55 protein-coding genes and 1 riboswitch (2 of these 56 cut by a window edge) are annotated in these 57671 nt (G+C 53.8%); of the genes, 31 read left to right on the top strand and 24 right to left on the bottom strand.

The window, feature by feature from the left end:
• Both J2125_RS03810 and J2125_RS03805 read left to right on the top strand, forming a co-directional pair.
• On the top strand, positions 1-1004 hold the 3' portion of the coding sequence (locus J2125_RS03810; RefSeq protein WP_017799451.1) for a Bcr/CflA family multidrug efflux MFS transporter. The gene continues 190 nt to the left of window position 1, outside the view; 1004 of the gene's 1194 nt are visible here — the last part of the coding sequence; the start codon falls outside the window, past its left edge; the stop codon is at positions 1002-1004.
• 381 nt (positions 1005-1385) lie between these two features.
• Positions 1386-1730 (top strand): YejG family protein, encoded by a 345-nt coding sequence (locus J2125_RS03805; RefSeq protein ID WP_017799450.1) that lies wholly within the window; start codon positions 1386-1388, stop codon positions 1728-1730.
• Positions 1731-1737: 7 nt separating this feature from the next.
• Here the strand turns inward: J2125_RS03805 and yejF are convergent, their stop codons facing one another.
• From yejF to J2125_RS03765, 8 genes are all read right to left on the bottom strand, one after another.
• Complete coding sequence (gene yejF, locus J2125_RS03800) at positions 1738-3327, bottom strand: microcin C ABC transporter ATP-binding protein YejF (RefSeq protein ID WP_017799449.1); 1590 nt, start codon at positions 3325-3327, stop codon at positions 1738-1740.
• Position 3328: 1 nt separating this feature from the next.
• Positions 3329-4354, bottom strand: a complete 1026-nt coding sequence (locus J2125_RS03795; RefSeq protein ID WP_209499465.1) for a microcin C ABC transporter permease — start codon at positions 4352-4354, stop codon at positions 3329-3331.
• Positions 4351-5445, bottom strand: a complete 1095-nt coding sequence (locus J2125_RS03790) for a microcin C ABC transporter permease YejB (protein ID WP_017799447.1) — start codon at positions 5443-5445, stop codon at positions 4351-4353. Before J2125_RS03790 ends, J2125_RS03795 begins: the two co-directional genes overlap by 4 nt.
• A gap of 9 nt (positions 5446-5454) precedes the next feature.
• Positions 5455-7269, bottom strand: coding sequence for an extracellular solute-binding protein (locus J2125_RS03785; RefSeq protein ID WP_017799446.1), 1815 nt, complete (start codon positions 7267-7269; stop codon positions 5455-5457).
• A 120-nt stretch (positions 7270-7389) separates the two neighbouring features.
• Positions 7390-8961 carry a cyclic di-GMP phosphodiesterase gene (locus tag J2125_RS03780; protein ID WP_017799444.1) on the bottom strand — a complete coding sequence of 524 codons (1572 nt, stop codon included), beginning with the start codon at positions 8959-8961 and terminating at the stop codon, positions 7390-7392.
• A gap of 268 nt (positions 8962-9229) precedes the next feature.
• Complete coding sequence (gene mepS / locus J2125_RS03775; RefSeq protein ID WP_026111481.1) at positions 9230-9802, bottom strand: bifunctional murein DD-endopeptidase/murein LD-carboxypeptidase; 573 nt, start codon at positions 9800-9802, stop codon at positions 9230-9232.
• Positions 9803-10314: 512 nt separating this feature from the next.
• Positions 10315-11022: a phosphatase PAP2 family protein gene (locus tag J2125_RS03770; RefSeq protein ID WP_017799442.1), complete on the bottom strand. Its 708-nt coding sequence runs from the start codon at positions 11020-11022 to the stop codon at positions 10315-10317.
• 38 nt (positions 11023-11060) lie between these two features.
• Positions 11061-12044, bottom strand: coding sequence for a CobW family GTP-binding protein (locus J2125_RS03765; protein ID WP_026111480.1), 984 nt, complete (start codon positions 12042-12044; stop codon positions 11061-11063).
• A 157-nt stretch (positions 12045-12201) separates the two neighbouring features.
• Here J2125_RS03765 and J2125_RS03760 point away from each other — a divergent pair, with 157 nt between their 5' ends.
• Positions 12202-12492: a fimbrial protein gene (locus J2125_RS03760; protein WP_157819410.1), complete on the top strand. Its 291-nt coding sequence runs from the start codon at positions 12202-12204 to the stop codon at positions 12490-12492.
• A 78-nt stretch (positions 12493-12570) separates the two neighbouring features.
• On the opposite strand, the gene yeiP is transcribed toward J2125_RS03760, so the two are convergent.
• The gene (gene yeiP, locus J2125_RS03755) at positions 12571-13143 is read right to left on the bottom strand and encodes an elongation factor P-like protein YeiP (protein ID WP_017799438.1); all 573 of its coding nucleotides are present in this window, start codon (positions 13141-13143) and stop codon (positions 12571-12573) included.
• A 153-nt stretch (positions 13144-13296) separates the two neighbouring features.
• Between yeiP and J2125_RS03750 the strand changes: the two genes are divergently transcribed.
• A complete protein-coding gene (locus tag J2125_RS03750; protein WP_040462246.1) occupies positions 13297-13551 on the top strand; it encodes a YkgJ family cysteine cluster protein in 255 nt (84 codons plus the stop codon).
• Between the two features lie 7 nt (positions 13552-13558).
• On the opposite strand, the gene J2125_RS03745 is transcribed toward J2125_RS03750, so the two are convergent.
• Positions 13559-14737, bottom strand: a complete 1179-nt coding sequence (locus tag J2125_RS03745) for a sugar efflux transporter (RefSeq protein WP_017799436.1) — start codon at positions 14735-14737, stop codon at positions 13559-13561.
• 45 nt (positions 14738-14782) lie between these two features.
• On the opposite strand from J2125_RS03745, the gene J2125_RS03740 reads away from it, so the two are divergent.
• The 6 genes from J2125_RS03740 to J2125_RS03715 all read left to right on the top strand — a co-directional run bounded on the left by J2125_RS03740 (position 14783) and on the right by J2125_RS03715 (position 20472).
• Positions 14783-15094 carry a hypothetical protein gene (locus J2125_RS03740; RefSeq protein WP_157819409.1) on the top strand — a complete coding sequence of 104 codons (312 nt, stop codon included), beginning with the start codon at positions 14783-14785 and terminating at the stop codon, positions 15092-15094.
• A 55-nt stretch (positions 15095-15149) separates the two neighbouring features.
• Positions 15150-16283, top strand: coding sequence for a fused PTS fructose transporter subunit IIA/HPr protein (fruB, locus tag J2125_RS03735; protein ID WP_017799435.1), 1134 nt, complete (start codon positions 15150-15152; stop codon positions 16281-16283).
• A complete protein-coding gene (gene fruK / locus J2125_RS03730; protein ID WP_017799434.1) occupies positions 16280-17218 on the top strand; it encodes a 1-phosphofructokinase in 939 nt (312 codons plus the stop codon). The genes fruB and fruK overlap by 4 nt, the downstream gene beginning before the upstream one ends.
• Before the next feature lie 17 nt (positions 17219-17235).
• Positions 17236-18939: a PTS fructose transporter subunit IIBC gene (gene fruA / locus J2125_RS03725; RefSeq protein ID WP_017799433.1), complete on the top strand. Its 1704-nt coding sequence runs from the start codon at positions 17236-17238 to the stop codon at positions 18937-18939.
• A gap of 174 nt (positions 18940-19113) precedes the next feature.
• Entirely contained in the window at positions 19114-19551 is a 438-nt protein-coding gene (locus J2125_RS03720) for a hypothetical protein (protein ID WP_017799432.1), read from the top strand.
• An 18-nt stretch (positions 19552-19569) separates the two neighbouring features.
• Positions 19570-20472, top strand: coding sequence for an alpha/beta hydrolase (locus J2125_RS03715; protein ID WP_026111479.1), 903 nt, complete (start codon positions 19570-19572; stop codon positions 20470-20472).
• Positions 20473-20598: 126 nt separating this feature from the next.
• Here J2125_RS03715 and nfo read toward each other — a convergent pair whose 3' ends face one another.
• Both nfo and J2125_RS03705 read right to left on the bottom strand, forming a co-directional pair.
• Positions 20599-21441, bottom strand: coding sequence for a deoxyribonuclease IV (gene nfo, locus J2125_RS03710; protein WP_017799430.1), 843 nt, complete (start codon positions 21439-21441; stop codon positions 20599-20601).
• Between the two features lie 58 nt (positions 21442-21499).
• On the bottom strand, positions 21500-22549 hold the full coding sequence (locus J2125_RS03705) for a YeiH family putative sulfate export transporter (protein WP_017799429.1): 1050 nt from the start codon (positions 22547-22549) through the stop codon (positions 21500-21502).
• Between the two features lie 145 nt (positions 22550-22694).
• Between J2125_RS03705 and J2125_RS03700 the strand changes: the two genes are divergently transcribed.
• The 6 genes from J2125_RS03700 to cirA all read left to right on the top strand — a co-directional run bounded on the left by J2125_RS03700 (position 22695) and on the right by cirA (position 29826).
• A complete protein-coding gene (locus J2125_RS03700) occupies positions 22695-23015 on the top strand; it encodes a YkvA family protein (RefSeq protein WP_017799428.1) in 321 nt (106 codons plus the stop codon).
• Positions 23016-23024: 9 nt separating this feature from the next.
• Entirely contained in the window at positions 23025-23891 is an 867-nt protein-coding gene (gene yieE, locus J2125_RS03695) for a DNA-binding transcriptional regulator YeiE (protein WP_017799427.1), read from the top strand.
• A 125-nt stretch (positions 23892-24016) separates the two neighbouring features.
• Complete coding sequence (locus J2125_RS03690) at positions 24017-25483, top strand: amino acid permease (RefSeq protein WP_017799426.1); 1467 nt, start codon at positions 24017-24019, stop codon at positions 25481-25483.
• Positions 25484-25751: 268 nt separating this feature from the next.
• The gene (locus J2125_RS03685; protein WP_026111477.1) at positions 25752-26834 is read left to right on the top strand and encodes a FecCD family ABC transporter permease; all 1083 of its coding nucleotides are present in this window, start codon (positions 25752-25754) and stop codon (positions 26832-26834) included.
• Positions 26834-27625, top strand: coding sequence for an ABC transporter ATP-binding protein (locus J2125_RS03680; protein ID WP_017799424.1), 792 nt, complete (start codon positions 26834-26836; stop codon positions 27623-27625). Before J2125_RS03685 ends, J2125_RS03680 begins: the two co-directional genes overlap by 1 nt.
• A gap of 227 nt (positions 27626-27852) precedes the next feature.
• On the top strand, positions 27853-29826 hold the full coding sequence (gene cirA, locus J2125_RS03675; RefSeq protein WP_017799423.1) for a catecholate siderophore receptor CirA: 1974 nt from the start codon (positions 27853-27855) through the stop codon (positions 29824-29826).
• A 45-nt stretch (positions 29827-29871) separates the two neighbouring features.
• On the opposite strand, the gene fghA is transcribed toward cirA, so the two are convergent.
• From fghA to ptrR, 3 genes are all read right to left on the bottom strand, one after another.
• Positions 29872-30714, bottom strand: a complete 843-nt coding sequence (fghA, locus tag J2125_RS03670) for an S-formylglutathione hydrolase (RefSeq protein ID WP_017799422.1) — start codon at positions 30712-30714, stop codon at positions 29872-29874.
• Positions 30715-30726: 12 nt separating this feature from the next.
• Positions 30727-31851, bottom strand: a complete 1125-nt coding sequence (locus J2125_RS03665) for an S-(hydroxymethyl)glutathione dehydrogenase/class III alcohol dehydrogenase (protein WP_017799421.1) — start codon at positions 31849-31851, stop codon at positions 30727-30729.
• A gap of 84 nt (positions 31852-31935) precedes the next feature.
• Positions 31936-32817 carry a putrescine utilization regulator PtrR gene (gene ptrR / locus J2125_RS03660; RefSeq protein ID WP_017799420.1) on the bottom strand — a complete coding sequence of 294 codons (882 nt, stop codon included), beginning with the start codon at positions 32815-32817 and terminating at the stop codon, positions 31936-31938.
• A gap of 149 nt (positions 32818-32966) precedes the next feature.
• On the opposite strand from ptrR, the gene J2125_RS03655 reads away from it, so the two are divergent.
• From J2125_RS03655 to J2125_RS03620, 8 genes are all read left to right on the top strand, one after another.
• Positions 32967-34094, top strand: coding sequence for a YbfB/YjiJ family MFS transporter (locus J2125_RS03655; protein WP_017799419.1), 1128 nt, complete (start codon positions 32967-32969; stop codon positions 34092-34094).
• A 150-nt stretch (positions 34095-34244) separates the two neighbouring features.
• Entirely contained in the window at positions 34245-34910 is a 666-nt protein-coding gene (gene folE / locus J2125_RS03650; RefSeq protein ID WP_026111476.1) for a GTP cyclohydrolase I FolE, read from the top strand.
• Between the two features lie 75 nt (positions 34911-34985).
• Positions 34986-36146 (top strand): DUF418 domain-containing protein YeiB, encoded by a 1161-nt coding sequence (gene yeiB / locus J2125_RS03645; RefSeq protein ID WP_017799417.1) that lies wholly within the window; start codon positions 34986-34988, stop codon positions 36144-36146.
• Between the two features lie 159 nt (positions 36147-36305).
• Positions 36306-37346, top strand: a complete 1041-nt coding sequence (galS, locus tag J2125_RS03640) for an HTH-type transcriptional regulator GalS (RefSeq protein ID WP_017799416.1) — start codon at positions 36306-36308, stop codon at positions 37344-37346.
• Between the two features lie 285 nt (positions 37347-37631).
• Complete coding sequence (gene mglB, locus J2125_RS03635) at positions 37632-38627, top strand: galactose/glucose ABC transporter substrate-binding protein MglB (RefSeq protein ID WP_017799415.1); 996 nt, start codon at positions 37632-37634, stop codon at positions 38625-38627.
• Positions 38628-38757: 130 nt separating this feature from the next.
• Positions 38758-40278, top strand: a complete 1521-nt coding sequence (gene mglA / locus J2125_RS03630; RefSeq protein WP_017799414.1) for a galactose/methyl galactoside ABC transporter ATP-binding protein MglA — start codon at positions 38758-38760, stop codon at positions 40276-40278.
• Positions 40279-40297: 19 nt separating this feature from the next.
• Positions 40298-41308: a galactose/methyl galactoside ABC transporter permease MglC gene (gene mglC, locus J2125_RS03625; RefSeq protein WP_017799413.1), complete on the top strand. Its 1011-nt coding sequence runs from the start codon at positions 40298-40300 to the stop codon at positions 41306-41308.
• A gap of 135 nt (positions 41309-41443) precedes the next feature.
• Positions 41444-42169 (top strand): helix-turn-helix transcriptional regulator, encoded by a 726-nt coding sequence (locus J2125_RS03620; protein WP_209499464.1) that lies wholly within the window; start codon positions 41444-41446, stop codon positions 42167-42169.
• On the opposite strand, the gene sanA is transcribed toward J2125_RS03620, so the two are convergent.
• From sanA to metG, 6 genes are all read right to left on the bottom strand, one after another.
• Entirely contained in the window at positions 42170-42892 is a 723-nt protein-coding gene (gene sanA, locus J2125_RS03615) for an outer membrane permeability protein SanA (RefSeq protein ID WP_017799411.1), read from the bottom strand.
• Positions 42893-43027: 135 nt separating this feature from the next.
• A complete protein-coding gene (locus tag J2125_RS03610) occupies positions 43028-44725 on the bottom strand; it encodes an NAD-dependent malic enzyme (RefSeq protein WP_026111474.1) in 1698 nt (565 codons plus the stop codon).
• A gap of 125 nt (positions 44726-44850) precedes the next feature.
• The gene (cdd, locus tag J2125_RS03605) at positions 44851-45741 is read right to left on the bottom strand and encodes a cytidine deaminase (RefSeq protein ID WP_017799409.1); all 891 of its coding nucleotides are present in this window, start codon (positions 45739-45741) and stop codon (positions 44851-44853) included.
• A 129-nt stretch (positions 45742-45870) separates the two neighbouring features.
• A complete protein-coding gene (locus tag J2125_RS03600; protein ID WP_017799408.1) occupies positions 45871-46563 on the bottom strand; it encodes a CidB/LrgB family autolysis modulator in 693 nt (230 codons plus the stop codon).
• Positions 46556-46948, bottom strand: coding sequence for a CidA/LrgA family protein (locus J2125_RS03595; RefSeq protein ID WP_017799407.1), 393 nt, complete (start codon positions 46946-46948; stop codon positions 46556-46558). The genes J2125_RS03600 and J2125_RS03595 overlap by 8 nt, the downstream gene beginning before the upstream one ends.
• A gap of 134 nt (positions 46949-47082) precedes the next feature.
• Positions 47083-49113, bottom strand: coding sequence for a methionine--tRNA ligase (metG, locus tag J2125_RS03590; protein ID WP_017799406.1), 2031 nt, complete (start codon positions 49111-49113; stop codon positions 47083-47085).
• Between the two features lie 191 nt (positions 49114-49304).
• Between metG and apbC the strand changes: the two genes are divergently transcribed.
• Positions 49305-50417, top strand: a complete 1113-nt coding sequence (gene apbC / locus J2125_RS03585) for an iron-sulfur cluster carrier protein ApbC (protein ID WP_017799405.1) — start codon at positions 49305-49307, stop codon at positions 50415-50417.
• Positions 50418-50447: 30 nt separating this feature from the next.
• Here apbC and J2125_RS03580 read toward each other — a convergent pair whose 3' ends face one another.
• Entirely contained in the window at positions 50448-50873 is a 426-nt protein-coding gene (locus tag J2125_RS03580) for a GNAT family N-acetyltransferase (RefSeq protein ID WP_017799404.1), read from the bottom strand.
• Positions 50874-51040: 167 nt separating this feature from the next.
• Between J2125_RS03580 and J2125_RS24915 the strand changes: the two genes are divergently transcribed.
• The 3 genes from J2125_RS24915 to mltB all read left to right on the top strand — a co-directional run bounded on the left by J2125_RS24915 (position 51041) and on the right by mltB (position 53045).
• Positions 51041-51307 carry an autoinducer binding domain-containing protein gene (locus tag J2125_RS24915; RefSeq protein ID WP_241763895.1) on the top strand — a complete coding sequence of 89 codons (267 nt, stop codon included), beginning with the start codon at positions 51041-51043 and terminating at the stop codon, positions 51305-51307.
• Positions 51304-51738: a helix-turn-helix domain-containing protein gene (locus tag J2125_RS24910; RefSeq protein WP_241763893.1), complete on the top strand. Its 435-nt coding sequence runs from the start codon at positions 51304-51306 to the stop codon at positions 51736-51738. Before J2125_RS24915 ends, J2125_RS24910 begins: the two co-directional genes overlap by 4 nt.
• Before the next feature lie 215 nt (positions 51739-51953).
• The gene (gene mltB / locus J2125_RS03570; RefSeq protein ID WP_017799403.1) at positions 51954-53045 is read left to right on the top strand and encodes a lytic murein transglycosylase B; all 1092 of its coding nucleotides are present in this window, start codon (positions 51954-51956) and stop codon (positions 53043-53045) included.
• 54 nt (positions 53046-53099) lie between these two features.
• Here mltB and J2125_RS03565 read toward each other — a convergent pair whose 3' ends face one another.
• Positions 53100-54758 (bottom strand): methyl-accepting chemotaxis protein, encoded by a 1659-nt coding sequence (locus tag J2125_RS03565; RefSeq protein WP_017799402.1) that lies wholly within the window; start codon positions 54756-54758, stop codon positions 53100-53102.
• Between the two features lie 194 nt (positions 54759-54952).
• Positions 54953-55285, bottom strand: a complete 333-nt coding sequence (locus J2125_RS03560; RefSeq protein ID WP_026111473.1) for an RcnB family protein — start codon at positions 55283-55285, stop codon at positions 54953-54955.
• A 250-nt stretch (positions 55286-55535) separates the two neighbouring features.
• A riboswitch (TPP riboswitch) is annotated at positions 55536-55637 on the top strand.
• A gap of 33 nt (positions 55638-55670) precedes the next feature.
• Here J2125_RS03560 and thiM point away from each other — a divergent pair.
• The 3 genes from thiM to fbaB all read left to right on the top strand — a co-directional run.
• Positions 55671-56465, top strand: coding sequence for a hydroxyethylthiazole kinase (gene thiM / locus J2125_RS03555; RefSeq protein WP_040462244.1), 795 nt, complete (start codon positions 55671-55673; stop codon positions 56463-56465).
• The gene (gene thiD / locus J2125_RS03550; protein WP_017799399.1) at positions 56462-57262 is read left to right on the top strand and encodes a bifunctional hydroxymethylpyrimidine kinase/phosphomethylpyrimidine kinase; all 801 of its coding nucleotides are present in this window, start codon (positions 56462-56464) and stop codon (positions 57260-57262) included. Before thiM ends, thiD begins: the two co-directional genes overlap by 4 nt.
• 173 nt (positions 57263-57435) lie before the next feature.
• Positions 57436-57671, top strand: partial view of a class I fructose-bisphosphate aldolase gene (gene fbaB / locus J2125_RS03545; RefSeq protein WP_017799398.1) — the 5' end (the start) only. 817 nt of this gene lie beyond the right edge of the window; only the first 236 of its 1053 coding nucleotides appear in the window; it begins with the start codon at positions 57436-57438; its stop codon lies beyond the right edge, outside the window.

The raw sequence follows: 57671 nt of genomic DNA, 5'->3' as shown, positions 1-57671 counted from the left end.
TTTATGGCCCGATGGCCGACAGCTTTGGTCGTAAGCCAGTGATTACTTTCGGCACCCTGACTTTCGCCATCGCCGCCGCAGCCTGCGCCATGTCGCAAACCATCGATCAGCTGATCAATATGCGTCTGCTGCATGGCCTGTCAGCGGCCGCAGGCAGCGTGGTGATCAGCGCGCTGATGCGTGACAGCTACTCGAAAGAGGAGTTTTCCCGCATGATGTCATTTGTGATGCTGGTGACCACCATCGCGCCGCTGCTGGCGCCGATTGTCGGCGGCTGGTTGCTGCTGTTCTGGAGCTGGCACGCCATTTTCTGGGTGATTTCTGTCGCAGCGGTGGTGACCACGGTGCTGGTTGTTACGCAGATCAAAGAGACGCTGCCACCAGAAAAACGGCAGAAATTTCACCTGCGCACCATGCTGGGTAACTTTTTGTCACTGTTTCGCCATAAGCGCGCCTTCAGCTATATGCTGGCCAGCGGCTTCTCCTTTGCCGGACTGTTTTCGTTTCTTAATGCCGGCCCTTTCGTCTATATCGAAATCAACCATATTTCGCCGCAGCACTTTGGCTATTACTTTGCGCTGAATATTGTCTTCCTGTTTGTAATGACGCTGATTAACAGCCGTTCGGTGCGCCGCTTTGGACCGCTGGCGATGTTCCGTCTCGGTCTGCTGATTCAGTTTGCGATGGGCATCTGGTTGCTGGTGGTCAGCGCATTAAATCTCGGCTTCCTGCCGCTGGTGTTTGGCGTGGCGATGTTTATCGGCTGCGTGTCGATGGTGTCGTCTAATGCGATGGCGGTGATCCTTGATGAGTTTCCGCATATGGCGGGTACCGCGTCGTCACTGGCGGGCACGCTGCGTTTTGGTGTTGGCGCACTGGCAGGCATGCTGCTGTCGAATGCGACCTTTACCAGCGCCTGGCCGATGGTGTGGGCGATTGCGCTGTGCGCCACGGTATCACTGCTGCTTTTCCTCTATGCCAGCCGGCCACGTAAGGCCGCGTAATTGTTCCCCGCCGATCCCTTTGCCTGCGGGCGGCGATAACGCCGCCTCTACAAAAAACATCATAACTCGTAGGGGCGGCGTTATCGCCGCCCGTCCCGCCTTTATTCCGCTATTCCATGCAAACAATGTTGCTTTATTGTGAAATTTAGCGCATATAAAAGTAACAATATTGCAGCAATAATGGTTGTGATCACTTTATGAACGCGGTACATATAACAATAAAATGAGAGCTGACTCTCAAAAATTACGTCGTAAATATGAAATGTTAAAAAACGCGACGGTTTGCATTGACGCTTATTGCAGTTGCTGACCAGGGATTCGGGTCGCTGCTTCACGCAGCCAGACAACCGTGTTTCCTGCTCAACGTTCTGGGGATTTGATTTGAATACGTTACAGCTTTCAGTTGTCCATCGCCTGCCGCAGAGCTATCGCTGGTCGGCTGGTCTGAGTGGCGGAACCATCGAGCCACTGGAGATCAGCGGATTAACCAATGATAACGACCTGATTGGCCTGAAATTATTAAGCCATAACGGCGAGTCGGCGTGGGATATTATGCAGATATTAAAAACCGCGCTGAACGAAATCCAGGTGGAATGCGCGGTAGTGGAGTGGCAGGGCGAACCCTGCCTGTTTGTGCATCGCAATGATGAAAGCGCGACCAACTGCCGCCTGAAAAATCAGGGCGTCGCCATTGCTGAAGCCTTTTCCGCCAGCAATCCTTTCTGAAACCCGCTCAGGCCAGCGCCAGTAACTGGCGGGTATATTCCTGCTGTGGCGCGGCAAAAATCTGCTCGCAGTCACCCTGTTCCACTACCTCTCCCTGACGCAGCACCACCACCTGATGACACAGCGATCTCACCACCTGCAAATCGTGACTGATAAATACATACGCCAGCCGGTGCTGTTGCTGGAGATCTTTTAGCAATGTCAGAATCTGTTTCTGCACCGAGCGATCGAGTGAAGAGGTCGGTTCATCGAGGATAATCAGCTCCGGTTGCAGGATCAGCGCGCGTGCAATCGCAATACGCTGACGCTGACCACCGGAGAATTCCGCCGGATAGCGATGGCGGCTGGCGGGGTCGAGTCCCACCTCCTGCATGGCGGCGATCACCTGCTGGTCGTGCTGCGCTGCCGTCAGCTGCGGGCGATGCACCTGCAATCCTTCGGCAATAATCTGCGTCACGTTCAGTCGTGGATTAAGCGACGAATTTGGATCCTGAAACACCACCTGAATGCGCGGACGTACTGCCAGCATCTGCTTACGATTCCAGCCATGAATCGGCTTACCATCAAACCAGATATCGCCCTGTGACTGTATCAGGCGCAGCAATGCCAGACCGGTGGTGCTTTTTCCCGATCCTGACTCACCTACCAGTCCGAGGCTTTCCCCTGGTCGTAGCTCGAAGCTCAGCGCTTTCAGTGCATGATGGTGATCGACAACCCGGCGCAGCAGACCGCGTTTGATCGGAAAGGAGACCTGCAGATTTTCCACCCGCAGCAGCGGCGCTTTCGCACTGTCGGCCGGGGAAGGGCGGCCTTCCGGTTCGGCATCCAGTAATTTACGTGTGTAGCCGTGCTGCGGGGCGTTAAACAGCTGGTGGGTGCTGCTCTGCTCCACGACCTCGCCGTTTTGCATCACCGTGACGTTATCCGCCAGCTGACGCACAATATTCAGGTTATGGGTAATAAACAACAGTCCCATATTCAGTTCCTGCTTCAGCTCTTTCAGCAGCTTCAGGATCTGCGCCTGCACCGTAACATCAAGCGCGGTGGTCGGTTCATCGGCAATCAGCAGTTCCGGCTGGGTCAGCAACGCCATGGCGATCATCACGCGCTGACGTTCACCGCCGGATAACTGATGGGGAAAATCATTCAGACGGCTTTTGGCGTTGCGAATGCCAACCCGATCAAGACAGTTAAGCATTTCGCCGCGTGCGGCTTCTTTACGCATGCCGCGATGCAGTGACAGCACTTCATACAGCTGTTTTTCAATGCTGTGCAACGGATTGAGCGACACCATCGGTTCCTGAAAAATCATCGCCATCCGGTTGCCACGTAGTCCGCGCAGGGTGCGTTCATCGGCCTGCAACACATTCTGACCGCCGAAATGGATCTCCCCGCCGGTGTAAATGGCTGGCGGCGTTGGCAACAGGCGCATCACCGACAGTGCTGTAACGCTTTTGCCGGATCCCGATTCCCCTACCAGCGCCAGCGTTTCCCCGGCTTCCAGCGACAGCGACAGGCGATTCACCACCTGCTGCTGCACATTGCCCTGGCGAAAGGCGATACTGAGATCCTTAATGGTAAGAAGTGGCGTACTCATATCAATGCACCTTGCTGGGATCGAAGGCGTCACGCACGGTTTCGCCAATAAAAATCAGCAGCGACAGTAAAATCGCCAGCGAGAAAAATCCGGCCAGTCCCAGCCACGGCGCCTGCAGGTTATTTTTGCCCTGCAGCAGCAGCTCGCCGAGTGAAGGCGAGCCGAGCGGCAAACCGAAACCGAGGAAGTCCAGTGAGGTCAGGGTGGTGATGGAGCCGCAAAGAATAAACGGCAGAAAAGTCAGCGTCGCCACCATCGCATTCGGCAGCATATGGCGCAGCATAATACGGCTGTCGCTGACGCCCATCGCCTGCGCGGCGCGGATATAGTCAAAGTTGCGTGCGCGCAGAAACTCGGCGCGCACCACGCCGACCAGGCTCATCCAGCCAAAGATCACGGTGATCGCCAGCAGCCACCAGAAGCCGGGCTGAACCACGCTGGAGAGCAGAATAATCAGAAACAGTGTCGGCATACCGGACCAGATTTCGATAAAGCGCTGACCGATCAGATCGACTTTGCCGCCGAAATAGCCCTGCGCTGCGCCGACGGCGACGCCAATCACGCTGGAGACGATGGTCAGCATCAGGCCAAACAGCAGCGAGATACGCGTGCCATAGAGAATGCGCGCCAGCACGTCGCCGCCATTGGCATCGGTGCCGAGCCAGTTTTTGGCCGACGGTGGCGACGGGAAGGGGTCGCTGCTGGCGAAATTAATGGTACTGTCGGCAAAGCGAATCGGCGCCCACAGCGTCCAGCCCTGATTATCGAGGCGCTGTCGCAGCCAGGGATCCTGATAGTCGGCGCTGGTGGCCAGCGGGCCGCCGAAATCGGCTTCGGTATAGTCAAACAGCACGGGCGCATACCAGCGATCCTGATAATGCACCACCAGCGGTTTATCATTCGCCAGCAGCTCGGCAAACAGACAGAGTACAAACAGCACGGCAAAGATCCACAGTGACCAGTAGCCACGGCGGTTATGACGGAAACGGCCCCAGCGGGCCTGATTAATCGGACTCAGGCGGCTCATTGGCGTCCCTCAAAATCGATGCGCGGGTCAACCAGCGTATAGGTAATATCACTGACGATATTCAGCAGCAGGCCAATCAGGGTGAAAATATACAGGGTGCCAAACATCACCGGATAGTCGCGCTGGATGGTGCTTTCATAACCCAGCAGGCCCAGGCCGTTTAGCGAGAACATCACTTCAATCAGCAGCGAGCCGGTAAAAAACATGCTGATAAAGGTGGCCGGAAATCCGGCAATCACCAGCAGCATCGCGTTGCGGAATACATGGCGATAGAGAATTTTTTTCTCATCCAGCCCCTTGGCGCGCGCGGTCACCACATACTGTTTGCGGATCTCATCCATAAAGGAATTTTTGGTCAGCATCGTCAGGGTGGCAAAACCGCCAATCACCGTCGCCAGCACCGGCAGGGTGATATGCCAGAGATAGTCGGTAATCTTGCCGTACCACGGCAGGGCGTCAAACTGCGGCGAGGTTAATCCACGCAGCGGGAACCAGTCGAGATAGCTGCCGCCGGCAAACAGCACAATCAGCATCACCCCGAACAGGAACGAGGGAATGGCGTAGCCGACAATGATCAGGGTGCTGCTCCAGATATCGAAGGCGCTGCCGTTATGTACCGCTTTGCGGATACCGAGCGGAATCGACACCAGATAGATAATCAGCGTACTCCACAGACCAAGCGTGACTGACACCGGCAGACTCTCTTTAATCAGCTGGATCACCGAAGCGCTGCGGAACAGACTGTCGCCAAAATCAAAGCGCGCATAATCCCACAGCATTTTAAAATAACGCTCATGCAGCGGTTTATCGAAGCCGTAGCGTTTGGTGATTTCGGCAATCACTTCAGGATCCAGCCCGCGCGCGCCACGATACTGGCTGTCACCGGGATTAGTGTTATTTAACGCGCTGCGTCCGCTGCTGATGCCCGTGTCGCCGCCGGGCAGGCCGGAACTGCGCTCAAACTGGGCGCTGGCAATCGCCTGATCCACCGGACCGCCGGGCGCAATCTGCACAATAAAAAAGTTAATGGTGATGATCGCCCACAGGGTAGGGATAATCAGCAAAAGTCGACGAATAAGATAAGCGCCCAAATCTACTCCTTAACGTCGTTGGGCCGGCAACTGTGCGGCTTTGTTAACATCGTACCACCAGCTGTCAGTGCCGAGGGAATACGTCGGCGCAATGGCCGGCATGGAGAATTTATTCCAGTACGCGTAGCGATCGTCGGCGTTATACCACATCGGAATCATATAGTAGTTCCACAGCAGCACCCGATCGAGGGCGCGGCCAAGCGGCAGCAGTGCGTCTTTATCGCCCTGATGCTGCAATATTTTCGCAATCAGACTATCCACTTCAGGGCTTTTAACCCGTGGGCGGTTCCAGCTGGATTCAATATATTCGGAAGCCCAGATAATACGCAGCGAAGGGTCCGGTGACGGCTGGGCGTAATATTGCGATGGGATCATATCGTAATCCCCCTCACGCATACGCCGCAGATACTGCGAGCTGTCCACCTGGCGGATTTCCAGCTGGATCCCCAGCCGTTGCAGATTATGCTGGAACGGCAGCACCCACTGGATGCTGCTACTGCTGCTACTGTTCAGCAGCAGTTCAAAGCTAAAGGGTTTACCGCTGGTGGTATTGACCAGCTGTTTATTTTTCAGCTCCCAGCCTGCCTGTTTTAGCAGCGCCAGCGCTTTCAGCAGATTTTTACGGTCATAACCGCTGCCGTCCGATACCGGCGGCTGATAGCGTGAGGTAAACACCTCATCCGGAATTTTGCCTTTTAGCGGCGCCAGAATTTCCAGCTGTTTCGCATCCGGATAGCCGCTGGCGGCATATTCGGTATTCTGGAAATAGCTGTCGGTGCGTTTATAGGCGTTGTAGAACAGTGCCTTGTTCATCCACTGGAAATCAAACGCCAGACTGATGGCTTCGCGCACTTTGCGGTCGCTGAACAGCGTTTTTTCGGTATTAAACGCCAGCCATTGGGTATCTGTGGCCACCGTATTAGGTCTGGCGTCTTTGACAATCTGCTGATTGTCGAAATTTTTGCCGCGATACTGGGTGGCCCATTTTTTCGCCGAGCCTTCGGTGCGGAAGTCAAAAGCACCGGCTTTAAATGCCTCAAAGGCGACATTATCGTCAAGATAGTAGTCATAGCGCAGCGTATCAAAATTGTGTCGTCCACGGTTAACCGGCAGACTGGCCGCCCAGTAATCTTTTACCCGTGAATAGGTAATGTACTGGCCAACTTTATAAGCACTGACACGGTAAGCGCTGCTGCCAAGAGGGGGGTAGCCCAGTGGCTCGTTAAATTTGCGGCTCTGCCAGAATTTCTGCGACAGCACCGGCAGGGATAACAGGCCGAGAATCTGGTCTTTATCCGGCTCAGGTAGCTCAATACGCACCGTCAGTGGCGCAATGGCTTTCACCGTTACACCTTTATAGGCAACACGAAATTGCGGCACGCCTTCGGTCATAAATTTAGTAAAGGTAAAGGCCACATCGCTGGCGGTAATCGGTGAGCCATCCTGGAAACGGGCGTTGGGATTGATGCTGACTTCCATCCAGCGGAAATCATCCGGGTAGCGTGCCGATTCGGCGATCAGGGGGTAGTAACTGCCAATCTCATCGTCGGAGGTGGTAAACAGTGAGTCATATAAGCCATCGGTGGCGACGCCGGGATAACCACGCGAAGCATAGCGGTTAAAGTTGTCATAGGTGCCAACCACCGCCAGCGTCATCTTTCCGCCTTTTGGCGCGGCGGGATTAACGTAATCGTAATGGGTAAAATGGGTGGCGTACTTGGGTTCGCCCAGCTTCGAGAACGCATAGCTCTCGTTAATATTCTCTGCCTGTGCTGATAAGCCGACAGCACTGAGCAGCATAAGTGTCACCAGGCGCAATAGCATTATGTTGGTTGGCTCCTGCAGCGAAAAAAGTAAATCAGTTGTCATTCAGCGTAGCAGTATTCACCGCCAGGCTCTGTTTCTGGCTGGTTTATGCCAGATTATTATGCCATTAGCCGCTGATCAGGACAAAGCGGGCTGGCGCGTTTGAAAATAAGCAATCAGCTGCGAAACGTTCATTGGCCGGGCAAAGAAGTAGCCCTGCATATGGCTTACCCCACGATTGACCAGCCACATTGCCTGCTCTTCGGTTTCCACCCCTTCGGCGACGGTACTGAGGTTAAGTTTCTTCGCCAGATTCAGCACCGCGTCCAGCACTGGTGAGGTCACGGTTTCCATGCCAATGCTCTGCACAAATCCACGGTCGATTTTAAGGTAGTCGAACTTAAATTTCTCCAGATAGATCAGGGCGCTGTGCCCGGTGCCAAAGTCGTCAATGGCAATTTTATAGCCCTTATCGTGGATCCAGTCGAAAATCTCGCTGGTATTGCCGCCAGAGACCATAGTGTGCTCGGTGATCTCAAACACATAGGCGAAATGGCCTTCCGGCATCGCCCGCACCCAGTGGTTAACGTCATCACGGAAGCTGTCAGATAACAGATGCAGCGGTGACAGATTAACCCCCATTTTGGTGCCCACCGGAATCACCTGGCGGATCTTATGCGCATCACGCGCCACCAGTTCAAACAGATGACGTGTCAGGGGAACAATTAAATTCTGCCCTTCGGCATAACTGATAAACAGATCAGGCGGAATATTGCCGGCGACGGGATGCACCCAGCGCAGTAGCGCCTCCAGACCGTAGGCCCGGCCGGTAGCCGCTTCTACCAGCGGCTGATATTCGACATGAAACTCACCACGCTTGATCCCCTGCGTAATCTCTTTGCCCGGGCGCACCTGCAGCGTCAGGATCAGGAAACAGCCGGAGGTGACCAGCACTGCCAGTAGCAGGGCGGTGAGCAGAATAAGATGAATGTCGCGCTGCGGCAGATTATTGCCATACAGGTAAAAGCTGAGAGGATAGCCGGGAACATGGGTCATGCGCAGCGGACTGGCGGGCAGCTGGCGGGTGTGGATCATCTCCTCGCTCCAGGTGGTGACCGCATTGTCTTTATTGGCTAAAGCCATACCGCTGATTTCCAGCTGGCGTGACGCCAGCAGCAGGTAAGGCGTCATATTCATATTCAGGGTGGTGAGGACACCGCTGCGGTCTGAACCCGGCTGTTTTAGCCACATCACAATCGCCGGTTGCTTTGGCAGCATCGGGGTACCGGCGATCATCGTCAGGTCGAAATCTTTATTCAGGTCAGTATGTGCGGAGATAGCGCTTACCGGCAGACTGAAGGCGCCGGTGGCGGAGGAGCAGTAGGCGATGCCATTACGCACCAGCAGGATGGCGCGGACTTCATTAATAAATGCTGCGCGTGAAGTGAGCTGGGTATTGACCTGCGAACACTCAGACATGGTCAGGCTGCGCAGGGGATCCAGCGACTCCTTCAGTTGACCAAAACCTTTAACAATAAAATTCTGCGTATATAACAGCAGCTGGTCGTTGCCCCTGGCGCGTTTATGCCAGGCGATGCTCATAGTGATGGCAGTAAAAAACAAAAAAAAGATCAAACCAACCGCCGCGCTGACCCACGCAATTTTGCGCGCATTGGTCAGAGGGTGTTTAACCAGAGTTGATAGTGGCATTGCGTTTTATCTCCCGCTTTAGCCTGTTTTTTTGTTGGAATTATGCACTGCCATTTTCCGGGAATAAGCACAGCAGGATATAACGTCGTCGGGGGTCCTGTCTCGATATTATTATGATAAGCAAAACTATTTTTGTCCTGACTGCTGGCGGATTGTTCTGGTGCATGCCAAATCGTCAGCGCGTAGTCAGGCAAATTTCAGGCATAAAAAAACGCTGCCGGAGCAGCGTTTTTATTATTCTCATTTCGCGGACTTCAAGGGATAAAGATCAGCTTTGTGTACGGCTCAGTACGCGTCTTGCTTCACGGTAACGATTTTTCCAGTATGAATCATTCAAATTGGAAATCATTACACCGCTGCTGGTCGAAGCATGAACGAAGTTGTCATTACCGAGGTAGATGCCAACATGTCGCCCTGTCGAACCGGCGCGGAACAGCACAAGATCACCGGGACGTAACTTACTGCGCTGAATACTTTTACCACTGTCCTGCTGCTCTGAGGTTGAGCGCGGCAGATCGAGACCAAACTGTTCACGGAAGGTCACCTGAACAAAAGCGGAGCAATCGATGCCGCGTTTGTTGGTGCCGCCAAGACGATAACGAACGCCTTTCCAGTCAGCATATTGATCCATGATACGTGATTTAATATCCACGCTCTGAACCATCTGTTCGAATTCATCCTGAGACGCTTGAAGTAAAAAGCCGTTCTGGCCTTTAACTGCATGAGTCTCAGTTTGTGCGTTGTGATCGTTACTGGTAGTACATGCCGAAAGCAGTGTCGCGAGTGCGACGGCGGGTATGGCCCGCATAATATATCTCAGGATAGGTTGAGACTTGACCATTATGTTTGTTATCCCTTGGGGTCCTTAACGACACAGGTCGTTAGCTAAGTTGCGAAACGAAAATGAAATTAATTAGTGCAGGCGCGTGAGACAATTCCTAAATCATTAAAATGTGTTAACGAGCACATTTTAATTGTAAAAAAAGAAAAAAATCACCGTTTTTGCCTAATCCGAATTGAGATTACCCGATTAAAAGCCCCGTGGCGAGGGGTTTTAGCGTCTTTCTTATAGGTTTTTTTGATGCGAAACAAATGGGTAACACTTAGATTAAATTATCAACAATTAGCAGTCGATAATCGCTGGATTAAGCGCAATTTAAGCGGCTATTTCAGGGGATAACATAAGAACCAGGAGTTTTACCGCTGGACAACGGGGCAGAAAAGGCATTTTCCCGCCCCGGTTATCATAATATTTTCTTTTCACGGATAAAAAATTAGCACGCTAATTATCAATTCAGTACCAGCCCGCGCTGTAATCAATTAATACAATTTGCCTTAATTGTGGAATAGATTTTAACGCAGCGGTTTATATTTTCCCGGCAGGTTTCGGTTAAGCCAGTTAACTAAATAATCACTGGCTGGCGTCAGTAACCACCAGCTCAGACCCACCATTACCACCGACAGCGAACCGACGGCAATATCGGTAAACCAGTGTGCGCCGGCCATGACACGCGGCAGAGCAAACACCACAAAGATCAGCGTGGCGGTGAGAAACGCGCCTTTACCAAAATAGCGCAGCATAAAGCAGGCGAAGATCATCAGCATCATACCGTGGTCACCAGGGAAGCTGTCGCGTGAAGCATCTTTCGCCGGAATACCGGTCAGTTCAGCAACCCGATGCACATGGTCAAAGAACAGAGTAGGGCTGACATGTTTTACCGGCAGCAAATGGCCAAGCTGGTTCAGTACCACCGCAGTAATCAGCATGGTAACGCCGATAGTGATCAGGCGGCGGCGCCCTTCTGCGGTTTCGCGCAGCCAGAATTTCAGCCAGAGCGAACCCATCGCCAGCAGAGATACGGCGTCAAAACCACGGAAATTGGTAATGGCAATCAGCCACAGCAGCGGCTTGCTGTTGACCATATGATCGTTAAACCAGAAGAAGATCGATTTATCGAACGGAAACCAAAAGCCATGTCCGGCAGGAAGATACCAGGATAAAAACAGGGCGATGCCAGCAATATTTAAGGCAATGATGGTCGCGAAGCGCTTTGCATTCATAGGGGGAAATCTGTCGGGTTGAAAAATAACAGCGTAGCCTAAGCCACACTGTCTAAACGAAGCTTCAACAGATTATCTTGCAAATCATTCCACGGTAAATCGTTTTCATTTATCAGTTCAATACGACTGTCCGGCGGGGAAGATGGGCGGGTTTCGATTTGCAGATCCTGGCCCTGACGATTGATGCTAAGCAGCCCTTCGGCAATGCGCAGCACGCCTTTGACCCGGCTCACCGGCGCCAGTCTGGCCCACTCCAGCACGCCAATGGTGTCAAACACTGTCTCAGCATCGAAGATCCAGCCGCAGGCATAGTAACCCTGACCCTGGTTTAGTGCGCGGCGCCAGCGGACGTTGCTGTCGAGACGCAGGGCGGCCAGCCCCGATTTCGCACTACTGTGCGTATGGTGACGGGCATCTGGCAATTGACGCAGGTTATGGCGTGGCGCGTCCAGCAAGGCAGGGTCGATGTTGCCAAATGCTGCCGTCAGGCACTGGCGTTCACCGAGATGCTGCTGCTGCCAGGCGTCCAGCGCCTGAAGGTCTTGCTGCTGCCAGCGATCCCGTTTATTGGCGATAATAATATCGGCTGCCGCCAGCTGATCGCGGAAATTTTCATTGTCGGTGATTTTACTGTTGCTAAGCTGGCGCGGATCCAGCAGCGCCAGCGTAGCATTCAGCGTCAGCCAGGGCTGGTACACCGCATCGCTTAACATGGCGATAATTTGCTTTGGATGGCCAAGACCTGTGGGTTCAATCAGCAGCCGGTCGGGTTTCGCCTGCTTTAATAACATATTCAGCCCCACCTGCATCGGCAGTCCATTGACGCAACACATGCAGCCGCCGGGGATCTCTTTTAACACCGCGCCGCGGCCTTGCAGCAAGGCGCCATCAATACCAATTTCGCCAAATTCATTGACCAGAATCGCCCATTTTTCATTTTCTGGCTTCATTGCCAGCAGGTGAAGCAAGGTAGTGGTTTTTCCGCTGCCCAGAAAGCCAGTAATCAGATTGACCTTTGTCACCAGGTTCTCCTCCATCAGGATATTCACGTGCTGAAATTAAAGTTCAGGCTGTGGCAGGCCGATTTTAATCATCAGGACAATAAAACAGCTACCTTTAACCTGTAGTTGGTCAATAAGTGAGGTTGATATGAACGGCATTAAATCAGCTGTTTTGATAATGCTTTTTGCCTCATGGACGAGCAGCGTCATCGCCGGGAGTGGCACTGCATCAGCCAGCTCAGGCACCATTCGTTTTTCCGGCGCTATTGTTGACGGCGGCTGTGTGATCAGCCCTGGCGTTAATAATCAGCTGAAAACCATCTGTCATCAGAACGGCAGGATAGCAATCAGCATCACGGAGCTGAATCTGACACAGCAACAAAAACTGCCATTAAGTCAGGGCACCAGCCAGTTTGCGTGGATTGATCGCAGCAAAGCGCTGGGGATGCTTACGGTTAATTACTACTGATAATAATGGCTTGTTAATTGTTATAACATAACATTATCGGCGATGCATCCTCTCATCGCCGATAAGAGAGCAGAGCAATTATTCGCTGCGCCCCATATAGCGACGTTCAGCAATATGAATGCGGATCTTGTCACCATTACTGAGATATTCCGGAACCTGAATCACTAAACCGGTGGTCATTTTAGCGGGTTTACTACGTGCACTGGCGGATGCCCCTTTAATTCCCGGCGTGGTTTCGACAATTTCCATATCGACCGTTTGTGGCAGTTCCAGCGCCAGAATCTGGCCATCCATGGTTAAAACCTGAATGCCTGGCATGCCACCTTCAGGAATAAACAGCAGCTCTTCCGCAATCTGCTCCTGCTTAAAGTTATACGGCGTGTAATCTTCATCATCCATAAACACATACTCGTCACCATCAATATAAGAGAAGGTGACCTGGCGGCGGCTCAGGGCGATGGTGTCGATAATATCATCACCTTTAAAACGCTCTTCCACCTTCAATCCGCTACGGATATCAGTGAAACGCATTTTATATAAGGTAGAGGCGCCACGGGCGCTGGGGCTTTGCACATCAATGTCTTTCACCAGCAGTAATTTGCCGTTGTAGCTGACGGCCATGCCGCGTTTGATTTCGTTTGCTCTTGCCATGGTAGGTTCTCAATAAGCCTGCGCTGAATTAATCGCGACAAGTTACTCGCGGCGCGACTTTCAGGCAAGATCTGCAGCCTGAATAATTTTGAGTATAGCTTTCACCTTTTGCCACTGCTATTGTCGCGCTTTACGTTGCTCCTGAGCGTGCAGATGCAGTGTCGTCCTGATTGTGGTGCCTGTTGCACGGCCCCTTCGATCTCTTCCCCGATTCCAGGTATGCCGCAGGGCAAACCGGCGAATACCCCGTGCGTACAGCTTGACGCCCGCCAACGCTGCAAAATTTTTGGCTCGCCACTGCGGCCAAAAGTCTGCGCGGGATTGCAGCCTGACGCGGAAATGTGTGGCAGCAGCCGCCTGCAGGCGATGACCTGGCTGTTACAGCTGGAAGCGGATACCTCCAGCTGAACAGGCGTCAGGCGTTTTTGATCCGCCACATGCAGTACAGAGTGCCAGCGTTCATCAGCAACGCGCAGTAAAACACCGCATGGTAACTCCAGAATTCAGCCACCAGACCGGCCAGCGATCCGGCGAGGATCCAGCCGACACGGGTTGAGTTGCTGAACAGCGTCGTCGCCGCGCCTGCCTGGCCTGGCATCAGATCCTGAAAATAGATCATGCCAATACCAGCCAGAATGCCAATAAAGATAGCGTTCAGTCCCTGGATCAGCAGTAACGGGATGGCGGTATTGATCAGCAATACCCCGGCGTAAAACAGCAGCCCGCAGGTGGCGGCGCAGCGCATCAGCGCGCGTTTGCTGAAGCGGCGGGCGTAGTAGCCAGCAATCAGCATCACCGGGATTTCCAGTCCCGCCGCCAGCCCCATTAATTGCCCCGCCAGTTTTTCCGGCAGATGTAACTCATGCACCACATACAACGGCATATTAATCAGCCAGATATTGTTGCAGGCCCACATCAGCGTACAGCCGGTAAACAGCAGCAGCGTATCGCGGCGGTTGCGCCGTGGCGCCTGCAACATGGTGGTGGTTTGCAGCACGGTCTTTCGCATGGATGGCAGCAGATAGCGGACAATCACCGCGCAGCAGACAAATGCCACCGCCGCACAGGCGTACATCACCTGAAAACCAAACCCCAGCGCCAGCGCAAAGGCAACCGGCGGGCCAATGACCCATGCCAGCGAAACCTGGGTACGCATAATCGTGCTGAACATTACCGCTTCACGGCCGGTTTTGTCGGCGTGTTCACGCGCCAGCGCAAACATCTGCGGGTTGGCGGTCGAGCCAAAACTGGAGAGCAGTACGCCGACCAGTAACAAGACAAAGTAATTACGATTCCAGGCAAACAGAATGCAGCCAACCGCGCCCAGCAGGCAGCACTGAAAGATCAGCGTCTTGCGGTCGCCCTGACGGTCGGAACGGGTCGCCAGCAGCTGGCTCACCACAATGCCAATCAAAGCACTGCCGGTAAAAAACAGTCCCACCATAAACGGACGCGCATGCACTTCCGTAGAGAGAAACAGGCTGAGGGTCGGGGTCTGCAGCGCCCCGGCGATGCCGGAGAGAAATGCGACCAGCAGAAAGGCAGCCGAACGCAGGTCAGGCAGGCGGCGAAGAGTGGCACCAGATGTTTGCATAAGTGAGGGTTAACCGGCAGAAATGGACGGGGGAATTCTACGCCGTTGCGCTATTTTTTAAAAACCCGTTTCAAAAAAAACTGTGAAGGCTGCAGAGGGTTTCCGCATTTTTTGCACCATCCGCAGCAAAAAGCTGAAGTTGCTGACCGCGTTGGGTTAAAACGCACCCTGAGTCAAATCCGCTTCAGCAAGCCGGCTGGCAGCGGCGGCATTTCTCTGAAAAAGTTAAGTGAAATGTGCGTGACGTCAAAAATCTGCTACATCGTTTACAGTAAATCTTGCCAGCAAGACGATGACTGTACCAAACTCATTGAAACGTTTCAGCGTTGTCTCAATCGGTTGCCCGTCAGAAGATGACGCTTTTTTTCTCATAATAGCTGAAACGATTCAATTTCAGCGGGAGAGGAGAACTATGTTCCAGCTAGATCTGAAAGCCATTCATACTGGCGCCAGCGCCACCAATAAAGAAGACGCTATTCGTCAGGTTGCCGCCGCGCTCGCCGCTGCCGGCAACGTCAGCGAAGCCTATGTTGACGGCATGCTGACGCGCGAAACCCAGACTTCCACCTATCTTGGTAACGGCATCGCCATTCCGCATGGCACCACCGATACCCGCGATTTAGTGCTGGAGACCGGTGTGCAGGTGTTCCAGTTCCCGCAGGGCATCGCCTGGGGAGACGATCAGACTGCTTATGTGGCGATTGGTATAGCCGCGCGCTCCGATGAGCATCTGGCGCTGTTGCGTCAGCTGACTCACGTGCTGAGTGATGACAGCGTAGCTGAACAGCTGAAAACCACCACTTCCGCTGAAGAGTTGCGCAGCATCCTGATGGGCGAGAAACAGGCTGCGGAATTTAAATTTGATAACAGCCTGATTGCGCTTGATGTCGCCGCCAGCGATCTGATGACGTTACAGGCGCTGAACGCCGGTCGTCTGCAACAGGCGGGTGCGGTGGACGCCAGCTTTGTCAGCAGCGTGATCTCCTCGCAGCCGCTGAATCTGGGGCAGGGTATATGGCTGAGCGACAGTACAGTCGGTAATCTGGTCAGCGCCGTGGCGGTAAGTCGTGCCGCGAACGCTTTTGATGTGGCGGGTGAAAAAGCCGCGTTGCTGATTACCGTTGCGGTCACCGATGACCAGCCGCTGAAAGTGCTGAACTATTTAAGCGATCTGCTGATTAATCAGAAAGCCGAACGTCTGCTAACCGCTGATGCCGCCGGGGTACTGGCGCTGTTAACCAGCGAAGTCGACGAGCAGGCGGATGTGCTGACTGCAGAATTTACGATCCGCAACGAGCATGGTTTACATGCGCGTCCGGGCACTGCGCTGGTCAGCGTGATCAAACAGTTTAACAGCGATATCACCGTGACCAACCTTGATGGCAGCGGTAAACCAGCTAACGGTCGCAGCCTGATGAAAGTGGTGGCGCTGGGGGTGAAAAAAGGTCACCGCCTGCGCTTTACCGCCAGCGGTGAAGATGCACAGCAGGCGCTGGATGCCATTGAAGAAGCCATCGCCGCCGGTCTGGGCGAGGGGGCAGCATGAGCAGACGCGTCGCAACTATTACCCTGAATCCGGCTTATGACCTGGTCGGTTATACCGATGAGATTGAACGTGGTGAAGTTAACCTGGTGAAAACCACCGGTCTGCATGCCGCAGGCAAAGGGATTAACGTAGCGAAGGTGCTGAAAGATTTGGGCATTGACGTCACTGTTGGCGGCTTTCTCGGCAAAGATAATCAGGATGGCTTCCAGCAACTGTTCAGCGAGTTAGGTATTGCTAACCGTTTTCAGGTCGTGGCGGGCCGTACCCGTATCAACGTAAAGCTGACCGAGAAAGGCGGCGATGTCACTGATCTGAACTTCTCTGGTTTTGATGTCAGTGCGCAGGACTGGGAGCGCTTCAGTGCCGATTCATTAAGCTGGCTTGGTCAGTTTGATATGGTCTGCGTCAGCGGTAGTTTACCGGCTGGCGTGGCGCCGGAAGCCTTTACCGAATGGATGACAACCCTGCGCACGCTGTGTCCATGCATTATTTTCGACAGCAGCCGCGAAGCGCTGGTGGCGGGACTGAAAGCGGCGCCATGGCTGGTGAAGCCTAACCGTCGTGAGCTGGAAATCTGGGCCGGACGCAAACTGCCGACGCTGCAGGATGTGATTGAAGCTGCCCATGCATTGCGTGAGCAGGGCATTGCCCATGTGGTGATTTCCCTCGGCGCCGAAGGTGCGCTGTGGGTGAATGCTTCCGGCGAGTGGATTGCTAAACCGCCAGCCTGTGAAGTGGTCAGTACCGTCGGTGCTGGCGATTCGATGGTCGGTGGCCTGATTTATGGTCTGCTGATGCGTGAGTCCAGTGAGCATACGCTGCGGCTGGCAACTGCCGTTGCGGCGATGGCCGTCAGTCAAAGTAATGTTGGTGTTACCGATCGTACCCAGTTGGCCGCAATGATGGCGCGCGTCGACCTGAAACCCTTTAACTAACAGCAGGAGAAGGCAAAATGAAAACGCTGCTGATAATCGATACCTCGCTGGGCCTGGCAACCAGCTACCTGGCAAAAAATTTACTTACCGCAGCGGCGGCGAAAGCTGGCCTGGCGCTGACGGATAATCCGGCAGAAGCCGGGCTGGTGGCAGTGGCGGGTAAAACCGTACCTGCTGACGGCGCGCTAAACGGCAAAGCGGTCTATCTGGGCGATATCGAACAGGCGCTACGTCAGCCGGAAGCGTTCCTTGCTACCGCGCAGGCGCAGGCTAAACCTTACCAGGCGCCAGCAGCGGTTGCTGCGGCGCCGGTGGCGGCTCCTTCCGCGACTGGCCCGAAACGTATTGTGGCGATTACCGCCTGTCCTACCGGTGTGGCGCACACCTTTATGGCCGCGGAAGCGATCCAGACGGAAGCGACCAGACGCGGCTGGTGGGTAAAAGTGGAAACCCGCGGCTCAGTCGGCGCCGGTAATGCGATTACTGCTGAAGAAGTGGCGGCGGCCGATCTGGTGATTGTGGCGGCGGATATTGAAGTGGATCTGGCGAAATTTGCCGGTAAGCCGATGTATCGCACCTCAACCGGTCTGGCGCTGAAGAAAACGGCGCAGGAGCTGGATAAAGCGGTGGCGGAAGCCAGACCTTATCAGCCGAAGAGCGGCAACCAGGCATCACAGGGCGAGCAGAAACAGGAGAGTACAGGCGCTTATCGTCACCTGCTGACCGGCGTCTCTTATATGTTGCCAATGGTGGTGGCCGGTGGTCTGTGTATCGCGCTCTCCTTTGCGTTTGGTATTACCGCCTTTAAAGAACCGGGAACGCTGGCCGCTGCGCTGATGCAAATCGGTGGCGGCAGCGCCTTTGCCTTAATGGTGCCGGTGCTGGCGGGTTATATCGCTTTCTCGATTGCTGACCGTCCGGGTCTGACGCCAGGACTGATTGGCGGTATGCTGGCTACCAGTATTAATGCCGGTTTCCTCGGCGGTATTATCGCCGGTTTTATTGCCGGTTACACCGCCAGACTGATTAGCGGCAAGGTCAAACTGCCGCAAAGTATGGAAGCGCTGAAGCCGATTCTGATTATCCCGCTGTTTGCCAGCCTGATCACCGGTTTACTGATGATCTATGTGGTGGGTAAACCTGTTGCGGGCATTATGAGCGGTCTGACCAGCTGGCTGGCGAATATGGGTACGGCGAATGCGGTACTGCTGGGCGCGATCCTTGGTGGCATGATGTGTACCGATATGGGGGGGCCGGTAAATAAAGTCGCCTATGCCTTTGGTGTGGGTCTGCTGAGTTCGCAAACCTATGCGCCGATGGCGGCGATTATGGCGGCCGGTATGGTTCCACCGCTGGCGATGGGTCTGGCAACGCTGGTTGCGCGTCGTAAGTTTAATAAAGGACAGCAGGAAGGCGGCAAAGCGGCGCTGGTTCTTGGTCTGTGCTTTATCTCGGAAGGTGCGATTCCGTTTGCGGCGCGTGATCCGATGCGCGTACTGCCATGCTGTATCGTTGGCGGCGCGGTGACCGGCGCGATCTCGATGGCGATCGGCGCGAAACTGATGGCGCCGCACGGCGGTCTGTTTGTGCTGTTGATCCCTGGTGCTATCACCCCGGTGGTTGGCTACCTGCTGGCGATTATCGCCGGTACGCTGCTGGCGGGTCTGGGTTATGCGATTCTGAAACGTCCGGAAGCGGAAGCTGAACTGGCGAAAGCCTGATTAGTGTCCTCCGGATGATAAAAAGGCGCGGGCTTCCGCGCCTTTTTTTATGTTTTTGCTGCGCGCAAATCTGTAATGCCACACGACTTTTTGATAGTGTTAGTTCGGCTTATTAATTCTGTCAGGAAGACTCAATATTATGGCTGTTATCCCGCTTATGCCCCGGAACAGACTATGTCAATCAACACCGCTATTAAATGGGGGCACAGGACGCTAACGGTTGTCCTGTTACTTATGGTTATTGTCGGCGGCCTGCTATGGTATTCCGGGAACGCTCCTCGCGATGATCGCGTAGTCAGTCAGAAACAGTTGTCAGAGGATGTCTGGTTGTACGTGACCCAATATCAGGATGCCGGCGCTACTGACTCTGACGTTTATCGTTACTATCTGAATAAACATCTCAGCGATCCAATGAAGGTGCTGAATAAAAGCGCCCCCTTTCTTCAGGCTGATATCGGTGATGCCAACGTTACGGCTATTGGTGATCACGTACTGGTAAAGTTGACGGGAAAAGTGTACTCCTTTTCTAACTCGGCTTTTTACTACGACGACAGAACGCCAGTGATGCCCCGTATCGATCTGAATGCTTATGCTTCAAACCCCTGGAAGTAGGGCGGGACAGGTGAAATGATCAATCGTCGTGATTTTCTCACCGGCCTCGCCGTCACCGCTATTGCCATACGCACCGCACGCGCCAGCGCGGTAAATTACCGGCAGACTAGCATCCCACTGTGGAGCGGGGCGGCTCCTGGCGGCGGCGGGCCGTCCGGCAGCGCTATCCTTTCCGCAAAAGGGGCGCTGAGCAATATCGCGGTGCCTGCACTGACGGTACTGACACCCGAACATGCCAATGGTCATGCGGTACTGATCGCCGCAGGCGGGGGCTATAAGCGCATCCAGATGGCGAGTGAGGCATGGCCAGCAGCGCAATGGCTGACGGCACGAGGTTATACCGCGTATATTCTCAGTTACCGGTTGCCGCATGAAGGCTGGGGGGGTGGCAACCTGGTATCATTACAGGATGCACAGCGGGCATTGCGAATTATCCGGCAGCGCGAGCAGCACCTCAGCGTGCTGGGTTTTTCCGCCGGTGGTCATCTGCTGGGGCTGGCGATCACCCGCCCGGATTTCGCCTCGTATTCTCCACAAGATCAGCTCGACAGCAGGCCTGCGTATGCTGATGGTGCGGCTTTGATTTACCCAATTATTACGCTGGAAAAACCCTGGAGCCATACTTCCACGCATCGTCTGCTGGTCGGGCCGCATGCCTCCGCCGCTGATAATGCCGCCTGGTCGGTGCAGAATTTTGTTAATGCGCATACGCCGCCGGTGTTTCTGGTACAGGCGCTGGATGATCCGATAGCCAGTCCGGATAACACGCTGATTATGTCTGCCGCCTGCCGTAAGGCAGCTGTGCCGGTAGAGATGTACCGTTATGCTACGGGCGGGCATGGTTTTGCTATGGGAAGGGCAGGGACCGCGACGATGGAATGGCCAGGGCATTATCAGACGTGGTTAGAGGGCAGGATGTAACATAGTAAAAAATCTGGCACAGGCGGCGAGAACGCCGCCCCTACTTCAGGACACATAAAACATGTAGGGGAGCCGTTTTCGGCTCCCGTTCAGATAGCAGACGCGGTGCAGATCCCCGCACCCTGATTATTTTTGCTCTGACTTCAGCCAGGCAATTTCATCTTTCCAGATATCCGGATTGACGGTTTCGAGGATCATCGGGATACCGTCGAAGCGGCTGTCTTTCATCAGCCAGCTAAACACCGTTTTACCGATATTGCCTTCACCGAGGCTGTGATGGCGATCGACGCGGCTGTTAAACTCACTTTTCGCATCATTCAGATGCATACCACGCAGATACTGGAAACCGACCACGCGCTCAAACTCTGCAAAGGTTTTTACGCACTCTTCTTCGCTGCGCAGATCGTAGCCACCGGCAAAAGCATGGCAGGTATCAATACAGACGCCGACACGCGATTTATCTTCCACACCGGCAATAATCGCCGCCAGATGCTCAAAACGGAAACCAAGGTTACTGCCCTGACCGGCGGTATTTTCAATGACGGCGGTGACACCCTGGGTTTTATCCAGCACGATATTAATCGACTCGGCGATACGTTGCAGGCACTCCGCTTCCTCAATCTGATGCAGATGGCTGCCGGGATGGAAATTCAGCAGCGACAGGCCCAGCTGCTCGCAGCGTTGCATCTCATCGAGGAAGGCTGCGCGCGATTTCTCCAGCGCTTCTTCTACCGGATGGCCAAGATTAATCAGATAGCTGTCGTGCGGCAGAATTTGCTGTGAGCTGTAGTTATATTTCTCACAGGCGGCGCGAAAGGCGGAAATCACCTCAGCACTTAGTGGAGCCGCGCGCCACTGGCGCTGATTTTTGGTGAACAGCGCGAATGCTGTGGCTTCCAGTTCGTGCGCGCGAATGACTGCCTGGTCTACGCCGCCTGCTGCGCTGACGTGGGCGCCGATATATTTCATGCCGTTCTCCTGTAAATGGCTTGGTGATGCCGTAAGCCATCCATGATAACCGAAGCGACTAGCCCATCAAATGCTGAACCAGCAGATTGATCGCGCCGCCACCGACTATCAGCCAGATAAACAGCAGCAGCGCCATCAATAATGGTTTTACCCCGGCGCGTTTCAGCGCGCTGATATGGGTGGTTAAGCCCAGCGCCGCCATTGCCATCGCCAGCAACAGATTGTCCAGCTGGTTAATGTTCTCAAGCCATGATGGCGGCAGCAGGTGCAGCGAGTTAAACAGCGCCACGCCAATAAACAGCAGGGCAAACCACGGGAAACTGATCGCGCCGTGCGAGCTGTTGCCGTCGCGGCGCAGCAGCGCGCCAAGAAACAGCAGAAACGGCGCCAGCATCATTACGCGCAGCATTTTGGCTATCACTGCGGCATTTTCAGTTTCCGGGCTAATGGCGTGGCCCGCAGCCACTACCTGCGCCACTTCATGCAGGGTAGAACCGGTAAAAATACCGTATGTGGTTGGCGTTACCGCAGGAAACCACGTCAGCGCCAGCGGGTACAGCAGCGGACAGATAAACATCGCCAGGGTGCCAAAAATTACCACGGTGGCAATCGCCACCGCCACTTTGGCGGCATCGGCTTTGATAACCGGTTCGGTTGCCAGAATTGCCGCCGCGCCGCAGATGCTGCTGCCAGCGCCAATCAGCCAGCGGGTCTGGCGATCAAGACCAAATACCCGGCGGCCGAGCCAGCAGGCAAGCGCAAAGGTAGAGCAGAGCGTAATGATATCAATCACTACGCCACTCAGGCCGACATCAGCTATCTGCTGTACGGTAAGGCGAAAACCGTACAACACAATACCGAGCCGTAACAGACGCTGTTTTGCCAGCAGGATACCGGGATCGCACGCGGGTTGCAGACGTGGCCAGACCGTATTGCCAGCCAGCATACCGACCACAATCGCCAGCGTCAGCGCACCCAGTCCGAGCGAAGCGACGGCTGGCTGATTGCCCAGCCAGATCGCGCTACCGGCGATAGCCGCCGCCAGCAGTAAGCCGGGCAGGTATCTGCCCGGCGCGCGGTGGGTTTCAGTCACAGTAAGTTCAGCCATAGATGACCTCCGATTTCATTACGGCTAGTGTGGGGTTAACTGGCTTAAAAGAGAAATTGATTATATATTTATAATTAACCGGAATAGGTGATAAGGCGGTCACGGGATGTTCAGACGTATAGCAAAGTTCAGAAGCAACTTGATCATGATGTGGTATGCCTGCCGCAATCCGCGCACGCCGCTGTATATTAAAGGCCTGATGGGCGCGATCGCAGTGTATCTGGTCAGTCCACTGGATCTGATCCCCGATGTGATTCCGCTGGTCGGCTGGCTTGACGATGCCATCGTGGTGCCACTGGGTATTGCGATGTTGCTGAAGCTGCTACCTGAAGAGGTGCGCAGCGACGCGATGCGGCGTCAGGCTGCGCCCGCAAATAAAAGAAAAGGGCTGACCAACACGCTGCTGGTTATGCTGGTACTTTGGCTGCTGCTGATGGGCTATGCCATTTTTCACTGGATGTCGTAAGGAATCACGATGCATATCACTTTGCGTCAGGTTGAAGTATTTACCGAAGTGCTGAAGAGTGGATCAACCACCCAGGCTTCACAGGTTCTGGCGCTGTCGCAGTCGGCTGTCAGCGCCGCGCTGGCGGATCTCGAAGGGCAGTTAGGCGTACAGCTGTTTGATCGCGTCGGTAAGCGGCTGGTGGTCAATGAGCATGGCCGCCTGCTTTATCCCCGGGCGGTGGGCCTGCTGGAACAGGCGGGAGAGATTGAGCAGCTGTTCCGCGAAGATAATGGCGCGATCCGCATCTACGCCAGCAGCACCATTGGCAACTATCTGCTGCCGGGGATGATCGCCGGTTATCGCCGTGACTTTCCGCATTTACCGCTGGAACTCAGTGTTGGCAACAGTCAGGACGTCATTAATGCGGTCGCGGATTTTCGCGTTGATGTCGGGCTGATTGAAGGGCCTTGTCATATGACCGAGCTGATTAGCGAACCCTGGCTGGAGGATGAGCTGGTGGTGTTTGCCGCGCCTGATGCGCCGATACTGCAACAGCCGGTCACGCTGGAAACCCTGTCGGCGATGCAGTGGATCCTGCGTGAGCATGGTTCCGGCACCCGCGAGATTGTCGATTATCTGCTGCTGTCGCATCTGCCACGCTTTGAGCTGGCGATGGAGCTGGGTAATTCTGAAGCGATTAAACATGCGGTACGGCACGGAATGGGCATCAGCTGTTTATCACGACGGGTGATTGCCGATCAGCTGGCAGCTGGCTCGCTGGTGGAGGTGAAGATCCCGTTGCCAAAACTGTCACGCACGCTGTACCGGATCCAGCACCGGCAGAAGCATATGTCAAAAGCGCTGCTGCGTTTCCTGAGTTATTGTGTGGAATAAGACGTTGGCTTGCTAATGATCCGCGCCGGATTATGAAGCTAACTTATAACCTCGCGGTATCGCTATACCTGAGGGGGGGATTTGCTACAATCGCGCCTCATTTTTACCCAGGACAGCGTTTCTTCATGATTCAGGACACAAAAACAACACAACAGCCTGCGTTAAAACGCGCGTTAAAGGCCCGTCACCTGACGATGATCGCCATCGGCGGATCGATCGGTACTGGCCTGTTTGTCGCCTCCGGCGCCACGATTTCCCAGGCGGGGCCGGGTGGGGCGCTGCTCTCTTATATGCTGATCGGCCTGATGGTCTATTTCCTGATGACCAGCCTTGGCGAACTGGCTGCCTTTATGCCGGTGTCTGGTTCATTCTCAACCTATGGTTCCAAATATGTGGAAGAGGGTTTTGGCTTCGCGCTGGGCTGGAACTACTGGTACAACTGGGCGGTAACCATCGCGGTCGATCTGGTGGCGTCACAACTGGTGATGAACTACTGGTTCCCGGACACCCCAGGCTGGATCTGGAGCGCGCTGTTCCTTGGCCTGATGTTCCTGCTGAACTACATCTCCGTAAAAGGCTTCGGTGAAGCGGAATACTGGTTCTCGCTGATTAAAGTGGTCACCGTAATTATCTTTATTGCGGTCGGCGTGCTGATGATCAGCGGGATTATGCGCGGCGCGGAGAGTGCGGGCTGGCATAACTGGCAGGTGGGTGAGGCGCCATTCGCCGGAGGCTTTGCCGCGATGATTGGCGTGGCGATGATAGTCGGCTTCTCCTTCCAGGGCACCGAGCTGATTGGTATCGCCGCTGGCGAGTCGGAAGAGCCAGCGAAAAATATCCCACGTGCGGTGCGTCAGGTGTTCTGGCGTATTCTGCTGTTCTATGTGTTTGCGATTCTGATTATCAGCCTGATTATTCCTTACACTGATCCCAGCCTGCTGCGTAACGACGTCAAAGATATCAGCGTCAGTCCGTTTACCCTGGTATTTGAGCATGCTGGTCTGCTGTCAGCGGCGGCGGTAATGAATGCGGTGATCCTGACGGCGGTGCTCTCTGCCGGTAACTCCGGTATGTATGCTTCCACCCGTATGCTTTACACCCTGGCGTCAGAAGGCAAAGCGCCGCGTATCTTCGCTAAATTATCCAAAGGCGGTGTGCCGCGTAATGCGCTGTATGCCACCACCGTAGTGGCGATGTTGTGCTTCTTTACCTCGATGTTTGGCAACCAGGAAGTCTATCTGTGGCTGCTGAATACCTCAGGCATGACCGGCTTTATCGCCTGGCTGGGGATTGCGATCAGCCACTACCGTTTCCGTCGTGGTTATGTGAAGCAGGGGCATAATATTGCCGATCTGCCATACCGTTCCGGTTTCTTCCCGCTCGGGCCGATCTTTGCCTTTGTGCTGTGCTTAATCATTACCCTTGGTCAGAACTATCAGGCGTTTCTCGCCGATCGTATCGACTGGTATGGCGTAGCCGCGACCTATATTGGTCTGCCGCTGTTCCTGATTATCTGGCTGGGCTACAAGCTGAGTCGCGGCAGTCGGTTTGTTAAATACAGTGAAATGGATTTCCCGACGTTTAAAGACTGATTTCTCTGCTAAAAACGATTAAGGCGCGGTTTCCGCGCCTTTTTTGCCTCTGTCAGCCACGATTACAAATTTGATTGATAACTATTATCGTTTTCGTTATTGTTACCGGCGTTACTTTTTCGGCCCTGCACCGGGTAAATGAAGGATGCGGTTACCTGATACGGCATCACTTTTACACTTCTTCATCTAATATTCCGGGCCACCAGAACTTTGCCAGTGAGTTCAGCAATGCTGACTCAAGCGCAGAAATAACAGGTAGAAAAGAATAATGAGTGTTACCCACGAGCCCATGCCGTACGCGAAGAAAAATCCGGTTCAGAGCGTGATGGGACGCTATCAACAACTGTTACGTCATCGCCTGCTGATAATGGGCGTGCTGTTGCTGGCGATCCTCGCGTCGCTGGTGCTGGATTTTACCCTCGGTCCTTCTGGTCTTTCCCTGCACACCTTATGGCATGCGCTGACGCAACCGGATAGCGTGGATGCCGGTACGCGAGTGATTGTCTGGGATATTCGTTTACCTTACGCCCTGATGGCGGTGGTGGTCGGCATTGCGCTGGGACTCGCCGGGGCTGAGATGCAGACCATCCTCAATAATCCACTGGCCAGTCCGTTTACCCTTGGCGTCTCTTCGGCGGCGGCTTTTGGCGCGGCGCTGGCGATTGTGCTGGGCATTGGTATTCCGGGCATTCCCGATCAGTGGTTTATCTCCGCCAACGCCTTTGTTTTCGCGCTGTTTGCCGCCCTGATGCTGGATGGCGTCACACGCTGGACGCGGGTGGCGACCTCCGGCGTGGTGCTGTTTGGTATCGCGCTGGTATTTACCTTTAATGCGCTGGTATCAATGATGCAGTTTATCGCCAGTGAAGATACCTTGCAGGGGCTGGTGTTCTGGACCATGGGCAGCCTGGCGCGCGCCTCATGGGAGAAGCTCGGCGTGCTGCTGCTGGCGCTGCTGATAGTGGTGCCATTCTCGATGATGAGCTCATGGAAGCTGACGGCGTTGCGACTCGGTGAAGATCGCGCGGTGAGTTTTGGTATCGATGTGCGCAGATTGCGTCTGGCGACGTTGCTGCGCATCAGTATTCTGTCGGCGCTGGCGGTAGCATTTGTCGGCCCGATTGGTTTTATTGGCCTGGTGGCGCCGCATATTGCGCGCATGATATTTGGTGAAGATCACCGCTTCTATTTACCGGCCAGCGCCCTGACCGGCGCGCTGGTGTTGTCGATGGCCTCAGTGGCGTCGAAGAATATTATTCCTGGCGTGATTATCCCGGTCGGTATCGTCACCTCGCTGGTGGGCGTGCCGTTCTTCCTGAGTATTATTTTACGTCATCGGGGGAACGTCTGATGCAGGGTTTATCGATTCGCGGCTTTAACGCCGGTTATCCCAAGCGCAAGATTATTGAAAATCTGCATGTCCCTTTGCTGCCACGCGGCAAAATTACCGTGTTGCTGGGGCCTAACGGCTGTGGCAAATCGACGCTGCTGCGCGCTCTCGCCGGTCTGAATCGCGCCCAGGGTGAGCTGTGGCTGAACGGTGAAGAGCTGATGGCTCAGCCGTTTGCACGTCGCGCCAGTAAAGTGGTCTATCTGCCGCAGTCGCTGCCAGCTGGCGTGCACCTGCATGTGCTGGAGTCGATTATCGTGGCGCAGCGTGCTTCCGGCGGGCGCAGCAGCGCCAGCAGCGAAAGTGAAGTAATGGCGCTGCTGGAACAGCTGGGGATTGCCCATCTGGCGCTCAGCTATCTTGATCAACTTTCCGGCGGCCAGAAGCAGCTGGTTGGATTAGCACAATCATTAATTCGTCGCCCGGAGTTATTATTACTGGATGAACCATTAAGTGCGCTGGATTTAAATTACCAGTTTCACGTAATGGATTTAGTGCGTCGCGAAACGCAGCAGCGCAATATGGTTACCGTGGTAGTGGTGCATGATATTAATATCGCCCTGCGTCATGGTGAACATGTATTAATGCTGCAGAACGGGGAATTAATTGCTGATGGTCAGCCGATCGAGGTGATTACACCGGAAAGCCTGGCGCGGGTATATGGCGTGAGAGGCCGTATTGAACGCTGCTCGCAGGGTACACCGCAGGTGCTGATCGATGGTCTGGTAGCAGAACCGGAACCGGCAGTGTAAAGACATCAATAATACCAATTATTATTAGTCGTCAAAAATAGCATAATTAAATTCGGGAGGCATAACCCCCTCCCGCTAATGTAAAGAATTGTCTTTTATTATCCTAATCCGGAATATAACCGGAAAAAAATAAGCGAGATTATCTCGCCGCCTTATTGTGAGCAAATAACGGCCCTGAACGTAAACCTGTTCAATTTTATATTTATTTTTTACCTTTGGAGAAAAGCATGTTCCATTTGAATCCTGTGGTCCGTGGGGGCCTCTGTGCGTCTGCGCTCGCCTTAAGTTTGCCGGTCGCGGCGGCTGAGAGTGAGAAAGAAAATGAAGAGACGATGGTGGTAACCGCCTCGGCAACGGAAGTTAATCTGAAAGATGCGCCCGCCAGTATCAGCGTTATTACCGCCGAAGATATTAAACGTAAACCGGTACAGAACCTGCGTGATGTACTGCGCGAAGTGCCAGGGGTACAGCTTACAAATGAAGGTGATAACCGCAAAGGCATCAGCCTGCGTGGCCTCGACAGCAGCTATACGCTGATTCTGATCGACGGCAAACGTGTTAACTCGCGTAATGCGGTATTCCGCCATAACGATTTTGACCTTAACTGGATCCCCGCCGACGCCATCGAACGTATCGAAGTGGTGCGCGGGCCAATGTCATCACTGTATGGCTCGGATGCACTGGGCGGCGTGGTCAATATTATTACCCGTAAAGTGGGGAAAGCCTGGCACGGCACGCTGAGTGCGGATACCACCCTTCAGCAGCATCGCGATCGCGGTGACAGTTATAATGGCAATTTCTTTACCAGCGGGCCACTGATTGATGATTTGCTCGGCGTTAAGATTTACGGCGGTGTTGGTAAGCGTGACAAAGATCAGCAGCAGCCATCCGAAACCGGCACCAATGGCTTAACTCCGGGTATCGAAGGTTTTACCGCGCGTAATGGCAATGTTGAATTTGCCCTGACACCAACTGACAGCCAGGATATCGCGCTGGGCTACGGCTTCAACCGTCAGGATCGTGATTCTGATTCGCTGGATAAAAACCGTCTCGAACGGCAGAACTACTCACTCAGCCATGACGGGCGCTGGGATTTTGGTAATACCGAGCTGCGCTTCTACGGTGACAAAGTCGATAACTTTACCACCAGCACTATTACCTCGGAAAATAGCTCGCTGGATGGCAAGCTGGTGTTGCCGCTGGGTGATATCAATCAATTGCTGACCTTTGGCGGCGAATGGCGTCACGATAAGTTAAGCGATCCGGTTAATCTGACCGGCGGTAATGGCACCAGCACTTCCGCTAATCAGTACGCGCTGTTTGTCGAAGATGAGTGGCGGATTTTTGAACCACTGGCACTCACCACCGGCGTACGTCTTGATGATCATGAAACCTATGGCGACCACTGGAGCCCGCGTGTTTATCTGGTTTATAGCGCGACTGATACCGTTACCGTCAAGGGCGGCTGGGCCAATGCGTTTAAAGCGCCGTCGCTGCTGCAACTGAGTCCTGACTGGCAGACCAACTCCTGTCGCGGCAGCTGTGCGGTGGTGGGCAGCCCGGAGCTGAAACCGGAAACCAGTGAGAGTTTTGAACTGGGTCTTTACTATGCCGGCGATGAAGGCTGGCTGGACGGGGTGACGGGCAGCGTTACCGCCTTCCAGAATAATGTCGACGATATGATCAATATTGCGCGCACCGCCGATGCGGCTCTGGCGCCAGGCTATCCAAACTTTGTCGGGTTTGACAGCAGCGGACGTCCGATTTTTCGCTACTACAATGTTGATAAAGCACGAATCAAGGGGATTGAAACCGAGCTGAAAGTGCCGTTTAACGACCAGTGGAAGCTGACGCTAAATTATACCTATACCGATGGGCGTGATTTAAGTGGCGGCGGCAATAAGCCACTGGAAGAGATGCCGCTGCATACCGCTAACAGCACGCTGGACTGGATGCCGTTGCAGGACTGGTCATTCTATCTGCAGGCTAATTACTCGGGTGAGCGTCGCACCCTGACTAACGATGGCGCCACCCCTGGGGGGTATGTGTTGTGGAATACCGGCGCCAGCTGGCAAGCGAGCAAAGCCGTGAATCTGCGCGCCGGGGTGTTAAATCTTATCGATAAACAGCTGAACCGCGACGACTACAGTTACAGCGAAGATGGACGCCGCTACTTCCTCGCGATGGACTATTCTTTCTGATAAAAAAAAGGAGCCATAAGTGGCTCCTTGGTTCACACTGATGGTCTACACCAGCAGATGTTTTGCATGAAAACGCAGATGATCTTCAATAAAGCTGGCGATAAAGAAGTAGCTATGGTCATAACCGGGCTGAATACGCACGGTTAACGGCCAGCCAGTCTCTTTGGCTACCTGCTCTAAACGTTCAGGATGCAGTTGATCGGCAAGGAACTGATCGCTGTCGCCCTGATCGATCAGAATCGGCAAGCCCGGTGCTGACTGACGCATCAGCCAGCAGCTGTCATACTCCAGCCAGTTCTGCTGATCCTCACCCAGATAGTGACTGAAGGCTTTTTGCCCCCAGGGCACCTGACACGGATTCACAATCGGGGCGAAGGCCGAAGCCGAGGTATATTTTCCCGGATTGCGCAGCGCCAGCATAATCGCGCCGTGACCGCCCATCGAATGACCGGCAATCGCCTGACGATCGCTGACATTGAAATTATCCGCAATCAGCGCCGACAGCTCATCGTTAATATAATCGAACATGCGGAAATGCTGATCCCACGGCGGCTGTGTGGCGTTCAGATAGAAACCCGCGCCCTGACCGAGATCGTAGCTGTCATCATTTGGCACGCCTTCACCGCGTGGGCTGGTATCCGGCATCACCAGCACCAGACCCAGTTCGGCGGCGACACGCTGCGCGCCGGCTTTGGTGGCGAAGTTCTCATCGGTACAGGTCAGCCCGGCGAGAAACCACACCACTGGCGGTGGCGTCTCGCGCTTCGGACCCGGCAAAAAAATGCTGAACGTCATCGCGCAGTTCAGCGTCGATGACGGATGGCGGTAGCGCTGCTGCCAGCCGCCAAACATGCGATGCTCTTCCAGTAACTCCAGCGTGGATGGCATTAATCCTCCTGATTACTTATTAAAGTGCACCACGGTACGAATCGATTTACCTTCATGCATCAGGTCAAATGCTTCGTTAATCTGCTCCAGCGGCATGGTGTGGGTAATAAAGTCGTTCAGCTGGAACTCACCCTGCATATAACGCTCAACAATACCCGGCAGCTGTGAACGGCCTTTGACGCCACCAAAGGCGGAACCGCGCCATACGCGACCGGTCACCAGCTGGAACGGACGGGTGGAGATCTCTTCACCGGCCGCGGCCACACCAATAATCACCGACTCGCCCCAGCCTTTATGGCAGCACTCCAGCGCAGAACGCATGACATTGACGTTGCCGATACACTCGAAAGAGAAGTCAACGCCGCCATCAGTCAGTTCAACAATCACATCCTGAATTGGCTTATCGTAATCTTTCGGGTTAATCAGGTCGGTTGCACCCAGTTTGCGCGCCAGATCGAACTTGCTGGTATTGATATCGATAGCAATAATGCGACCGGCTTTCGCCATGGTGGCGCCGATAATGGCTGAAAGACCAATGCCGCCGAGGCCGAAAATCGCCACGGTGTCGCCTTCTTTCACTTTTGCGGTGTTCATCACCGCGCCCATACCGGTGGTCACGCCACAGCCCAGCAGACACACTTCTTCCAGTGGCGCTTCTTTGTTGATTTTCGCCAGCGAGATCTCCGGCAATACGGTGTACTCAGAGAAGGTGGAGGTGCCCATATAGTGGAAAATCGGCTTACCGTCTTTAAAGAAGCGGGTGGTGCCGTCCGGCATCAGACCTTTACCCTGAGTACTGCGGATCGCCTGGCACAGATTGGTTTTGCCGGAGCGACAGAATTTACATTCGCCACATTCCGGGGTGTAGAGCGGGATCACATGATCGCCGACCGCCACACTGGTGACGCCTTCGCCAATCGCTTCAACGATGCCGCCGCCTTCGTGACCGAGGATCGCCGGGAATACGCCTTCAGGATCTTTACCGGAGAGGGTATAGGCATCGGTGTGGCAGACGCCGGTCGCCACGATACGCACCAGCACTTCACCTTTCTGTGGCGGCATCAGATCCACTTCTTCAATCTTCAGTGGCTCACCAGCCGCCCAGGCGACGGCTGCCCTTGTTTTAATCATTTCCACGGATATTTTCCTCTTTTTGGCAATCATGCCAGACGGCAACGCCTGGTCTGTTTAATAGTTTAGTCAGATAATTATGGACCAGATTTAAGCGCTTTCTGGCTTATCGTCGAACTGCTCAATAATCAGGTATTTCAGCGCTTCCACATTGGGCGTAAAGGCGTCGCGACGCCAGATCAGCCAGGTGGCGCTGTCACGATACTGCGGCGGCAACGGATGCACCTGTACCCGTTGCTGATCCGGCATCTGCGACAGTACTGACCAGGGGATCATCGCCAGACCAGCGCCGCTGGCCACGCAGGCCATCATCGCGTGATAGGATTGAATCTCCATCACATTGCCGGGCTGTACACCGCTTTCGCGAAACCAGGATTCGAAGCGCAGGCGATAGGAACAGCTGTGGCGAAAGGCAAACAGCGTATCGCCGCTGGCATCGGCCGGGCTGTGAATCGCACGATGGTCGACACTGGAGATCAGCACCATCTGTTCGCGAAAGGAGACACAACCATTCAGTTCATCATAAGCCACCGGGCCATCCACCATCGCGGCGGCCAGCGTACCGGCGCGCACCCGTTCGATGATTTCACCGGAAGTGCCGGTCATCAGCGACAGCGCCACCGCAGGATAGCGTTGATGATAGGCGGCCAGTAAAGCTGGCAGACGTGTGGCGGCGGTGCTCTCCATCGAGCCGAGCGCGAAGTTGCCCGCCGGTTCACCGGTGCGCGTCATGCTCAGCGCTTCTTCGCTCAGCGCAAGGATACGCTGGGCGTAGCAGAGAAAGTTATGGCCCATCGGCGACAGGCGCAGGCGCTGTTTTTCACGGATAAACAGATCGGTGCCCAATTCCTGCTCAAGCTGACGCAGTCGGGTGGTCAGGTTAGAGGGCACGCGATGTAGCTGTTCCGCAGCACGTGCAACCGAGCCGGTTTCCGCCACCGAACAAAACATGCGTAACTGGGTTAAATCCATCCGTTCTTTTTCCGTCAGCAACTTGCTTATGATTATTCACTTTTTGTGATTTTAACCATCGTGCATCATACTGGCAACCATTAACACAGACTGATATAAAAAAAACCTGCTGATGTGGCAATCAGCATTCGGCTTTACAGGAGAGATCTATGGCACTGCGCGTGGCACTGAGCGCATTTTTATCGCTGGTTGTAGCAATGGGCATTGGCCGTTTTGCTTTCACCCCGCAAGTTCCGCTGATGATTAACGAACATCAGCTTAGTTTAACCAGTGCGGCATTGGTCGCGGCATTTAACTATCTCGGTTACCTGTGTGGTTCTTATGACGCGATGCGCGCCAGCCGCCGTGTGGAGTGGCGTCTGCAGGGCGGGGTATGGGGAGCGGTGGCGCTGACCCTGCTTTCCGCCTGTATTGAGGGGCCGTGGTGGCATGGAGTGGTGCGCTTTTTAATTGGCTGGGCCAGCGGCTGGGCGATGGTGCTGGTGGCGGCGTGGAGCAATGAGCAGCTGCTGCATCACGGTCGGCCAGGCTTATCGGCGGCGGTGTTTGCCGGTCCGGGCACCGGGATTTTTATCAGTGGAATGCTGGCGGTACTGCTGCATGCGCTGGATGTCAGTGCGGCCTATGCCTGGGGCGCGTATGGTTTGCTGGCGCTGATCCTGATTGCCTTGATAGCGCGTAACCTGCCGCGTAGCGGTCAGCTGCATCGCCCGGAGAGCGCGCCAGAACCGCTGGTGCTGACGCCGCGGCTGAAACGTCTGGTGCTGAGCTACAGCCTGGCGGGCTTTGGTTATATTCTGCCGGCAACCTTTTTATCGCAGATGGCGGCGGCGCGTTTCCCGGATAGCGCGTTTGCGCAGTTTGTCTGGCCGATTTTTGGCGGCGCAGCGGTGATCGGCATCGGGCTGGGGATTATCACCCGGCATTACTCTTCGGCAAATACCCGCCTGGCGATCACGCTGTGGGCGCAGGCGCTGGGCGTATTTGCCGCCGACCTGCTGCCGGGCATGGGCGGTCTGGTGATCGGCGCGGTGCTGATTGGCGGCGGTTTCCTGAGTGTGGTGCAGCTGTCATTGCAGTATGGCCGTGAGCTGGCGCCAAAACATGCGCGCTATCTGGCGGGTTTACTGACCACCGGTTATGCCATCGGTCAGCTGGTGGGGCCGATGCTGTCGGCGCTCTCCACCCTGCTGACCCACCGGCTGGAACCGGCGCTGTATGTGGCTGGTGCCGGGCTGGTGGTTGCGGGCTTGCTGGTGGTGCGTAAGGGTAAATGAAACACGTCTTCCTGCTAATACCCTGGGTATTTTAGATTGATTTACTGGATTAACCTGGCGGAGTGTTCCAGAATACGCCTTCAGAAACCTGTCCGCCCGATGAATCGCTGCATCGGGCGGGTGAAACACCTGCTGGAGAAAATCATCATTATGACGACGTTAAGTCAGGAAGCTGCCCTGGTTCATGACGCGCTGCTCGCGCGTGGACTGGAAACCCCGTTACGCTCGCCAGTGCGTGAAATGGACGACGAAACGCGCAAGCGCCTGATCACCGGTCATATGACGGAAATCATGCAGTTGCTGAATCTGGATCTGGAGGATGACAGCCTCGCGGAGACGCCGCATCGCATCGCCAAAATGTATGTCGATGAAGTTTTCTCCGGTCTGGATTACGCCAACTTCCCCAAGATTACCGTGATTGAAAACAAGATGAAGGTCGACGAAATGGTGACGGTGCGTGATATCACGCTGACCAGCACCTGCGAACACCATTTTGTGATTATCGACGGCAAGGCGACTGTAGCCTATATCCCGAAAGAGAAAGTGATTGGTCTGTCGAAGATCAACCGCATTGTGCAGTTCTTTGCTTCCCGTCCGCAGGTGCAGGAACGTCTGACCCAGCAGATCTTAGTGGCATTGCAGACTCTGCTCGGCACCAGCAATGTGGCTGTCTCGATTGATGCGGTACACTACTGCGTGAAAGCACGCGGCATTCGCGACGCCACCAGCGCCACCACCACCACGTCACTGGGTGGCCTGTTTAAATCCAGCCAGAATACGCGTCAGGAATTTTTACGCGCGGTGCGTCATAGCTAATTAGCGACGCCTGTCTCTGATTTTGTCCCTCTTGCCGTCGGTAAGAGGGCAGTTCTTTGCTAACGGGAAGGCTTAATGCAACGCAATATCACGCTGGATTTTATTCGTGGTCTCGCCGTTCTCGGTATCCTGTTACTTAATATCAGTGGTTTTGCGCTTCCTTCAGCTGCCTATCTCAATCCCGCCTGGCGCGGTATGCCATCAGCGTCCGATTTCTGGACCTGGGCGACACTCGATCTGTTTGCACAGATTAAATTTCTGACGTTGTTTGCCATTTTGTTTGGCGCCGGCCTGCAAATGCTGCTGCCACGCGGCAAGCGCTGGCTACAGTCGCGCCTGACGTGGCTGGCGATTATCGGCTTTATCCATGCAGTGTTTTTCTGGGAAGGCGATATTTTACTGGATTACGCCATCGTCGGCCTGATTGCCTGGCGTATGATCCGCGATGTGCCTTCCACGCGCTCACTGTTTCATACCGGTGCGCTGCTGTATCTGGTCGGCGTTGGCGTGCTGATTATTTTCAGTATGATCTCCAGCGGCGAGCCAAACAGCTCCTGGCTGCCGGGCGCAGCCGATCTGCAATATGAGGCGTTCTGGAAGCTGTCCGGCGGCTGGCTGGCGGCGCAGGCGCGTCTCGATCATCTCTCCTCCAGCCTGCTGGCGCTGGGCGCGCAATATGGCTGGCAGCTGGCGGGCGCCATGATGATGGGTGGCGCGCTGATGCGTAGCGGCTGGCTGAAAGGCGAATTCAGCCCGCAGCACTATCGCCGCACCGCATGGATACTGCTTAGTCTGGCGCTGCTGATTCAGCTCCCGGGTATCTGGCTGCAATGGTATCTGCACTGGGATTTCCGCTGGTGCGGCTTTTTGTTGCAGGCGCCGCGTGATTTAGCCGGGCCATTGCAGGCGCTGGGTTATGCCGCGCTCTGCTTTGCGTACTGGCCGCAGCTGGCGAAACTGAAATTCACTCACGCCATCAGTTGCGTGGGGCGCATGGCGCTGACCAACTACCTGATGCAGACCCTAATCTGCACCACGCTGTTCTATCGCTTCGGCTGGTTTATGCAGCTGGATCGGCTGCAACTGCTGGCGGTGGTGGTGGCGGTTTGGGCCATCAATATCCTGTTCTCCGTTCTGTGGCTGCGCTATTTCCGCCAGGGGCCACTGGAGTGGCTGTGGCGTAAACTGACCGCGCTTGCCGCTGGCGCCCAGCCTGAGAAATCCCGCGCCGGATAATGACGGCCATCACAAAGGTTACAGAATTGTATGTAACCGTTTTCATCTGTGTGACGAGATTCACGCTGCTGACCTTCCGCGCCTGACAAAATAGCCGACAGAACACCTTCAGATGTCGGGAAGAACGATGCAATTACCTATTTTCAACGGCGGGCGTCCATGATTACCATCCGCGATGTTGCACGCCTTGCTGGCGTCTCAGTGGCAACCGTTTCTCGCGTCCTGAATAATAACAGCGCGGTGACGGCGGAAACCCGTGACACTGTGCTACAGGCAGTAGAATCATTAGGTTACCGGCCCAATGCGAATGCGCAGGCACTGGCCACGCAGGTCAGTGACACCATCGGCGTGGTGGTGATGGATGTTTCCGATCCCTTCTTTGGCGCACTGGTGAAAGCGGTAGATACTGTGGCGCAGCAGATGAATAAGCATGTGCTGATCAGCAACTCCTGGCATCAGGAAGCAAAAGAGCGCCATGCGATTGAAGTGCTGATTCGCCAGCGCTGTAACGCCCTTATTGTGCATGCGAAAACGCTTTCAGATGGCGAGCTGGCGCACTTTATGGACCAGATCCCGGGGATGGTGCTGATTAACCGCATTGTGCCGGGCTATGCCCATCGCTGTGTCTGTCTCGATAATGTTAGCGGCGCGCTGATGGCGACGCGTATGCTGCAACAGCAGGGCCACACGCGTATCGGTTATCTCGGTTCCAGCCATCCGATTGAGGACGTGGCGCAACGCCGTGACGGCTGGCAGCAGGCGCTGGCTGAGCAGGGTATCACACCGCCGGAAGGCTGGATTGCCAATGGTGAACCCGATATGCAGGGCGGTGAAGAGGCGATGGTTGAACTACTGGGGCGCAATCTGCACCTGACGGCAGTATTCGCTTATAACGACAGCATGGCGGCTGGCGCGCTAACTGCATTGAAAGATAACGGGATTCTGGTTCCGCAGCATGTCTCCATCGTCGGGTTTGATGATATTCCGATGTCACGTTATACCGATCCGCAATTAACCACGATCCGCTATCCCATTGTTTCCATGGCTAAAATGGCCACTGAACTGGCGCTGAAAGGCGCCGCCGGGCAGCAGGATCACACCGCGCAACACTGTTTTATGCCGACGCTGGTGCGCCGCCATTCGGTCGCTGTTCGACAAAGTGTGGAGCCGGTCACTAATTCAAGCGATTCCCCCATGTAACCGTTTCCAATCTGTGAGTAAATTCACAGTTAATTAACAACGCGCTCTCTATGATGACAGCGCAATGCAGGGGCTGAAACATAATGTAACTCGAGGTTCTGTAGTATTCACGTGTCCATATCGCCGCTGCGAAACAGTTTCAAACATCTTTTAAGGAAGTATTCGTCAACAAGGACGTCTGGTTATGTATTAGCAATTTGTTGGTGGCGTGTAACTTTCTGATAACAATGCCGTTACCGACTGTTAATCATCTATTGCCTTACCCTGCCAAAACCCGGAGATATTATGAATAAGAAGGCATTTACCCTCACAGCCCTGGTTGCCAGTATGATGTTTGGAGCAACGGCTCATGCAGCAGATACCCGTATCGGCGTCACCATCTATAAATACGACGACAACTTTATGTCCGTGGTGCGTAAAGACATTGAGAAAGAAGCGAAGCAGGCTTCCGGCGTGCAGCTGTTAATGAATGATTCGCAGAACAGTCAGTCAACTCAGAACGATCAGGTTGATGTAATGATGGCCAAAGGCGTGAAAGCGCTGGCAATTAACCTGGTGGATCCGGCGGCGGCGGCGGTGATTGTTGATAAAGCGCGCGGTAACGATGTACCGATTGTCTTCTTTAACAAAGAACCTAATGCGAAAGTGCTGGCCGGTTACGATAAAGCTTACTACGTTGGTACTGACTCTAAAGAGTCTGGCGTGAAGCAGGGCGAGCTGATTGAGAAACACTGGAAAGCCAATCCAGGCTGGGATCTGAACAAAGATGGTCAGATTCAGTTTGTGTTGCTGAAAGGCGAGCCGGGCCATCCGGATGCCGAAGCCCGTACCAAATATGTGATCGATACGCTGAATAAAGACGGTCTGAAAACCCAGCAGCTGCATTTAGATACCGCTATGTGGGATACCGCGATGGCGAAAGATAAAATGGATGCATGGTTATCTGGCCCGAACGGTAACAAAATTGAAGTGGTTATCGCCAACAATGACGCTATGGCAATGGGCGCGGTTGAAGCGCTGAAAGCCCACAATAAATCCTCTATTCCGGTATTTGGCGTTGATGCATTGCCAGAAGCGCTGGCGATGGTGAAATCCGGCGCGATGGCCGGTACCGTGCTGAATGACGCGAAAAACCAGGCGCGCGCCACCTTCCTGATGGCGAAAAACCTCGCTGACGGCAAGCCAGCGGCTGATGGCACAGACTATAAAGTGGAAAACAAAATCGTCCGCGTACCTTATGTTGCGGTAGATAAAGACAATCTGTCCGAGTTCGCGAAATAAAGCAGAGGGGGGCTCTGCCGGGAGCCGATAACGGCTCCCCTACGGTGTTTCAGATCCCCCAACGTAGGGGCGGCGTTTTCGCCGCCCGTATGCATCAGTTGCCCGATTGACTCTTTCAGCCAGGTAAATTATGGCCAGTGATAATACGATACCGCAGCGAGAATTCCTGCTGGAAATGACCAACGTCAATAAGTCATTTCCAGGGGTGAAAGCACTCGACAACGTTAATTTAAAAGTCAGACCGCACTCTATTCATGCATTGATGGGTGAGAACGGCGCGGGTAAATCGACGTTATTAAAATGTCTGTTTGGCATTTACAGTAAAGACTCGGGGAGCATCCTGTTTCAGGGTGAGGAAATTAATTTTAACAGCGCCAAAGAGGCCCTGGAAAACGGCGTATCAATGGTGCATCAGGAGTTAAACCTGGTGCTGCAGCGTACGGTGATGGATAACATGTGGCTTGGCCGTTATCCACGCAAAGGATTTTTTGTCGACCAGGATAAAATGTATCGCGATACCAAAGCGATATTTGACGAATTAGATATTGATATCGATCCGCGCGACAAGGTGGCGACACTCTCTGTTTCGCAGATGCAGATGATCGAAATCGCCAAAGCGTTCTCGTATAACGCCAGAATCGTCATTATGGACGAGCCAACCTCATCATTAACGGAAAAAGAGGTAAACCATCTGTTTACCATTATCCGTAAATTAAAAGATCGCGGTTGTGGCATCGTCTATATCTCGCACAAGATGGAAGAGATTTTCCAGCTGTGTGATGAAATTACGATTTTGCGTGACGGGCAGTGGATTGCCACCCAGTCGCTGGAAGGGCTGGATATGGATAAGATTATCGCGATGATGGTGGGGCGCTCGCTAAGCCAGCGTTTCCCGGATAAGAGCAATGTGCCGGGCGAAGTGATTCTCGAGGTGCGCAATTTAACCTCCCGCAGCCAGCCGTCGATTCGTGATATCTCCTTTGATCTGCATAAAGGCGAGATCCTTGGTATTGCCGGTCTGGTTGGGGCAAAACGTACTGATATCGTCGAAACGTTGTTTGGTATTCGCGACAAATCAGGCGGTACTATCCGGCTGCATGGTAAAGCGATTAATAACCACAGCGCCAATGAAGCGATTAATCACGGCTTTGCGCTGGTGACGGAAGAGCGCCGCTCTACCGGTATTTATGCTTATCTGGATATCGGCTTTAACTCGCTGATCGCCAATATCCGTAAATATAAAAACAGTATTGGCCTGCTGGATAACAGCCGGATGAAAAGCGATACCCAATGGGTTATTGATGCGATGCGGGTAAAAACCCCAGGCCATCACACCTCTATTGGTTCGCTATCCGGGGGGAATCAGCAGAAAGTGATAATTGGCCGCTGGTTACTGACTCAGCCGGAGATTTTAATGCTGGATGAGCCGACGCGTGGTATTGACGTTGGGGCGAAGTTTGAAATTTATCAGCTGATTGCTGAACTGGCGAAGAAAGAGAAGGGGATTATCATCATCTCTTCCGAAATGCCGGAGCTTTTAGGGATTACCGACAGGATTCTGGTAATGAGTAATGGCCTGGTTGCGGGCATTGTCGAAACGAAAAACACCACGCAGAACGAAATATTGCGTTTGGCATCGTTACACCTTTAATGATGTAAGGGCTGTTACCATGAAAGCAGTTAATAAGAAAAGTGCGCTCACCTGGTTAAAAGAGGGTGGTATTTACGTCGTGTTGCTGGTGCTGCTGGCAATTATTATTTTCCAGGATCCAACCTTCCTCAGCTTAATGAACTTAAGTAATATTCTGACGCAATCCTCCGTGCGTGTGATTATTGCCCTCGGTGTGGCGGGACTGATCGTTACCCAGGGGACGGACCTGTCAGCCGGACGGCAGGTTGGTCTGGCGGCGGTAGTTGCGGCAACCATGTTGCAGGCGATGGATAACGTCAATAAAGTATTTCCGAATATCGATACTATCCCGATCCCACTGGTTATTCTGACTGTCTGTGTTATCGGTGCATTTATCGGCCTGATTAACGGTATTATTATCGCTTATCTGAAAGTGACGCCGTTTATTACCACCCTTGGCACCATGATTATCGTCTATGGCGTTAACTCGCTCTATTACGATTATGTTGGCGCATCACCGATTGCCGGTTTTGATTCGGGCTTCTCTACCTTTGCTCAGGGCTTCCTGCGCTTTGGTGACTTTAAGCTCTCCTATATCACCTTCTATGCGATTATCGCGATTATCTTTGTCTGGGTGCTGTGGAATAAAACGCGCTTTGGTAAAAACATTTTCGCAATTGGCGGTAACCCGGAAGCGGCAAAAGTATCAGGCGTGAACGTACCGTTAAACCTGATTATGGTGTATGCGCTGTCCGGTGTGTTCTATGCCTTCGGCGGTATGCTGGAAGCGGGCCGTATCGGCAGCGCCACCAATAACCTCGGCTTTATGTACGAGCTGGATGCCATTGCTGCCTGCGTGGTCGGCGGCGTGTCATTTGCCGGTGGTGTCGGTACGGTTGCTGGTGTGGTTACCGGGGTTATTATCTTTACGGTAATTAACTACGGCCTGACCTATATCGGCGTGAACCCTTACTGGCAGTATATTATTAAAGGCGGAATTATTATCTTCGCCGTTGCGCTGGATTCACTGAAGTATTCGCGTAAGAAGTAATTACCGTGCGGCATGCCAGCATTGGCCATCGGCCAATGCTGGCAGACGCCGTAGAGAAATAGAGAGCTGAATCAGATTATTTGTATAAAGAAAGTGGTAGACTTATCTCCGTATCAAGCTCAATAAGAGGATGTTATGGAGAGCAATTATATGGAATTCTCAGTAAATAAAGACATGGATGTTCGCTCACGAACGTTTGAAGCAATGATCTCATATATGGAAAATAGCAATGAATTCTGGTACATAAAAGACCATGAATCGCGGTTTATCTATATGAATGATTACGGCTTACACTACAGCGGACTGCCAAAAGGCTTTAACGTAGAAGGAAAGCTGGACAGCGAATGTCCGGTTTACTGGTCTGAGATCGCCGATATCATTCAGGCTAACGATAAGAATGTGATGGACAGCCAGAAAGTCATTCCTACGCTGATTACCTTTATGTACGGCGGCAGGGAAAAGCTTATTCAGCCTTTTATGGCCGATGTGACGCCACTGATTAAGGACGGTAAATCAATCGGTGTGGTTGGCAGGGCTAAAAAGCTGGAAATCTATTCGATGTATCATCTTGAAAATAATAAATGCCCGGAATCTTTATCGTTCGGAAACCCTACCGATCTGTTTACTGACCGCGAGTTTGATGTGGTTTTCTTCGCTCTGCAATCATTAAGCGCCAAAGAAATTGCCCGGCGGCTAAATATTTCTTATAAAACTGTAGATAATTATCTTCATACAATATATGAAAAAACCAATGTAAGTGCGTTAAGTCAGCTAATCGAGTATTGCCGGAATGCAGGCTATGATAAATTTGCACCCAACAAATTTATTAATCCCAGCCCGTATATACCGTTAGGTAGTTAATTATCGCTTCTCCAGCTTCTGCTGTAACTCCAGTAGCTGCTCCGGGGTCACCGCCGGATAGCTTTGCGTATTTTCCGGAACTTCATATAACGCCGGGATTGGCACTAACGGACCGAGAAAGCGGGGTTCACGCTTCATCAGATAGAGATCGGCCAGCGCGCCAAGACGGGCGCCCACTTCACGTATACGGATGCTGAGCATATTTTTTGGCGATGGCACCGCATAGCACTGCGCCTGAATGCCCATATGCAACGCAATAAACAGCGCGCGCTCACAGTGGAAACGCTGGGTAATAATAATAAAATCGTTGGTATCAAATACCTTGCGCGTGCGCACAATCGAATCCAGCGTACGGAAGCCAGCATAGTCGAGCACGATATCGGCAGGTTCCACGCCGGCGGCGATTAAGTCGCGGCGCATGGTCATCGGTTCGTTATAGCTTTGCTGGGCATTATCGCCGCTTAACAGCAGGTAATTTACCTTACCGCTATTGTAGGCGTTGATCGCCCCCTGCATGCGATACAGGTAGTACTGATTAATCACCCCGGTGCGATAGTACTTGGCGGTACCTAACACCACACCCACCTGGCGATGGGGCAACGAGGTTAAATCATCATACACATAAGGCGCGGTTTTCCAGCTAATCCAGCGATCCAGGCCGAGCGCAGTTATTACCATCAACGAAATGATGATAATCAGACTATAAATCAAGCGTTTTAACATGCTTCAGGGCGCTCAGTCGGACAAGAGAACAGGGTGACTCAAGGCTACTTGACCCGCGGTTACGAAGCAAGCAAAGCACCCCCGGACGCCGCATTTTTGCGCAGTGCCGGGCACATTCGTACCCGGCAGCTGAGTTTAGATTGAAGTACGACGATAGTTACGGTATTGCGGCAACCAGAAGTTTCTGGCAATAGCCTTCGACAGTACGTCTTCTGAAGAGACCACTGCGACGCCAGACAACTGCGCAGCTTTACCCACCGCCATTGCGATTAGCCTGGACACGCCCTGAATATGTTTAACTTCCGGCAGCACTGCACCGACGCCATCGTTAACCAGCGGTGAACAGTCGGCCAGCGCACGGCTTGCCGCCATCAGCATGCTGTCTGTCACGCGGGTTGCGCCTGACGCCAGTACGCCAAGGCCAATGCCCGGGAAGATATAGGAGTTGTTGCACTGGGCAATCGGATAGGTTTTCCCTTTCCAGCTTACTGGCGCAAACGGGCTGCCGGTAGCGACCAGCGCCGCGCCGTCAGTCCAGGCCAGAATATCCTGCGGTGTTGCTTCAACCCGCGAAGTTGGATTCGACAGCGGCATGACAATCGGGCGTGGGCAATGCTTATGCATTTCGCGAATGATCTCTTCGCTAAACAGACCTGGCTGACCAGAAACGCCGATCATAATATCGGGCTTCGCGTTGCGCACCACGTCCAGCAGTGACAGCGAGTCAGTGCTGACATCCCAGCCGCTGAGATTTTCGCTTTTCTGCACCAGCTTGCCCTGGAAATTCAGCAGATTTGGCAGTTTGTCGGTCAGCAGACCAAAGCGATCAACCATAAATACCCGGCCACGGGCTTCTTCGTCGCTCAGACCTTCTGATTTCATCTGGGCGATAATCTGCTCGGCGATACCACAACCGGCGGAACCGGCGCCAAGGAACACCACGGTCTGCTCACGTAATTTACTGCCCGCCGCGCGGCTGGCGGCAATCAGCGTACCCAGCGTGACCGCCGCCGTGCCCTGAATATCATCGTTAAAGCAGCAGACTTCATCGCGATAACGCTCCAGCAGCGGCATCGCGTTCTTCTGCGCGAAATCTTCAAATTGCAGCAGCACATTTGGCCAGCGGCTTTTAACCGCCTGAATAAATTCATGGACGAATTCTTCGTACTCTTCGCCAGTGATGCGCGGATGACGCCAGCCCATATACAACGGGTCATTTAGCAGCTGCTGGTTGTTGGTGCCGACATCCAGCACTACCGGCAGGGTATACGCCGGGCTGATGCCGCCACAGGCGGTGTACAGCGACAGCTTACCAATGGGAATGCCCATGCCGCCGATACCCTGATCGCCGAGACCGAGAATACGTTCGCCATCGGTGACCACAATCACCTTCACGTTCTGTTTGGTGGCGTTCTGCAGCATATCTTCGATATTGGCGCGGTTCGGGTAGGAGATAAACAGACCGCGGGCGCGACGATAGATTTCGGAGAAGTGCTCACAGGCAGCGCCGACCGTCGGGGTATAGATGATTGGCATCATCTCTTCGAGATGGTTATCCAGCAGGCGGTAGAACAGCGTTTCGTTGGTGTCCTGGATATTGCGCAGGTAGACGTGTTTGTCGTTGTCGTTTTTGAAGTCCTGAAACTGACGCCAGGCGCGTTCGGCCTGCTCTTCAATACTCTCAACGGTTTCAGGCAGCAGACCGTTCAGGTTGAAATCATTACGTTCTTCGATTGAGAATGCGCTGCCTTTATTCAGCAGCGGAAACTCTAACAAAATAGGTCCGGCGTAAGGAATATATAGCGGTCTTTTACTCTCGTACTCGAGTTCCATTTAAAAATAGCCCCAGGCTCGTGATGTTGTGACCTGGGATCCTAAGAGAATTCACGCAGAAGTACAGCCTTTGTTAACTATTGAAAACAAAAGCTGCGAACTTTCTCGAGTTAATGTGGCAACCGTTACGTTTTTTGCAACGCAATGGCGCGGAAATCAGCGCAACCCAGAGCCTTCAGCGTGGCCTCAGTGGCTTCATGCTGTCTCAGCTTTCCGCCGGTACTTTCCGCCAGCACCGCACGTTTAATCTGCATCCCGCTTTCGCCAACCATATTTAACAGGATCAGCGCCGCCTGCAATGGCGGCAGGCTTGGGTTAAACGCGGCATTTTCCGCATAGCGGCCAGCAAAGATATGGCCGCTGCTGGTTTCGAGTGCCACGCCGCTATGGGCCTGGCTGTAAGGAGCATGACTCTGGTTAGCGGCGGCAATCGCCTGCTGCTCCAGCGGATCGCCACTCAGGGTGTAGCCGTGATCAACCGGATCCAGCAGCAGAGTTTCAATCGCCAGATCGCGCGGGCCAAAGGCATACGGCAGATAATCACCCAGCGTGGCCGGTTCGCGCCCAGGCAGATAAATGCGCAGCGCGGTGCCGCTATTTAGCTCATTCATAAACTGGCGGCAGTGGCCACAGGGTGAGTAATTGACCGTGATGGCTTCCAGCGCCGTTTCACCTTTCAGCCAGGCATGGGTGATGGCGCTCTGTTCGGCATGCACCGTCTGCTGCATGGTTGCGCCGACAAATTCCATATTAGCGCCCAGATACCAGCTACCGCTTTTGCCGCGTGCCACCGCGCCGACGTTAAAGCTGGAAAGGGGCGCAACCGCACAGGCCGCCGCCAGCGGCAGCAGGGCAAAGGCCAGCGCATCCTCGTCCAGCCCGCTCTGCTGGCGGATGGCGGCGATATGTTGCGCACTAAAGCTGGCGCTGAAATCACTCGCGGTCAGGATCGGATTAAGCGCAGCCTGTAATTCGGGCGTCAGGGCCGCAAAGGCGGTGTGAAAACGTGGATGCATTGAATGCCTCTTATTGGCGTCGTTGACCACCGATTTTACGGTGCTGTCAGCAGGTTATATGTGATCTGTATCGCTGTATCAATGCAATCCATGAAAGTTAATTTCAAAATGCGCGATCTCTCGCAAGTTTTAGCCCCAGATCTGTAGCAGCAACGGGAAGATAAACGGCGCCAGCAGCGAGGTGATAATCCCGCAGATTACCAGCGCCAGCGAGCTGAATGCCCCTTCCTGAAAATCCAGCTCGGCGCAACGCGCGGTGCCCAGCGCATGCGAGGCATTACCAATCGCCAGCCCGCGCGCGGCTTTACTGCGCACCCGCAGCAGATTCAATATCATATGGCCGAATATCGCGCCAAGCAGCCCGGCAAGCAACACGCAAATCGCGCTGATCGCCGGAATGCCCTGCAACGAGGCGGAAATCGCCATTGCAATCGGCGTGGTCACCGACTTCGGCAGCAGGGTGGCGGCAATTTCAGGCGTGGCGCCCAGCCAAAGCGCGATAGCAGTACCGGAGATCATCGCGGTAATACTGCCAATAAAGCAGACGCTGATAATCGATTTCCAGCGCGCGCGAATCTGGTGTATCTGCTCATACAGCGGCAGCGCCAGCGCCACTACCGCCGGTTGCAGCAGCTGATTAAGCATTGCGCTACCGGCAAAATAGCGCGCATAAGGCATATTGATCAGCAGCAGAATCGGCACAATGACGGCGATCGACACCAGTAGCGGATTAAGCAGCGAAATTTTCGTCTTCGCCGCCAGCCGGCGTGCGGCAAAAAACACCAGCAGCGTCAGCGGTAGCGACCACCAGAAATCAGTCACCCTTGCTCTCCTTGCTTAGCGCTTTGTTATGCATACGTTCGGATGAGACGCCGACAATCACCAGCACCACCAGCGTGCTGACCACGCAGGAGACCACTATCGGGCCAAACTGCGCGCTGAGAATATCGGTATAGCTCATCACGCCGACGCTAATCGGCACAAACAGCAGCGCCATATAACGAATCAGCAGATGACAGCCGGGTTTTACCCATTTCGCCGGCACAATTTGCGATGCCAGCAGGGCGAAGAGAATCAGCATGCCGAGAATACTGCCAGGAATAGTGATCGGCAGCAGGGCAGAGAGGCCGTTTCCGGCATAGAGACAGAGGTAGATAATGGCGAAAGCACGAAAATAACGCCAGCAGACAGATAGCACGCTGAGCATGACAGGCTCCTGTTTTATAAGCCTTCATCATACGATGAAATATACGCGTGTGCTACCGATCACAGTTTAGTGGTGGGGATAGCGATTGTATGTTCCTCCCTTCCTCCGTAAGCCGGGGGAAGGGAGGAAGCAGATTATTTAACCTGCATACCCGGCTGTGCGCCGCTGTCCGGGCTAAGCAGGAAGATATCCTTACCGCCAGGGCCAGCTGCCATCACCATACCTTCCGAAATACCGAAGCGCATTTTGCGCGGCGCCAGGTTGGCCACCATCACCGTCAGGCGACCTTCGAGAACCGCCGGATCCGGATAAGCGGAGCGGATACCGGAGAACACCTGGCGGCTTTCGCCACCTAAATCCAGCGACAGACGCAGCAATTTGTCAGAACCCTCAACAAATTCTGCTTTCTGAATCAGCGCAATACGCATATCTACTTTGGCGAAATCATCAAAGTTAATGGTGTCCTGAATCGGATCGTCCGCCAGCGGACCGGTCGCCGCAGGTTTCGCCACCGCCGCATCTTCTTTCGATGCTTCGATCAGGCCGTTAACTTTGTCCATTTCGATACGGCTGTACAGCGCTTTAAAGCCAGCGATATCGTGATCCAGCAGCGGCTGATGAATACCTTCCCAGCTCAGTTCCACATTAAGGAAGGCTTCAACGCGTTCCGCCAGTGAAGGTACCACCGGCTTCAGCCAGGTCATCAGGACACGGAACAGGTTAATCCCCATAGAGCAGATTGCCTGCAGGTCAGCATCGCGGCCTTCCTGTTTCGCCACCACCCACGGCGCCTGCTCATCGACATAGCGGTTAGCCAGATCGGCCAGCGCCATAATCTCGCGAATCGCGCGGCTGAATTCACGGCTGTTCCAGGCTTCTCCGATGCTGGTTGCAGCATCGGAAAAGGTTTTGTACAGTGCCGGATCCGCCAGTTCAGCCGACAGCTTGCCGCCGAAACGTTTAGCGATAAAGCCGGCATTACGCGACGCCAGATTCACCACTTTATTAACGATATCGGCATTGACGCGCTGGACGAAATCTTCCAGATTCAGGTCGATATCATCGATACGTGAGGAGAGTTTCGCCGCGTAGTAGTAGCGCAGGCTGTCAGCATCAAGATGTTGCAACCAGGTGCTGGCCTTAATAAAGGTGCCACGCGATTTCGACATTTTCGCGCCGTTTACCGTCACATAACCATGGACAAACAGGTTGGTCGGTTTACGGAAGTTGCTGCCTTCCAGCATCGCTGGCCAGAACAGGCTGTGGAAATAGACAATATCTTTACCGATAAAGTGATAGAGATCGGCATCGGAATCTTTATTCCAGAAGGCGTCGAAATCGATGTCGCCACGCTTGTCACACAGGTTTTTAAACGAACCCATATAGCCAATTGGCGCATCCAGCCAGACATAGAAGTATTTGCCCGGCGCATCAGGAATTTCAAAACCGAAGTAAGGCGCATCACGGGAGATATCCCACTGTTGCAGACCCGATTCGAACCACTCCTGCATTTTGTTCGCTACCTGCTCCTGCAGCGCGCCGGAACGGGTCCACGCCTGCAACATGGCGCTGAATTCCGGCAGATCAAAGAAGAAGTGCTCAGAGTCACGCATCACCGGCGTCGCGCCGGAAACCACCGATTTCGGCTCAATCAGTTCAGTCGGGCTGTAGGTCGAACCACAGACTTCACAGTTATCGCCATACTGATCGACAGCCTTACATTTCGGGCAGGTGCCTTTGACGAAACGATCCGGCAGGAACATGCCTTTTTCCGGATCGTACAGCTGCGAAATGATGCGGTTCTTAATAAAACCATTCTCTTTTAAACGGCCATAGATCAACGATGACAGCTCACGGTTCTCATCGCTGTGCGTCGAGTGGTAGTTGTCATAGCTGATATTAAAGCCCGCGAAGTCAGTCTGATGTTCCTGACTCATTTCGGCGATCATCTGTTCTGGCGCAATGCCCATCTGCTGTGCTTTCAGCATAATTGGCGTGCCGTGTGCGTCATCCGCACAGATGAAATAAGCCTGATTGCCGCGCATTCGCTGGTAACGGACCCAAATATCTGCCTGGATATGCTCGAGCATGTGGCCGAGATGGATAGAACCGTTGGCGTACGGCAGTGCGCACGTTACCAAAATTTTTTTCGCGACTTGAGTCATAGTAGAACTTGCTTTCTTCTGGTTTAAAAAGGGCTTTAGATGGTAACCGAAAGGCCGACCCTGCGTAAACAAAGGGTTTGACGTACCGGCGGTAAAGCTTAAATTTCCATGGCTTGCCATGCCATTACAGCCACATCTGGTATGCTTAGCAACAGCAACAACATTTATCACCAGGTTATCAAGGAGCCGGGATGAACTCAGGAAGCCAGGGGCAGCACACGCCGGAAAGACTGCGCGCCATGGTAATGGGCGTGTTGACCGCATTTGAACATCCGACGCTGCAACACACTCTGACCAAACTGAAAGCATTGCACCATGTGGCGCTGATGGATAATACGCTGCATATCGAACTGATGATGCCGTTTGCCTGGCAGAGCGGATTCGATGCGTTAAAAGAGCGCAGCAGTGCCGATTTACTGCGTATCACCGGCGCCAGCGCGATTAACTGGCGCTTAAGCCATAAGATCGCCACCCTTAAGCGGGTGAAAAACCATGCTGGCGTCAACGGTGTGAAAAATATTATTGCGGTGAGTTCCGGCAAAGGTGGCGTGGGCAAATCGAGTACCGCGGTGAATCTGGCGCTGGCGTTAATCGCCGAAGGGGCGAAGGTTGGTATCCTCGATGCGGATATCTACGGGCCTTCGGTACCTAATATGTTGGGCACTGAAGATCAGCGCCCAACCTCGCCTGACGGTACTCATATGGCGCCGATTATGGCGCACGGACTGGCGACCAACTCGATTGGCTATTTAGTTACTGATGATAACGCCATGGTGTGGCGCGGGCCGATGGCCAGTAAGGCGCTGATGCAGCTGCTGAATGAAACCCTGTGGCCGGAACTGGATTATCTGATCCTCGATATGCCGCCAGGCACCGGCGATATTCAGCTGACGCTGGCGCAAAACGTGCCGGTGACCGGCGCGATTGTGGTGACCACACCGCAGGACATCGCCCTGATTGATGCACGTAAAGGCATCGTGATGTTTGAGAAGGTCAGTGTGCCGGTGCTTGGGGTGGTGGAGAATATGAGCGTACATATTTGCAGCCACTGTGGCCATCATGAAGCGATTTTTGGCAGCGGCGGCGCGCAGCAACTGGTTGAGCGTTATAACACGCGTCTGTTAAGTCAGTTACCGCTGCATATCACCCTGCGTGAAGATCTCGACCGGGGTGAACCAACAGTCATTCGCCGTCCGCAGAGTGATTTCACCGCGCTTTACCGCCAGCTGGCTGGCGCCGTTGCCGCACAGCTGTACTGGCAGGGAGAAGTGATTCCGGCGGATATTGCTTTCAGGGCCGTATGATTATCGTGCGGGACGCCTGGCGTCCCGCATTTATGCCCGTTTACGATGCATCAACACATACTCACCCTGTTCGCCCTCGCCCGTCGCCACCTCAAGCCAGCCATGCTGCAGATAAAATTGTCGCGCCGCCTGATTCGCCGCCAGACATTTTAGCGCGCCGGTCGAGCTAAAACTTTGCTCAACTGCCTGTAACAGCGCGCTGCCGACGCCACGGCGCTGAGCGTCGGGGTCAACAAACAGGCTGTGCAGGAAATTATCATTGTTAAGTACGGCGGCAAAACCCAGACGATGCCCATCCTCTTCCGCCACCAGAATCGCTTCTCCCAGCGTTACGCGGTCAAAATCCTCCAGTCGCCAGTCACTGCTGTCCAGCCAGTGCCAGCTGGCCTTGCGTGAGGCCAAAAATAGCGTGCGTAAAAAAGGGCGGTCGGCTTCGGTAAAGGGGCGGATATGCATGTTTTCTCCTGAGGTTATCAGATAGATATTCATCTTAATTTCTATTTATATGATTGGGTGTAAAGGACATGTGTCGCAATTAGCAAGGTTGCTATATAATTACTGGCGCGTCAAAGGATGAATGCTAACAATTTAAAATTCGCAACGTCAGTAAGAAGAGGGAATCAATGAGTAAGGTCTTTTTCGAGAATGCTGAAAAAAATAAATATATAAATGGCGTTTTAAAAAACCACCTGGGGAAGTACAGAAATATAAATTATGCATACGGTGTAATGAGTAAGGAAAATACGGATAAAATGATCCTGATTAGTGATATGCCTGATAGTGTCGTTAATAACTATCTTAATGAAAAATTCCAGAATGTTGATCCTGTTATTATTAATGCACTAAATCGCCTTTCGCCTTTTGCCTGGGATGAAAACTTGAAAACTTGAAAATTGATTCGCAGTGGACATCCAGGAAAGTTTTTGCACCAGTAAAACCCTATAATATTATCAGCGGCTATGCTTTTGTGTTGCATGATCAGTATGATAATTTGGCAGTGTTGTCATTATTAATTGATAAGCACTTCATGGCTGAGGTTGAAGCTGACATTGAGATGTATAAAGATGAAATTCAGGGAGGGTTGATTTATATCCATGAAATGTTGCTTCATCTTTACCAAAAGAATAGTGGCGTTGCTAAAAATCTACTTACTTCGCGTGAAGCTGAAGTACTTTACTGGAGCGGTAAAGGGAAAACCTATTCTGAAGTGGCTGGTATTTTACAAATTTCCCTCAGTACGGTTAAGTTTCATATGGCAAATGTTGTCAAAAAAATGGGTGCGAAAAATGCAAAGCATGCTATCCAGAAACAATGGCAATGAACGATAAAGATCACGCTGCAGTTAATATGATGTGTGCGATTTAAGTCATGTTCGCCAGGTGCATCAGTAAAGAGACTTGACCACTTTCATCCGCGAACTCCACCTAATTACTATATGTTTCTTCTGCCGTCGACCATCCGGGCAGTGGTATGAGCACGGCTCCATAATCTATAGTATAGTTTTGACAATTTTTGGCCCGGTTATCTGGATTTTGCATGCGCTCACTTGTCACACTTTTACCGCTTATCACTCTACTGGCTGCCTGTAGCAGCAAACCCACTCCCCCGGCGGAGCAGCGCTCCGGAAATCCGTTTAGTGGCTCCGCCGCCACGGCGCCTGGCGGCGGATTTATCCTCCAGCCCTCGCACAATATTCACCCTTTAGGTGGTGATTTTGCCGGCAACCCGGCGGCCGGGCGTTTTATCGATAAAATGGTCAGTAAGCATGGCTTTGACCGTCAGCAGCTGCATGATGTACTGGGGCAGGCCAAACGCCTCGATAATGTGTTGCGGCTAATGGACCGCCAGGCGCCGAGCTATCAGGCACCGTCCGGACCAAACGGGGCATGGATCCGTTACCGCGATAAATTTATCCAGCCGGATAACGTCAAAAATGGCGTGGTGTTCTGGAATCAGTATCAGGACGCGCTGGAACGCGCTCAACAAGTGTATGGCGTGCCGCCAGAAATAATCGTCGGTATTATCGGCGTGGAGACGCGCTGGGGCCGGGTAATGGGGCGCACCCGGATCATTGACGCGCTGGCGACGCTGTCGTTTGCTTATCCGCGTCGTGCGGAATACTTTAGCGGCGAGCTGGAAACCTTCCTGCTGATGGCGCGCAACGAGCAGGACGATCCGCTGGATCTGCGCGGCTCCTTTGCGGGGGCGATGGGCTACGGGCAGTTTATGCCGTCATCATTCAAAGATTACGCGGTGGATTTCAATGGCGATGGCCATATAAACCTGTGGGATCCGGTTGATGCCATCGGCAGCGTAGCGAACTACTTTAAGCAGCATGGCTGGCAGAGCAACCGCTCGATTGCCGTGCCTGCCAGCGGTCAGGCGCCGGGGCTGGAGAGTGGTTTTAAAACGCGTTACAGCCCGTCGACACTGATAAAAGCAGGACTTAACCCGCAAACGCCATTGCAGGATAATCAGCAGGTCAGCCTGCTGAAATTTGATATGGGAACCTCGTACCAGTACTGGTTCGGCTTACCGAATTTTTATGTGATTACCCGTTACAACCACAGTAATCACTATGCGATGGCAGTCTGGCAGCTGGGTGAAGCGGTGGCGCTGGCGCGCTAGGTGATAGCGGGCAGGGGAGCGAGCTCCCCTGCGGCTAAACGGACGCCTTCGGCATCAGAAGGTTTCCCAGTTACCGTTTTCGACGCTGGCTGGCAGCGCTTTAACCATTTTTACCGGCGCGGGCGCGGCAACCGCTACCGGCGCAACATGATGATGTTTCGCAATTTTAAATACCGCCACTGCCTGTGACAAGCGACTGGCCTGCGATTCCAGCGACGCTGAAGCCGCGGTTGATTCCTGCACCAGCGTGGCGTTCTGCTGGGTCACACGATCCATTTCATTAACCGCCTGGCCAATCTGATCGATACCGCGGCTCTGCTCGTCTGACGCGGAGGAGATTTCGCCCATAATATCGGTGACACGTACCACGGCGCTGACGATCTCCTGCATGGTTTCACCGGCGCTGGCAACCTGACTGGATCCGACATCCACGCGCTGTACCGAGTTCTCAATCAGCGCTTTAATCTCTTTGGCCGCCTGCGCACTGCGTTGCGCCAGGTTACGCACTTCACCAGCCACTACCGCAAAGCCACGCCCCTGTTCACCGGCACGTGCGGCTTCTACCGCAGCGTTCAGCGCGAGGATATTGGTCTGGAAGGCGATACCGTCGATGACGCTGGTGATATCGGCAATTTTCTTCGAGCTGTCGGCAATATCATGCATGGTTTTCACCACACCGCTAACCACTTTGCCACCTTTATCGGCAGTTTCGGAGGCGGATTTCGCCAGATGCGCTGCCTGACGGGCGTTGTCGGCGTTCTGTTTCACCGTTGCGGTTAACTCTTCCATGCTGGCGGCGGTTTGCTCAAGGGAAGCGGCCTGCTCTTCAGTACGTGACGACAGATCGGTATTACCGGTAGAGATTTCACTGGCGCTGCTGAAGATGGCATCGGAACTGTCACGCACATTGCTGACAGTCACAATCAGCGCCTGCTGCATCTCATTAAGATTATGCGCCAGCATCGCCATTTCACTCCGTCCGCTCAGTTCCAGCTGACGCGAGAGATCTCCGGCGGCAATGTTCTGAATCTGCGTTTGCAGCTGCGCCAGCGGTTTCAGCAATATTCTGCGCACCAGCATCCATACCGCAGCAACCAATGCCAGCACTAACAGCGCCATGCCAGTCAGCACGCCGACCATCGTTGCAAAACCACTCTCATTGTTGGCAATACCGGCATCGATCAGCAGCTCATTCTGTGCGCGCCATTTTTCATAGCTGGCTTCGAGGTTGTCCTGCGCTTCCTGCGCCTCCAGGTTACCGTAAGCCGCGTAGTTGTTAGCTTTCAGATACTCACCAGACATTTTCATCACGTCATACATAGCCTGGTATTTTTTCTCAACATCGCTGGCAACGTCGCTGCTCTGACCCGCGACCAGCGGCAACGCCTGATAGTTGGCAAAATGCTGAGCGGCATCTTTCAGCGTATCGTCCGCCGCTGCCAGCAGTTTCTGCATTGCGGCCACTGATGCCGGATCGGTTTGATTCTTCAGAAAACGAATGGCTACCCGGTTGATGGTGACACGGGTTTTCACCAGCGTTTGCCAGGCATCGCCCAGCTGGCTCTGCTGACGTGACAGCACGCTATTGGCGGCGAAATTGTTTTTATCGCCATAGATAGCTTTCAGAAACAGCGATCCAGAAACCAGCTGCAGCCCGCTGAATATCACCAGGATAAGGATGATAGCCGTAACAACTTTTATGTTCTTTAGCATAACGATGACTCGTAAGAGGAGGAGACCTGTACGATCATTTATCGACGATATAGTGACCGAACTTTAGGCAGGCCACGCCGTATCGGTGAAATAAAAAACGGGAGTATTAATCATGACTGGCGGGAAAACGGAGATTTTGCTGTGACTACCGGGAGTTACGCACTCCTTTTTCAGGTCCGGAGTGCGTTAATGATTCAGCGCTGATAGTAAATATTGCCATCATAGGCTTTGATAATTTTACCATCGGTATCGGTAATCAGGACGTAATTGCTGCCCATATAGGTCCAGTGAGTTCCCGCATCCGGGGCTGGCAGATTACGCGCCTGCCACTGCTTAATATTGTATTTCTGACTGCGATACAGCGCCGGCGCCGTGTCGCCGATAGTGTATTTGATAAAGTCGGCGACAAATTCCTGCAACTCATACTTCTGCGCCTCCGCTGATGGCGTGGCCAGTTGCGGCGCGGCAAAGGCAGTGCTCGCCGTGGTCAGTAATACAGCCAGCAGTATCATTTTTGTTTTTCTCATACCTTCTCCACGTTTTTTAGGGGGTAGCTCAGCTTGAGCCTGTTGCGGTCCCCGATTCCCTATCATTTCTGCACTGCGTTAAACAGGCAAGTTGAAATATGTGTTTAACAATTACAGGGAGTTAAGCATTTAAGCCAGCAGAAAGGTGTTATCACAGGTTAATGCAGGCTGGCAAGACATTTACAATATGCGGACAGCGCTTTATCCTGAGGGCTGGCTGGCGTAATTGTCAGTAACAATCTACAGATTTATCAATGACTCGGGGTGCCGTTCCTTAACCAGAACCGGCTGAGAAAAACCCGTTGTACCTGAACTGGATAATGCCAGCGGAGGGAAGTCAGATGCCTGTTCGCATCCTCTTCCCGATCGCCGGTTGGGAGTAGTTATGCATCATCAACCTGACTCTGTCTGCGGCGCCACTGTCGCCGCATCCCTCTCTCTGTTTCGTCAGCACGCACCGCTGGTGCACTGTATGACCAATGATGTGGTGCAAACCTTTACCGCCAATGTGCTGCTGGCACTGGGCGCGTCACCGGCAATGGTGATTGATGCTGAGGAAGCCGCACAATTTAGCGCGATTGCCGATGGCCTGTTAATTAATGTCGGCACTTTAACCGCTGAACGCGCTAGCGCGATGCGCGCGGCAGTCGATGCCGCAAATCGGCTAAACAGACCCTGGACGCTGGATCCGGTCGCTGTCGGCGGCCTGACTCTGCGCACGGCGTTTTGTCAGCAACTGCTGCAACTGCGACCGCACGCGATTCGTGGCAATGCCTCGGAGATTCTGGCACTGGCGCAGCAAGCCGGGCAGGGGCGTGGTGTCGACAGCTTACACGATTCAGTGGCGGCGCTGCCCGCCGCGCAGCAGCTGGCGCGCAGCAGCGGCGCAGTGGTGGCGGTGACTGGGGTGGTGGACTATGTCACCGACGGCGCACGCACGCTGGCGGTTGCGGGTGGCTCATCGCTGATGACGCGGGTGGTCGGCACTGGCTGTGCCCTCTCCGCCGTGGTAGCCGGTTTTGCCGCCTTACCGGGCGATAGCCTGCAACATATTGCCAGCGCCTGCCGGGTGATATCCTGCGCTGGTGAGCGCGCCACGGCCAGCGCGCAGGGGCCGGGGAGTTTTATTCCTGCCTTTCTTGATGCGCTCTGGCTTCTGGATGCGGAGGCGCTGCAATGAAACGAATCAACGCTTTAACCATTGCCGGTACCGATCCCAGCGGCGGAGCCGGGATTCAGGCGGATTTAAAAGCCTTTTCGGCGCTTGGCGCTTACGGCGCCAGCGTGATCACCGCGCTGGTGGCGCAAAATACTCGTGGCGTGCAGTCGGTGTATCGCATTGATGCCGGGTTTGTTGGCGCGCAGCTCGACTCGGTGTTGTCCGACCTGCGTATCGATAGCGCCAAAATAGGTATGCTGGCGGATAGCGACATTGTTGAGGTGGTTGCCGGTCGTTTGCAGCAGGCGGCGCTGCCATGGGTGGTGCTGGATACGGTGATGCTGGCGAAAAGCGGCGACCCGTTGTTGTCGGCGGCGGCGGTGGCATCTTTACGACAGCATTTATTGCCGCTGGTTTCGCTGATTACGCCTAATTTACCGGAAGCGGCGGCGCTGCTGGATTGTCCAGTGGCGCGTAATGAGCAGGAGATGTGTGTTCAGGGGCGTGCATTGTTAGATCTTGGCTGTCAGGCGGTGCTGATTAAGGGTGGCCATCTGAGTGAGCGGGAAAGCCCGGACTGGTTGTTTACCGGCGATCTGGAGCAGCGTTTTACCGCACCGCGCGTGCCAACCCGTCATACCCATGGCACCGGTTGCAGTTTATCGGCGGCGCTGGCGGCGCTGCGTCCGCGTCACAGCAGCTGGCCGGCGACCGTCGCAGAAGCGAAACAGTGGCTACAGGGCGCGCTGGAGCATGCAGACTCGCTGGAAGTCGGGCAGGGGATTGGGCCGGTGCACCATTTTTATCGCTGGTGGTAGGGCGTAATGCCAGACTGATGCTTTTTTTACTGCGGATCGTTCTGAAAAATGGAGTCAGCAATTTGCCTTAAGGACCCGATTGGGTCCAGGCTGTTGTGGGTCGGCGCAAGCCGATGGTCGGGCTGAAGCGGCTGAACCGTTTTGGCCCATCACTCATTTTTTCAGGAGTTAACATGACGGACATCGTACAGTTATTGGGCAAAGAAGCTGATGACCTTCTGCAACATCGCTGCATGACCATTCCAGCGGAAAGCCTGTATTTGCCAGGCGCGGATTATGTCGATCGGGTAATGATTGATAATAACCGTTCTCCTGCGGTACTGCGCAATATGCAAACCCTGTATAACACCGGGCGGCTGGCGGGCAGCGGTTATCTGTCGATTCTGCCGGTGGACCAGGGCGTTGAACA

The organism is Winslowiella toletana (assembly GCF_017875465.1).
GTDB classification, from domain to species: domain Bacteria; phylum Pseudomonadota; class Gammaproteobacteria; order Enterobacterales; family Enterobacteriaceae; genus Erwinia; species Erwinia toletana.
The sequence above is the reverse complement of the archived record's forward strand: the minus strand, read 5'-3'. Positions and strand labels throughout refer to the sequence as shown.

What these genes read in the sequence shown, in the direction of transcription:
- cirA (WP_017799423.1), top strand. Translation starts at nt 27,853, where the DNA reads ATGTTCCATTTGAATCCTGTGGTCCGTGGGGGCCTCTGTGCGTCTGCG.
- J2125_RS03705 (WP_017799429.1), bottom strand. Translation starts at nt 22,549, where the DNA reads ATGGCTGAACTTACTGTGACTGAAACCCACCGCGCGCCGGGCAGATAC.
- fruA (WP_017799433.1), top strand. Translation starts at nt 17,236, where the DNA reads ATGAAAACGCTGCTGATAATCGATACCTCGCTGGGCCTGGCAACCAGC.
- J2125_RS03785 (WP_017799446.1), bottom strand. Translation starts at nt 7,269, where the DNA reads ATGCTATTGCGCCTGGTGACACTTATGCTGCTCAGTGCTGTCGGCTTA.
- cdd (WP_017799409.1), bottom strand. Translation starts at nt 45,741, where the DNA reads ATGCATCCACGTTTTCACACCGCCTTTGCGGCCCTGACGCCCGAATTA.
- J2125_RS03620 (WP_209499464.1), top strand. Translation starts at nt 41,444, where the DNA reads ATGGAGAGCAATTATATGGAATTCTCAGTAAATAAAGACATGGATGTT.
- yeiB (WP_017799417.1), top strand. Translation starts at nt 34,986, where the DNA reads ATGCAACGCAATATCACGCTGGATTTTATTCGTGGTCTCGCCGTTCTC.
- J2125_RS03795 (WP_209499465.1), bottom strand. Translation starts at nt 4,354, where the DNA reads ATGAGCCGCCTGAGTCCGATTAATCAGGCCCGCTGGGGCCGTTTCCGT.
- J2125_RS03610 (WP_026111474.1), bottom strand. Translation starts at nt 44,725, where the DNA reads ATGGAACTCGAGTACGAGAGTAAAAGACCGCTATATATTCCTTACGCC.
- apbC (WP_017799405.1), top strand. Translation starts at nt 49,305, where the DNA reads ATGAACTCAGGAAGCCAGGGGCAGCACACGCCGGAAAGACTGCGCGCC.
- J2125_RS24915 (WP_241763895.1), top strand. Translation starts at nt 51,041, where the DNA reads ATGAGTAAGGTCTTTTTCGAGAATGCTGAAAAAAATAAATATATAAAT.
- J2125_RS03720 (WP_017799432.1), top strand. Translation starts at nt 19,114, where the DNA reads ATGTCAATCAACACCGCTATTAAATGGGGGCACAGGACGCTAACGGTT.
- J2125_RS03770 (WP_017799442.1), bottom strand. Translation starts at nt 11,022, where the DNA reads ATGAATGCAAAGCGCTTCGCGACCATCATTGCCTTAAATATTGCTGGC.
- fghA (WP_017799422.1), bottom strand. Translation starts at nt 30,714, where the DNA reads ATGCCATCCACGCTGGAGTTACTGGAAGAGCATCGCATGTTTGGCGGC.
- J2125_RS03750 (WP_040462246.1), top strand. Translation starts at nt 13,297, where the DNA reads ATGCAGTGTCGTCCTGATTGTGGTGCCTGTTGCACGGCCCCTTCGATC.
- mglA (WP_017799414.1), top strand. Translation starts at nt 38,758, where the DNA reads ATGGCCAGTGATAATACGATACCGCAGCGAGAATTCCTGCTGGAAATG.
- nfo (WP_017799430.1), bottom strand. Translation starts at nt 21,441, where the DNA reads ATGAAATATATCGGCGCCCACGTCAGCGCAGCAGGCGGCGTAGACCAG.
- fruB (WP_017799435.1), top strand. Translation starts at nt 15,150, where the DNA reads ATGTTCCAGCTAGATCTGAAAGCCATTCATACTGGCGCCAGCGCCACC.
- mglC (WP_017799413.1), top strand. Translation starts at nt 40,298, where the DNA reads ATGAAAGCAGTTAATAAGAAAAGTGCGCTCACCTGGTTAAAAGAGGGT.
- folE (WP_026111476.1), top strand. Translation starts at nt 34,245, where the DNA reads ATGACGACGTTAAGTCAGGAAGCTGCCCTGGTTCATGACGCGCTGCTC.
- yieE (WP_017799427.1), top strand. Translation starts at nt 23,025, where the DNA reads ATGCATATCACTTTGCGTCAGGTTGAAGTATTTACCGAAGTGCTGAAG.
- sanA (WP_017799411.1), bottom strand. Translation starts at nt 42,892, where the DNA reads ATGTTAAAACGCTTGATTTATAGTCTGATTATCATCATTTCGTTGATG.
- J2125_RS03580 (WP_017799404.1), bottom strand. Translation starts at nt 50,873, where the DNA reads ATGCATATCCGCCCCTTTACCGAAGCCGACCGCCCTTTTTTACGCACG.
- mepS (WP_026111481.1), bottom strand. Translation starts at nt 9,802, where the DNA reads ATGGTCAAGTCTCAACCTATCCTGAGATATATTATGCGGGCCATACCC.
- fruK (WP_017799434.1), top strand. Translation starts at nt 16,280, where the DNA reads ATGAGCAGACGCGTCGCAACTATTACCCTGAATCCGGCTTATGACCTG.
- J2125_RS03745 (WP_017799436.1), bottom strand. Translation starts at nt 14,737, where the DNA reads ATGCAAACATCTGGTGCCACTCTTCGCCGCCTGCCTGACCTGCGTTCG.
- J2125_RS03655 (WP_017799419.1), top strand. Translation starts at nt 32,967, where the DNA reads ATGGCACTGCGCGTGGCACTGAGCGCATTTTTATCGCTGGTTGTAGCA.
- galS (WP_017799416.1), top strand. Translation starts at nt 36,306, where the DNA reads ATGATTACCATCCGCGATGTTGCACGCCTTGCTGGCGTCTCAGTGGCA.
- thiD (WP_017799399.1), top strand. Translation starts at nt 56,462, where the DNA reads ATGAAACGAATCAACGCTTTAACCATTGCCGGTACCGATCCCAGCGGC.
- J2125_RS03565 (WP_017799402.1), bottom strand. Translation starts at nt 54,758, where the DNA reads ATGCTAAAGAACATAAAAGTTGTTACGGCTATCATCCTTATCCTGGTG.
- thiM (WP_040462244.1), top strand. Translation starts at nt 55,671, where the DNA reads ATGCATCATCAACCTGACTCTGTCTGCGGCGCCACTGTCGCCGCATCC.
- mglB (WP_017799415.1), top strand. Translation starts at nt 37,632, where the DNA reads ATGAATAAGAAGGCATTTACCCTCACAGCCCTGGTTGCCAGTATGATG.
- J2125_RS03685 (WP_026111477.1), top strand. Translation starts at nt 25,752, where the DNA reads ATGAGTGTTACCCACGAGCCCATGCCGTACGCGAAGAAAAATCCGGTT.
- yeiP (WP_017799438.1), bottom strand. Translation starts at nt 13,143, where the DNA reads ATGGCAAGAGCAAACGAAATCAAACGCGGCATGGCCGTCAGCTACAAC.
- yejF (WP_017799449.1), bottom strand. Translation starts at nt 3,327, where the DNA reads ATGAGTACGCCACTTCTTACCATTAAGGATCTCAGTATCGCCTTTCGC.
- J2125_RS03780 (WP_017799444.1), bottom strand. Translation starts at nt 8,961, where the DNA reads ATGCCACTATCAACTCTGGTTAAACACCCTCTGACCAATGCGCGCAAA.
- J2125_RS03680 (WP_017799424.1), top strand. Translation starts at nt 26,834, where the DNA reads ATGCAGGGTTTATCGATTCGCGGCTTTAACGCCGGTTATCCCAAGCGC.
- J2125_RS03560 (WP_026111473.1), bottom strand. Translation starts at nt 55,285, where the DNA reads ATGAGAAAAACAAAAATGATACTGCTGGCTGTATTACTGACCACGGCG.
- metG (WP_017799406.1), bottom strand. Translation starts at nt 49,113, where the DNA reads ATGACTCAAGTCGCGAAAAAAATTTTGGTAACGTGCGCACTGCCGTAC.
- mltB (WP_017799403.1), top strand. Translation starts at nt 51,954, where the DNA reads ATGCGCTCACTTGTCACACTTTTACCGCTTATCACTCTACTGGCTGCC.
- J2125_RS03595 (WP_017799407.1), bottom strand. Translation starts at nt 46,948, where the DNA reads ATGCTCAGCGTGCTATCTGTCTGCTGGCGTTATTTTCGTGCTTTCGCC.
- J2125_RS03760 (WP_157819410.1), top strand. Translation starts at nt 12,202, where the DNA reads ATGCTTTTTGCCTCATGGACGAGCAGCGTCATCGCCGGGAGTGGCACT.
- ptrR (WP_017799420.1), bottom strand. Translation starts at nt 32,817, where the DNA reads ATGGATTTAACCCAGTTACGCATGTTTTGTTCGGTGGCGGAAACCGGC.
- J2125_RS03690 (WP_017799426.1), top strand. Translation starts at nt 24,017, where the DNA reads ATGATTCAGGACACAAAAACAACACAACAGCCTGCGTTAAAACGCGCG.
- J2125_RS03700 (WP_017799428.1), top strand. Translation starts at nt 22,695, where the DNA reads ATGATGTGGTATGCCTGCCGCAATCCGCGCACGCCGCTGTATATTAAA.